The 44,226-nt window shown below is 58.3% G+C and carries 32 protein-coding genes; 15 read left to right on the forward strand and 17 right to left on the reverse strand.

Features of this window, described 5'->3' with window-relative positions; all coding sequences use genetic code 11:
* Positions 1-116: 116 nt before the first annotated feature.
* The 11 genes from BUB69_RS24845 to BUB69_RS24895 form a co-directional block, all read right to left on the reverse strand.
* A complete protein-coding gene (locus tag BUB69_RS24845) occupies positions 117-1,091 on the reverse strand; it encodes a peptide ABC transporter ATP-binding protein (protein ID WP_073172026.1) in 975 nt (324 codons plus the stop codon).
* Positions 1,091-2,059 carry an ABC transporter ATP-binding protein gene (locus BUB69_RS24850; RefSeq protein ID WP_073172028.1) on the reverse strand — a complete coding sequence of 323 codons (969 nt, stop codon included), beginning with the start codon at positions 2,057-2,059 and terminating at the stop codon, positions 1,091-1,093. Before BUB69_RS24850 ends, BUB69_RS24845 begins: the two co-directional genes overlap by 1 nt.
* Before the next feature lie 10 nt (positions 2,060-2,069).
* Entirely contained in the window at positions 2,070-2,981 is a 912-nt protein-coding gene (locus BUB69_RS24855; RefSeq protein WP_073172030.1) for an ABC transporter permease subunit, read from the reverse strand.
* Positions 2,982-2,991: 10 nt separating this feature from the next.
* Entirely contained in the window at positions 2,992-4,002 is a 1,011-nt protein-coding gene (locus BUB69_RS24860) for an ABC transporter permease subunit (protein ID WP_004887871.1), read from the reverse strand.
* A 71-nt stretch (positions 4,003-4,073) separates the two neighbouring features.
* The gene (locus BUB69_RS24865) at positions 4,074-5,669 is read right to left on the reverse strand and encodes an ABC transporter substrate-binding protein (RefSeq protein WP_073172032.1); all 1,596 of its coding nucleotides are present in this window, start codon (positions 5,667-5,669) and stop codon (positions 4,074-4,076) included.
* Positions 5,670-5,735: 66 nt separating this feature from the next.
* Complete coding sequence (locus tag BUB69_RS24870; protein WP_073172034.1) at positions 5,736-7,115, reverse strand: OprD family porin; 1,380 nt, start codon at positions 7,113-7,115, stop codon at positions 5,736-5,738.
* A 168-nt stretch (positions 7,116-7,283) separates the two neighbouring features.
* A complete protein-coding gene (locus tag BUB69_RS24875) occupies positions 7,284-8,882 on the reverse strand; it encodes an ABC transporter substrate-binding protein (protein WP_073172036.1) in 1,599 nt (532 codons plus the stop codon).
* Between the two features lie 314 nt (positions 8,883-9,196).
* Positions 9,197-10,819, reverse strand: a complete 1,623-nt coding sequence (locus BUB69_RS24880; RefSeq protein ID WP_073172038.1) for an ABC transporter substrate-binding protein — start codon at positions 10,817-10,819, stop codon at positions 9,197-9,199.
* A gap of 264 nt (positions 10,820-11,083) precedes the next feature.
* Positions 11,084-12,685, reverse strand: coding sequence for an ABC transporter substrate-binding protein (locus BUB69_RS24885; RefSeq protein ID WP_073172041.1), 1,602 nt, complete (start codon positions 12,683-12,685; stop codon positions 11,084-11,086).
* 107 nt (positions 12,686-12,792) lie between these two features.
* On the reverse strand, positions 12,793-14,313 hold the full coding sequence (locus BUB69_RS24890; protein ID WP_073172045.1) for an HET-C-related protein: 1,521 nt from the start codon (positions 14,311-14,313) through the stop codon (positions 12,793-12,795).
* A 325-nt stretch (positions 14,314-14,638) separates the two neighbouring features.
* Positions 14,639-15,352: an SIMPL domain-containing protein gene (locus BUB69_RS24895; RefSeq protein ID WP_073172048.1), complete on the reverse strand. Its 714-nt coding sequence runs from the start codon at positions 15,350-15,352 to the stop codon at positions 14,639-14,641.
* A 192-nt stretch (positions 15,353-15,544) separates the two neighbouring features.
* Between BUB69_RS24895 and BUB69_RS24900 the strand changes: the two genes are divergently transcribed.
* The 7 genes from BUB69_RS24900 to garD all read left to right on the forward strand — a co-directional run bounded on the left by BUB69_RS24900 (position 15,545) and on the right by garD (position 24,449).
* On the forward strand, positions 15,545-16,804 hold the full coding sequence (locus BUB69_RS24900; protein WP_073172052.1) for an ATP-binding protein: 1,260 nt from the start codon (positions 15,545-15,547) through the stop codon (positions 16,802-16,804).
* Positions 16,801-17,364: a response regulator transcription factor gene (locus tag BUB69_RS24905; RefSeq protein ID WP_004883127.1), complete on the forward strand. Its 564-nt coding sequence runs from the start codon at positions 16,801-16,803 to the stop codon at positions 17,362-17,364. The genes BUB69_RS24900 and BUB69_RS24905 overlap by 4 nt, the downstream gene beginning before the upstream one ends.
* 89 nt (positions 17,365-17,453) lie before the next feature.
* A complete protein-coding gene (locus BUB69_RS24915; protein ID WP_073172055.1) occupies positions 17,454-19,187 on the forward strand; it encodes an ABC transporter ATP-binding protein/permease in 1,734 nt (577 codons plus the stop codon).
* 99 nt (positions 19,188-19,286) lie between these two features.
* A complete protein-coding gene (locus tag BUB69_RS24920; RefSeq protein ID WP_073172059.1) occupies positions 19,287-20,036 on the forward strand; it encodes a FadR/GntR family transcriptional regulator in 750 nt (249 codons plus the stop codon).
* A 389-nt stretch (positions 20,037-20,425) separates the two neighbouring features.
* Positions 20,426-21,337 carry a 5-dehydro-4-deoxyglucarate dehydratase gene (gene kdgD, locus BUB69_RS24925; protein WP_073172063.1) on the forward strand — a complete coding sequence of 304 codons (912 nt, stop codon included), beginning with the start codon at positions 20,426-20,428 and terminating at the stop codon, positions 21,335-21,337.
* Between the two features lie 165 nt (positions 21,338-21,502).
* Positions 21,503-22,885, forward strand: a complete 1,383-nt coding sequence (locus tag BUB69_RS24930) for an MFS transporter (RefSeq protein ID WP_073172067.1) — start codon at positions 21,503-21,505, stop codon at positions 22,883-22,885.
* A gap of 10 nt (positions 22,886-22,895) precedes the next feature.
* Positions 22,896-24,449, forward strand: a complete 1,554-nt coding sequence (gene garD / locus BUB69_RS24935; RefSeq protein ID WP_073172071.1) for a galactarate dehydratase — start codon at positions 22,896-22,898, stop codon at positions 24,447-24,449.
* Positions 24,450-24,528: 79 nt separating this feature from the next.
* On the opposite strand, the gene BUB69_RS24940 is transcribed toward garD, so the two are convergent.
* Positions 24,529-24,831 carry a hypothetical protein gene (locus BUB69_RS24940; protein WP_217654484.1) on the reverse strand — a complete coding sequence of 101 codons (303 nt, stop codon included), beginning with the start codon at positions 24,829-24,831 and terminating at the stop codon, positions 24,529-24,531.
* 3 nt (positions 24,832-24,834) lie between these two features.
* On the opposite strand from BUB69_RS24940, the gene BUB69_RS24945 reads away from it, so the two are divergent.
* A complete protein-coding gene (locus tag BUB69_RS24945) occupies positions 24,835-25,989 on the forward strand; it encodes an L-dopachrome tautomerase-related protein (RefSeq protein WP_073172077.1) in 1,155 nt (384 codons plus the stop codon).
* A 165-nt stretch (positions 25,990-26,154) separates the two neighbouring features.
* Here BUB69_RS24945 and BUB69_RS24950 read toward each other — a convergent pair whose 3' ends face one another.
* Entirely contained in the window at positions 26,155-26,781 is a 627-nt protein-coding gene (locus BUB69_RS24950) for a Yip1 family protein (RefSeq protein WP_073172081.1), read from the reverse strand.
* Positions 26,782-27,004: 223 nt separating this feature from the next.
* On the opposite strand from BUB69_RS24950, the gene BUB69_RS24955 reads away from it, so the two are divergent.
* Both BUB69_RS24955 and BUB69_RS24960 read left to right on the forward strand, forming a co-directional pair.
* Positions 27,005-27,244, forward strand: coding sequence for a PLD nuclease N-terminal domain-containing protein (locus tag BUB69_RS24955; RefSeq protein WP_073172084.1), 240 nt, complete (start codon positions 27,005-27,007; stop codon positions 27,242-27,244).
* A 281-nt stretch (positions 27,245-27,525) separates the two neighbouring features.
* Positions 27,526-27,729: a hypothetical protein gene (locus BUB69_RS24960; RefSeq protein ID WP_073172088.1), complete on the forward strand. Its 204-nt coding sequence runs from the start codon at positions 27,526-27,528 to the stop codon at positions 27,727-27,729.
* Positions 27,730-27,967: 238 nt separating this feature from the next.
* Here BUB69_RS24960 and BUB69_RS24965 read toward each other — a convergent pair whose 3' ends face one another.
* The 3 genes from BUB69_RS24965 to BUB69_RS24975 form a co-directional block, all read right to left on the reverse strand.
* Complete coding sequence (locus BUB69_RS24965) at positions 27,968-28,168, reverse strand: hypothetical protein (protein WP_073172091.1); 201 nt, start codon at positions 28,166-28,168, stop codon at positions 27,968-27,970.
* Positions 28,169-28,383: 215 nt separating this feature from the next.
* Positions 28,384-29,169 (reverse strand): sulfite exporter TauE/SafE family protein, encoded by a 786-nt coding sequence (locus tag BUB69_RS24970; protein ID WP_024696037.1) that lies wholly within the window; start codon positions 29,167-29,169, stop codon positions 28,384-28,386.
* Between the two features lie 91 nt (positions 29,170-29,260).
* A complete protein-coding gene (locus BUB69_RS24975) occupies positions 29,261-31,096 on the reverse strand; it encodes a sensor domain-containing phosphodiesterase (protein ID WP_073172096.1) in 1,836 nt (611 codons plus the stop codon).
* A 729-nt stretch (positions 31,097-31,825) separates the two neighbouring features.
* Here BUB69_RS24975 and BUB69_RS28330 point away from each other — a divergent pair.
* From BUB69_RS28330 to BUB69_RS25020, 5 genes are all read left to right on the forward strand, one after another.
* On the forward strand, positions 31,826-41,323 hold the full coding sequence (locus tag BUB69_RS28330) for a hemagglutinin repeat-containing protein (protein ID WP_084537185.1): 9,498 nt from the start codon (positions 31,826-31,828) through the stop codon (positions 41,321-41,323).
* Positions 41,320-42,063, forward strand: coding sequence for a hypothetical protein (locus tag BUB69_RS25000; protein ID WP_245825325.1), 744 nt, complete (start codon positions 41,320-41,322; stop codon positions 42,061-42,063). The genes BUB69_RS28330 and BUB69_RS25000 overlap by 4 nt, the downstream gene beginning before the upstream one ends.
* 52 nt (positions 42,064-42,115) lie before the next feature.
* Positions 42,116-42,502 carry a toxin glutamine deamidase domain-containing protein gene (locus tag BUB69_RS29240; protein ID WP_281250964.1) on the forward strand — a complete coding sequence of 129 codons (387 nt, stop codon included), beginning with the start codon at positions 42,116-42,118 and terminating at the stop codon, positions 42,500-42,502.
* The gene (locus BUB69_RS25010) at positions 42,502-42,777 is read left to right on the forward strand and encodes a YrhB domain-containing protein (protein WP_024651180.1); all 276 of its coding nucleotides are present in this window, start codon (positions 42,502-42,504) and stop codon (positions 42,775-42,777) included. Before BUB69_RS29240 ends, BUB69_RS25010 begins: the two co-directional genes overlap by 1 nt.
* Positions 42,778-43,205: 428 nt before the next feature.
* On the forward strand, positions 43,206-43,745 hold the full coding sequence (locus BUB69_RS25020) for a DUF2247 family protein (RefSeq protein WP_073172103.1): 540 nt from the start codon (positions 43,206-43,208) through the stop codon (positions 43,743-43,745).
* A gap of 277 nt (positions 43,746-44,022) precedes the next feature.
* Here the strand turns inward: BUB69_RS25020 and BUB69_RS25025 are convergent.
* The coding region (locus BUB69_RS25025; protein ID WP_141121908.1) for a transposase at positions 44,023-44,226 on the reverse strand (204 nt) is incomplete at its 5' end.

Raw genomic sequence — 44,226 nt, forward strand, 5'->3', positions numbered from 1 at the left:
GGGGTGGCTGAAGAGCGCATCGCCGGCAAGCCGCCTCCCTCAGGGCGTGTGTTTATCCCGTCATGCCTGTGTAAAACATGGGGCCAGAGCATGCGCCCCATTTTTTCAAGGCAGAATCACGCCGCGACAAACTGCTCCGCGTAGTGGCAAGCCACCTGGCGGTTGTCGACCAGACGCAGTTCCGGTACGTCGGTGGCGCAGCGTTCGGTTGCGTATGGGCAGCGCTTGTGGAAGGCGCAGCCGCTTGGCGGGTTGAGCGGGTTGGGCAGCTCGCCGACGATCTTGATCTTGGGTTTCAACGGATCAGGATGGATGGTCGGGGTGGCTGACAGCAGCGCCTGGGTGTACGGGTGCAGCGGACGGTTGTAGATCTCGTCCTTGGGACCCATTTCCGCAGGCCGGCCCAGGTACATCACCAGCACGGTGTCGGCGACATGACGCACCACCGACAGGTTGTGGGAGATGAACACATAGGCGGTGTTGAATTCCTGCTGCAGGTCCATGAACAGGTTCAGTACCTGTGCCTGAATCGACACGTCCAGTGCCGATGTCGGCTCATCCGCCACCAGTACCTTGGGTTGCAACATCATCGCCCGCGCCAGTGCGATGCGCTGACGCTGACCGCCGGAGAACATGTGCGGATAGCGCTGATAGTGCTCGGGACGCAAGCCGACCTGAGCCATCATCGCCTGCACTTTCTCACGGCGTTCGGCCGCAGACAGGTTGGTGTTGATCAGCAGCGGCTCGCCGAGCTGATCACCGATTTTCTGCCGCGGGTTCAACGAGGCATACGGGCTCTGGAACACCATCTGCACGTCCTTGCGCAACTGCTTGCGCTCGGCCTTGCTGGCGCCAGCCACTTCCTGTCCGGCGATCTTCAGCGAGCCAGACGATGGCTCCTCGATCAGTGTCAGGGCGCGTGCCAGCGTGGATTTGCCACAACCGGATTCGCCCACCACCGCCAGGGTCTTGCCTGCTTCCAGTTCGAAAGACACGCCGTTGAGGGCACGCACCAGCGCCGTGCCCTTGAACAGTCCGCGAGAGACTTCATAGTGACGGGTAAGGTCGCGGGCGGTAAGTACGACGCTCATTACGCCACCTCCTGATTCAAGGGATAGAAGCAACGCGCAAGGCTGTGAGCCTTGGGGTCCAGCGCCGGACGCTGGACGCGGCAGTTGTCCTGCACGTACGGGCAGCGCGGCGAGAGCAGGCAGCCCAGCGGACGGTCGTAACGACCGGGAACCATACCCGGCAGGGTCGCCAGACGCTCGGCGCCCATGCTGTGCTCCGGAATGGCCGCCAGCAGCGCTTCGCTGTACGGATGCGCAGGCACATCGAACAGACCGGGCACCTGGCCCACTTCAACGGCCTGGCCTGCGTACATCACACAGACCCGCTGAGCGGTTTCGGCGACGACGGCCAGATCGTGGGTGATCAGAACCAGCGCCATGTCCTGCTCTTTCTGCAGGCTCAGCAGCAATTCCATGATCTGCGCCTGGATGGTCACGTCCAGTGCGGTGGTCGGCTCGTCAGCGATCAGCAGTTTCGGCTCGCCCGCAATGGCCATGGCAATCGCGACGCGTTGGCTCATACCGCCAGACAGCTGATGCGGGTAAGCATTCAGACGTGCGGCAGCGCCAGGGATCTCGACCTTTTCCAGCAGTTCCAGTGCGCGCTGACGTGCCGCCTTGCCGGACATGCCCAGATGTTGACGCAGGACTTCCTCGATCTGAAAACCCACGGTGTAGCTGGGGTTCAGCGCGGTCATCGGGTCCTGGAACACCATCGCCAGGTCCTTGCCGATGATGCGGCGACGTTGGCGCGCGCTGAGTTTGGTCAGGTCCTTGCCGTCGAAGTTGAGCGCGTCGGCAGTGATGATGCCAGGCGCATCGATCAGGCCCATCAGCGCCATCATGGTCACGGATTTACCCGAACCCGACTCGCCTACGATGGCCAGCACTTCGCCTTTCTCGACACTCAGCGACAGGCCATCCACGACGGGCACAGCCTTGGCGTCGCCAAAGCGGACGTTGAGATTCTTGATTTCAAGCAGTGACATACGAATCTCCTCAGGCGGCGTTCTTGAGTTTCGGGTCCAGCGCATCGCGCAGGCCGTCGCCCATCAGGTTGATTGCCAGCACGCTGAGCAAAATGGTCAGACCGGGCAGGCTCACGACCCACCAGGCGCGTTCGATGTAGTCGCGGGCCGAGGCGAGCATGGTGCCCCACTCAGGCGTCGGCGGTTGTACGCCAAGGCCCAGGAAGCCCAGTGCCGCAGCATCGAGAATTGCCGACGAGAAGCTCAGGGTGGCCTGAACGATCAACGGCGCCATGCAGTTGGGCAGCACAGTGATGAACATCAGGCGCGGCAGGGTCGCACCGGCCAGGCGCGCAGCGGTTACATAGTCGCGGTTCAGTTCGCCCATCACCGCAGCACGGGTCAGGCGGACATAGGACGGCAGCGACACGATCGCGATAGCGATCACGGTGTTGATCAGGCCAGGGCCGAGGATCGCCACGATGGCCACTGCCAGCAGCAGCGAAGGCAGGGCGAGCATGATGTCCATCAGGCGCATCACCGAAGGACCCAGAATGCGCGGGAAGAAACCCGCCAGCAGGCCCAGCAGAATGCCGGGGATCAACGACATGACCACCGAAGACAGGCCGATCATCAGCGACAGACGCGAGCCCTGAATCAGGCGCGACAGCAGGTCGCGGCCCAGCTCGTCGGTGCCGAGGATGAATTGCCATTGGCCGCCCTCCAGCCAGACCGGCGGGGTCAGCAGGAAGTCGCGGTACTGTTCGCTCGGGTCATGCGGGGCAACCCAGGGGGCGAACAGTGCGCAGAACACGATGATGATCATGAAGATCAGACCGGCAACGGCTCCCTTGTTCTTGGAGAACGCTTGCCAGAACTCTTTGTACGGGGACGGATAAAGCAGGCTTTGATCGACTGCTACCGAAGGAGTAGGTGTGCTCATATCGATGATCTCAGCGCTGGTGACGGATGCGTGGGTTGGCAAAGCCGTAGAGGATGTCCACCACGAAGTTGACCAGGATCACCAGGCAGGCGATCAGCAGGATGCCGTTTTGCACGACCGGATAATCGCGGGCGCCGATGGCTTCGATCAGCCACTTGCCGATGCCCGGCCAGGAGAAGATCGTTTCGGTCAGTACCGCACCGGCCAGCAAGGTGCCGATCTGCAGACCGAAAACGGTCAGGACCGGAATCAGGGCGTTACGCAGGCCGTGGACGAACACCACGCGCGCAGGCGACAGGCCCTTCGCTCTGGCTGTGCGCACATAGTCTTCACGCAGCACTTCGAGCATCGAGGAGCGCGTCATTCGGGCGATCACCGCCAGCGGAATGGTGCCCAGCACGATGGCCGGAAGAATCAGGTGATGCAGGGCGTCGAGAAACGCGCCTTGCTCATCGCTGAGCAGGGTGTCGATCAACATGAAACCGGTCACCGGAGGGATGTCGTAAAGCAGATCAATCCGCCCGGACACCGGCGTCCAGCCCAGCGAAACCGAGAAGAACATGATGAGGATCAGGCCCCACCAGAAGATCGGCATGGAGTAACCGGCGAGGGAAATTCCCATGACCCCATGGTCGAACAGGGACCCTCGCTTGAGTGCCGCGATGACGCCGGCCAGAAGCCCGAGCACGCCTGCGAAGATCAGGGCTGCCAGCGACAACTCGAGGGTTGCCGGGAACAGCGAGGTGAATTCAGTCCAGACGCTGGTGCGCGTACGCAACGATTCACCGAGATCGCCCTGGGCGAGCTTGCCGATGTAATCGATGTACTGGGCATACAGCGGCTTGTTAAGGCCGAGGCGTTCCATGGCCTGAGCGTGCATTTCCGGGTCGACCCGGCGCTCGCCCATCATGACTTCCACCGGGTCGCCCGGAATCAGACGAATCAGCGCGAAGGTCAGCAAGGTGATGCCGAAGAAGGTGGGGATCAGTAACCCCACCCGGCGGGCAATAAAACTAAACATCTTGTGGTGTACCTCATCAGCCGGTCAGGCGTACCGCCCTTGCTCTTGTGGAGCGCAGGCGGTGGTTTTTTCTACTTCACCCCGGTCGTGGTGAAGTTGTTATTGGTCAGCGGGCTGATATGAAAGCCTTCGACATTTTTGCGCATTGCCACGAACAGTTTTGGATAAGCCAGGCTGATCCAGGGCTGTTCCTGATTGAACACGTGTTGAGCCTGTTTATAGAGGGCAGCCCGTTCGCTCGGTTCGGTCATTTTGCGAGCCTGGGTGATTGCCTCTTCAAACGCCTTGTTGCACCAGCGGGCATAGTTCTCGCCATTCTTCGCCGCATCGCAGCTCAGGTTGGGGGTCAGGAAGTTGTCCGGGTCGCCGTTGTCGCCGGCCCATCCTGCGAAGACCATGTCATGCTCGCCATTCTTGGCGCGTTTGAGCATTTCGCCCCATTCCATGATGCGAATGTCGATCTTGATGCCGACCTTGGCCAGATCGGCCTGGAGCATCTGTGCCCCCACCATCGGGTTGGGGTTGGTCACCGCGCCGCCGTTGCGGGCGAACAGGGTAAACACTTGACCCTCGGGTACGCCAGCTTCCTTGAGCAGGGCGCGAGCCTTGTCCGGGTCGTAAGGCGTTGCCTTGCTGTCGGTGTCGTAGCCGATCATGGTCGGCGGATAAGGCCCCACGCCTTCAGTGGCCTTGCCCTCACCAAACAGCGCCCTGATGTAGGACTTCTTGTCGAAGGCCAGATTGATGGCCTGTCGCACACGCACATCGCTCAGGTATTTGTGCGAGGTGTTGATCGCAACATAGCTGGTCATCATGGCTTCCATCTCGTCGATCTTGAGATTGGGGTCAGCCTTGATGTTGGCAATATCGTCAGGTTTTGGATAAAGCGCAACCTGACATTCATTGGCCTTGAGCTTTTGCAGGCGCGTGTTGTTGTCCAGCGTGATGGCGAAGATCAGCACTTCGCTGGGCACTTTGCCCTTCCAGTAATCAGGGTTGGCTTTATAGCGGACCTGAGCGTCCTTGGCATAGCGCGTCAGGATGAACGGCCCTGTGCCAATCGGTTTGCTGTTGAATTCGGCCGTCTTGTTGCTCTTGAGCAACTGATCGGCGTATTCGGCGGAGTAAATCGAGGTGAACGGCATGGCCAGATCACGCAGGAACGGCGACTCGGGGCGCGTGAGGGTGAACTTGACGGTGGAGTCGTCGACTTTCTCGACGCTCTTGAGCAGGTCCTGGAAGCCCATGCTCTCGAAATAAGGGTAGCCGACCAGCGAGAGTGCGTGCCACGGGTGCTTGGGGTCCAGTTGTCGCTGGAAGCTCCAGACCACGTCATCGGCGTTCATTTCGCGGGTGGGTTTGAAATAGTCGGTGGTCTGAAACTTCACACCCTTGCGTAGCTTGAAGGTGTACGTCATGCCGTCGGGGCTGATGTCCCAGCTCTCGGCGAGGCCTGGAACCGTGTCGGTGGTGCCGGGCGTAAAGGCGACCAGGCGTTCGAGAATGGTTTCTGCCGAGGCGTCTGCCGTGACGGCAGTCGTGTACTGCACGATATCGAAACCTTCAGGGCTGGCCTCTGTACAGACCACCAGCGGTTTGGCCGAGACAGTTGCAGCAGCGCTGAGCAGCGCAATGGCCATAGAAGCGCGGAGCGATAGCAGTTTCAATAGAAGCCTCCTTGATGTAATGCGAAACGGCGGCTGATGGGGTATCAGCCGCCGTTCCTCGATCGCTTACAGAATGTTGAATGGAATGGTGGTCACCAGGCGGAATTCGTTGATGTTGCCATCAGCCTGGTTTTCGCTGGCGCGGTGGGTGGTGTAGGTCGCACGAATCGCGGTGGCCTTGAGCGGGCCCGACTGTACGGAGTAGGACGTGCCGATGCCGTACTCGTAATGGGTCTCGCCGTCCATTGCCAACACGTCGGTGTAGCCGGTGCCCTTGTAGTGCGTGCCGTCGATATCCCAGCCGCGCGCCTGGTAGATGTTGAATTTCAGGCCTGGTACGCCGTACTCGGCCATGTTCAGCACATAGGCGATCTGCAGGGATTTTTCGTTCGGGCCGTTGAAGTCCGACAGCAGGGAGTTGGCCAGGAAGATGGCGTTGGTGTCGTGGGCGTAGTCGAAGTACTCGTTACCGGCGACTTCCTGGTAAGCAATGCTCACGCTGTGGGCGTTGTGCGTGCCGGTGAAGGACAAGCTGTAGGTGTCGTTGTCGATGGCGCCCAGTTTGCTCTGGCCGGCGTCTTTGGTCTTGTAGTAGTTCAGGTTGCTGCTCAGTGCAAAGACCTTGCTGTCACCGATTTCGTGGGTGAAGCCGAAGTAGTACTGATGCCAGAAGTCTTCCAGGTTCGATGCGTAGAAGCTGGTGGTCAGGCTGTCGGTTGGCTTGTAGTCAGCGCCGAACATGTCCAGACGGTCGGCGGTCTGGCTGCGATCACCGTATTCGGAGCGGAACTTGTCCAGGCTCTGTTCCATACGCGGCGAAACACGGTCGAAGCTGCCGGCCTGCAGGGACAGGTTGTTGAACTCATCGCTCTGTACGGCGAAACCCTGGAAGCTGGATGGCAGCGCACGGTTGCCGATGAAGGCAATGACCGGCGTGTTGACCGACTGGCGACCCATCGTCAGTACCGTATTGGAGACGCGCGCCTTGACGTTGCCCAGGCCCATCTTGCTCCACTGGCCTACGGCATCACCGTCGCTGTCTGCCAGGGTGCGGTTGGAGTTGCCAGCGAAGTCGCCGGTGTCGCGGTCCAGCGCAATGGCGTTGTACAGCGCAAGTTCGGTGGAGAAACCCACGGTGCCCTGGGTGTAACCCGAGGTGTAGTTGACGATGGTGCCTTGCTGCCAGTTGATACGACGTGGCGTCTGTTTCCTGACACCGTCTTCGGTGTAGGAGAACGTGCTGTCGCGACGACGCAGTTCGTTGGCGTACCAGTTACGGGTGGTCCCGGTCAGGTGTTGGTCTTCGAAGAAGCCATTGGCTTCAGCCTGTGCATTCTTTGAACTCAGCTCGGTCGGTACGAAAGCCTGGCTGGCGGGTTCTGCCTGAACCATCGCGCCAAAGGACGAAAGAGACAAGGCCAATAATGCAGTGCTGGTTGTTTTCACGATGTACAGCTCCCTTTACTACTTTTATAAATGCCAGCTTTTTGAGGTCTGGCTTTAGTGATGCAGGGCCTTGGAGCCCTGCCTTGTTATTGATGAAACCTATGAACGGCGCAGGCGCTATCGCCCTGCGCTAGACCGGCGCAGGGCGATACGCGAGTGTTATCGAAGTTAGTCGGCGACGCTGACGCCGGAAAAGTTGTTACGACCGAACGGGCTGACGTGGAAGCCTTCGACTTCTTTGCGCAACGGCTGATTGACCGTCGAATGCGCGATGGGCGTGATAGGCACCTGTTCTTTCAGATAACGCTGTGCCTGCTTGTAGAGGTCGGTGCGTTGTTCGCGGTCGGTGGTGGCGATGGCGGCCTTGATCAGAGCGTCATACTTTTCGTCGCACCACATCGAGTAGTTGTTGCCGCCAATGGCTGCGCAGCTGTAAAGCGTGCCCAACCAGTTGTCCGGGTCACCGTTGTCACCGGTCCAGCCGATCAGCGAAATATCGTGCTCGCCGTTCTTGGTGCGCTTGAGGTATTCACCCCACTCGTAACTGACGATCCTGACCTTGATGCCCACCTTGGCCCAGTCGGACTGAAGCATCTCAGCCATCAGCTTGGCGTTGGGGTTGTACGGACGCTGCACGGGCATGGCCCACAGCGTCAGCTCGGTGCCTTCCTTGACGCCCGCATCGCGCAGCATCTGCCTGGCTTTCTCCGGGTCGTAAGCCGCATCCTTAATGGTCTCGTCATAGGACCATTGGGTCGGCGGCATCGCGTTGACGGCCAGTTGGCCTGCGCCCTGGTACACCGCGCTGATGATTGCCTTCTTGTTGACTGCCATATCCAGCGCCTGGCGCACCTGCAGGTTGCCCAGTGGTTCATGGCGCACGTTGTAGGAGATGTAGCCGAGGTTAAAGCCCGGACGCTCCATGACGTTCAGCGCCTTGTCGGTCTTGAGCGCTTCGAGGTCCGCCGGACGCGGGTTGAGCGTGACCTGGCACTCGTTCTTGCGCAGCTTCTGCACGCGCACCGAGGCGTCGGTATTGATTGCGAAAATCAGCTGGTCGATCTTCACCCGGCTCGGGTCCCAGAACTCCTTGTTGCCGCGATAGCGAATCTGCGAGTCCTTCTGGTAACGCTGGAATACGAACGGGCCCGTGCCGATGGGCTGCTGGTTGATGTCGCGTGCGTTGCCGCTGGCCATTAATTGTTCGGCGTATTCGGCAGACAGGATCGAGGCGAAGTTCATCGAGATGTTTTGAATGAACGCGGCATCGACGGTGTTCAGCGTGAAGACCACTGTCATCGGATCGGTCTTTTCGACCGACTTGATCTTCTTGTTCAGCCCCATGCCGGTGAAGTAAGGAAACTCGGTCGGATAGGCAACGCGGAACGGATGATCGGGTTTGAGCATGCGATTGAACGTGAACAGCACGTCATCGGCGTTGAACTCGCGGCTGGGCTTGAAGTTCTGGTTGCTGTGAAACTTCACGCCCTGACGCAGATGGAAGGTGTAGACCAGCCCGTCGGGCGAGACGTCGACAGAGGTTGCCAGTGCGGGCACGACAGTGGTGTCGCCCTGCTTGAATTCGTAAAGACGGTTGTAGATGGGTTCGGCCGCATCATTGTCGGTGGCCGAGGTGTACTGCGCAGTATCAAAACCCGCAGGGCTCGCTTCGGAACAGAACACCAGATTGCTCGCGGCATTGGCCGATGGAGTCAGTGCAAGCAGACTCAGGCCAAGGCAAGACGTCATCGCAAGAGTTTTACGCATGATGATCCCTATCCTTCAAGGATGAGCACTCAGGCTCGGTAACTAACAGGCCCTTAAGGCAATAACCTGAACAACACACCATACTTGCGGGTGCCGGGCCATGATGGCGGGCTCCCTGCCTGTGCCATCACCTCGCGACGGTATGTCGGCGAAGGCATCTGGTAAATAGGCCTGCAGGCTTCAAGATGTGTAGGAAATATCTCTAGAGGTAGTGGCTTAGTGCCTTTAGTTGCACTTTATCTGCTACCCGAAAGCGTTCTTTTGTTCAGGAAGAGCGTGGACTGTGCTGCACGAACAGCACAGTCCAGACGCGTTTACTTCACGCTCACGCCGTAGAAGGAGTTCAAGCCGAACGGGCTGATCTTGAAGTCCTGCACTTTGTTGCTCATGGGCTGATAGACCGTCGAGTGCGCGATAGGCGTCATCGGCACTGCGTCCTTGAGGAGGTGTTGCGCCTGTTTGTACAGTTCGGTGCGCTTGGCCTGATCAGGTGTTGCCTTGGCCTGCTTGATGATGGCGTCGTAAGGCTTGTCACACCATTTGGCAAAGTTGTTGCCGTTAAGGGCGTCACAGCCAAACAGGGTGCCGAGCCAGTTGTCCGGGTCACCATTGTCGCCGCTCCAGCCAATCAGCATGGCGCCGTTTTCGCCGTTCTTGGCGCGCTTGATGTACTCGCCCCACTCGTAGCTGACGATGCGCGCGTTGATACCGATCTTCTTCCAGTCGGACTGGAGCATCTCGGCCATCAGTTTGGCGTTCGGGTTGTAAGGACGCTGGACCGGCATTGCCCACAGGGTAATTTCGGTGCCTTCCTTGATACCGGCTTCCTTGAGCAGCGCCTTGGCTTTTTCAGGGTCGTACTTGGCATCCTTGATGGTGTCGTCGTAGGACCACTGCGTTGGCGGCATGGCGTTGACTGCCAGTTGACCTGCGCCCTGGTAGACCGAGTCGATGATCTGCTGCTTGTTGACGGCCATGTCCAGGGCCTGACGTACCTTGAGCTGGGACAGCGGGTTCTCGCGGTCTTCGCCCTTGATCTTGTCCATCACGTTGTAGGCGATGTAACCCAGGTTGAAGCCAGCCTGATCAGGCATTTTCAGATTCTTGTCGGCCTTGAGTGGCTCAAGGTCTGCCGGGCGTGGATAGGCGGTGATCTGGCATTCGCCTTTCTTGAGCTTCTGGATACGCACCGACGGGTCGGTGGTAATGGCGAAGATCAGGTTGTCGATCTTGACGTCTTCAGGCTTCCAGTAATCCTTGTTGCCGGTGAAGCGGATGTTGGAATCTTTCTGGTAGCTCTTGAACACGAACGGGCCAGTGCCTACCGGCTTCTGGTTGATGTCCGCAGCCTTGCCTTCCTTGAGCAGCTGGTTGGCGTACTCGGCAGACTGGATCGAGGCGAAGCTCATGGCCAGGTTCTGGATGAACGCCGCGTCAACGGTGTTCAGTACGAACTTGACGGTGTAGTCGTCGACCTTCTCGATCTTGGCGATGTTCTTGTCCATGCCCATGTCGGTGAAGTACGGGAACTCGGTCGGGGCAGCCTTGCGGAACGGCATGTCCGAATCGATCATCCGGTTGAACGTGAACAGCACGTCATCGGCGTTGAAGTCGCGGGTCGGCTTGAAGTAAGGCGTGGTGTGGAACTTGACGCCCTTGCGCAGGTGGAAGGTGTACGTCAGTACGTCGTCAGAAATATCCCAGCTGGTTGCCAGACCTGGCTGAACGGCGGTGCCGCCACGCTCGAACTGGGCCAGACGGTTGAACATGGTCTCTGCCGACGCATCGAAATCGGTGCCGGTGGTGTACTGGGCCGGGTCAAAGCCCGCAGGGCTGCCTTCGGAGCAGAACACCAGATTCGATGCTGCGTGAGCGAAAGGTGCGCTGGCGAGCAGAGCGCTGCCGACTAGGAACGGAATGACCGCTTTTTTGAGCATGGTGGCCTCAGTTGTTGTCATTTTTTGATTAGAGGGACCGACCTCATGAGCCGATCCATCCGATACTTATGCAGGGGCCATACCCAAAGCAATACGTTGACGCCAAAGAAGCAATAAAGAGTGGCACGATCGTACACGAATGTCGCGAAAGTGTAATTCTGGACGCATTTGATCGTTTGCGCGTCGTATTTAGAAACATTTGGTGCACCATCGCGGCGCAACCGGGTTACATAAATGCACCCGGTTGGGGCCTTGATTGTTACCTCACTGGCTCAGGCTGACCCCATAGAAGGGTGTCAGGCCGAACGGGCTGATCTTGAAGTCCTGCACTTCCTTGCGCATTGGCTGGAACACCTTGGAGTTGGCGATCGGCGTGATCGGCACCTGTTCCTTGAGGATATGCTGGGCCTGTTGATACAGCTTTATGCGTTCGTCGCGGTTTGTCGTGAGCTTGGCCTGCTGTACCAGCTTGTCGTAAGCCGGGTCGCACCACTTAGCGTAGTTGCTGCCTTTGACGGCTGCACAGCTATAAAGCACACCGAGCCAGTTGTCCGGGTCGCCGTTGTCACCGGTCCAGCCGTAGATCATTGCGTCGTGTTCGCCTGCCTTGGCGCGCTTGATGTACTCGCCCCATTCATAGCTGACGATGTTGGCCTTGATGCCGATCTTGTCCCAGTCGGACTGGATCATCTGCGCCGACATGCGCGCATTGGGGTTGGACGCGCGTTGAACCGTCATCGCCCACAGATCGATTTTCGTGCCCGGTGCCACACCGGCTTCCTTGAGCAACTGCTTTGCCTTGGTCAGGTCGCGGGGTGCGTCCTTGACCGTCGGGTCATAGCTCCACTGGCCCGGCGGCAATGCGTTTTCAGCCAGTTGCCCTGCGCTCTGGTAAACCGCCTTGATGATGGCCTGTTTGTCGATGGCCATGTCCAGCGCCTGACGAACCTTGAGCTGATCGAGCGGCGCGTGGGTCACGTTGTACGCCAGAAAACCGAGGTTGAAGCCTGGCTGACTCAATACCTTCAGCTTCGGGTCCTTCTGGACCTCTTCGATATCCTGCGGACGAGGGTAGCCGCTGACCTGACATTCCCCGGCCTTGAGTTTCTGCAGCCGCACGGCGGCATCGCTGTTGATCGAGAAAATCAGGTTGTCGATTTTGACGTCTTCAGGCTTCCAGTACTCGGTGTTACCTGCGTAACGAATCTGCGAGTCTTTCTGGTAACGCTTGAACACGAACGGTCCTGTGCCGATCGGCTTCTGGTTGAGGTCCTGGGCTTTGCCCTCCTTGAGCAACTGGTCGGCATATTCGGCGGACTGAATGGAGGCAAAGCTCATGGCCAGGTTCTGCACGAACGCGGCATCGGTGTTGTTCAGCGTGAACCTGACCGTATGGGCATCGACCTTCTCGACACTTTTTATCGTGGTGTTGAGGCCCATGTCGGTGAAGTAGGGCGACTCGGACGGGTAAGCCTTGCGAAACGGATGGTTCGGGTCCAGCAGACGATTGAAGGTGAACAGCACGTCATCGGCGTTAAAGGTGCGGGTCGGTTTGAAATAGTCCGTGGTATGGAACTTCACGCCCTCACGCAGGTGAAAGGTGTAGGTCAGGCCATCCGCAGAACTCTCCCATTTCGTTGCCAGCCCAGGCTCCACTTCGGTACCGCCACGCTTGAATTGCGTCAGGCGGTTGAAGACGGTTTCGGCCGAGGCATCGAAGTCGGTGCCGCTGGTGTACTGGCTGGGGTCGAAGCCTGCCGGGCTTGCTTCGGAGCAATACACCAGGGTGCTGGCTGCCTGAGCAAATGGCGCGCAGGCCAGCAGCGCGGTGGACAGGAGCAGCGGTTTGAAAATGGTTTGTCCCATGGAGCCCTCGCGAAGTACGGCAATAACCGGGTGGGTTGTCGTCACGCACGGTGTCGACAACCCGATGGACCACGATAGTGCCGCACTTGGTCGGAATCGGACAAATCTTACTTGCGAGTAATTTTTTTCCACAGGTCAGGCAGTGAAGTGCTTTCAAAGAACGTATCCAGAAAACTGCCACTGCCCTGTTTGAATTGCTGCAGGGCCTCTGTCGCATGGTCCTTGATGTGATGCTGAAGCTGATTCAGTTCACTCTTCAATGCCGCGCGCCTGACCTGTTCGGGATTGGCCTCGGCCCACTTGCCGACCAGTGTGTCCTGCCAGTCAGTGTCCATGGCATGTGTGAAGAATTGCGCCGCGACCTGCGAAGGGTGTTCGGCCTCATCTGCACCCTGCCACTGCCCCAGCACCGCTTTGCCTACCTGAAGCACGGCATGCCTTGCCAGCAGCGCAGCCAGGTCGTGCAGCGGATGTTCAGCGTGGTCCTTGGCCAGTTGAGAGTGGGACGGATCTGATGAACCATTGGTGTTGGGGTCATCGCCCAGCCCGGTCTGCATGTCGTCGATGCTGTTGCCTAGCACCGTCATCAAACCCTGCATGACGCCGCCCATGGCGTTGCCAATGAGTTGGCCCGGTGTCGCCACGAACGCGTAGAAGCGCTCGACCTGCTCGGAAAATGAAAGCTGCGCCCAGCCGTCGCGGGCGGTCAGGAAGCTTTCATAACCCTGAAGCAATCGCTCGTCCGGGTGTTCGTCGAGCAGGATCTGAATGATCTGGTCACGCTCATAGCGAGCGCCTGGCTGTAGCGCTTCAAACGGTTTTTTGTCGGTTGGAAACAGGATCTTGCCAAGGGGAGCCGCGAGGCTGGCAATGATGTCGCTGCCGCCAAAGCTGCCGGTCACCAGTGGCAGGCGATGTTTGCACTCGGCTTCGGAGGTCCAGGGCAGCACATCGGTATGGCCCAGTTTGATCAGGCTCAGTTCGACGAAGTTGGAGTGAGCGAAGAAGTCTTCGAGTATATGCAGCGCGGCGCCCAGGGCTCTGAGCCCGTCGGTGGAAGAGGGGCCTGCCTGCACGGCGACGTCCAGGTCGGTGGTCATCAGGTCTACAGACCGCTGTATATAGCGCTTCATGGACGTGTCGGGGTCAACCTGCAGGGCGGGATCGTCAGGCAAAAGCCAGTCATCGAAGTCTGCATCGCGTGCTTTCGGGTCGGCGGGGTTCGGGTTGATCACCCTGGGGTTGTCGATGTGCTCACTGGCGCGATAAACGCCCAGGCGCTGCGGCGTCACGATGAAGCGTGCCCGGTCTGTTTTCATCAGGTCGGTGAAGGCTTTCACGGCCAGCACGTCGACGATCTTCGTCAGCGCGTCGCGAGACAGCAGGTCAGGAAAGCTTTTGGGCATATCAGGTGCGCGAACGATCTTGGGATCGACCAGCTGCGAATAGTCGCGCAGCCAGTTGCCGTAGTAGATGGCGCGTATCTCGTCATACCTGAAACCGGCAGCTTCCAAAACTGTTTCGATGGAACTGTGGGTGTGTTTGTGTTCGTCCCCTTCACCCGCGTCAAAGCGCATGGGTGCGGCCATTGGTTCGGGGTGTTCTGGCTTATGTTCTGAAGGATTCATCCATGATTCCTGAAAGTGAGGCAGGCGCTCGCCTGCGCAGCGATACCCGATTGGGAAGAGCGTTCGATTTTACGGACAGGGGAGTGGTGCGAAATCAGCCAATCCGGCAGATGTTGTAGGAAGCCGCTGCTTATCAAACAGTACGCAACCACTGAAGACGCGCGATCTCATGGGAGCTTGCTCGCGAAGGGGTGGTGCTGACACTGTCGCTGTGCCATTGCCTTCGTGAGCACGCTCACTTGCAGGGTTGGCCTTGAAGGGGCGGCGGTGTCCCCCACTGGAAACCGCCTTTGCTCAGTCAATTGACGTCAGATGGACGCTCGACTCAAGGAATTGCAACCTCGATCACGCCATCCGCTGCAACGCTGACCTGGCTGGTGCCAGCCTCGACGTCAGGCGTCGGTGCTGCGTCTTCGCGTGATGCTTTCATCATCATGACCGGTGCGCGCAGATACGGCTGTGGGTAGCCGGAGGTATTGAGGTTCAGGTTGACCAACTTGTAACCGGTGCCGCCCAACGCCTCGGTGACCAGTTGCGCACGGGCCTTGAACGCTGTCACGGCATCCTTGAGGAGGGCGTCTTCGCTGGTCTTGCGAGTGGAGGGCGAGATCGAGAAGTCCATGCCGCCCATTTTCAGATCACCGAGCAGCTCGCCGGTCAGTTTGGACAGCGCTGCAAAGTCGGCGCTTTCCAGACGAAGTTCGGCGCGCTCACGCCAGCCGGTGATCTTCCCCCCTTTGTCGCTGTAGATCGGGTAACTGTTGCGGCTGCCCTGGCTGATCTTCACGTCCTTGACCTGGCGCGCCTGACCCAGCGACTTGTTCAGGGTTTCGGTGATCTGCGCGGCCAGCTTGGCAGGGTCGCTGTCCTGTGCTTCGGTGTAGAGCGTGACCAGCATCAGGTCGCGCTGTACTTCCTGATTGACCTCGGCGCGCAGGGAAATCTGGTTGTAGCGGGCCTCTTCAGCCATGGCCGGGAAGCTGGAAAGTGCGGCAGCCGTCAGCGCGAACAGCGTGAGAGCAGGGCGAAGATTGAACATGAGAACTCCTTGTCATGAGACGGCCTCCGACCACTGTCGGGCGGCACAGACCCATGAGACTCTAGCCATCGTTTCTGGTTCCTGCGCCGCCGACGTGCCTGACGATGCGGCGCGTTGACGCACTTTTCCAGTTTTACCCCGTGCTTGGTTATACTCGTTGCGATCCGCCTGGAGCGCTCATCAGGAGAGCTCATGCTCGCCCCCGTTCAAATGCTTTCAGCCACGCGTCAGAACCTGTGGCGCCTGACATTCATCCGCATCCTGGTGCTGGCCGCTCAAGCCGGTTCGGTGGGCATCGCCTGGCTGTTCGACTTCCTTCCGCTGCCGTGGCTGCAGTTGTCCATCACGCTGGGCTGCTCGCTGATCCTGTGCCTGTTGACGGCCATTCGCCTGCGCACCTCGTTGCCCCTGACCGAACTGGAATACGCCTTGCAGCTGGCGCTGGACCTGTTGATTCACAGTGCGTTGCTGTACTACTCGGGCGGCTCGACCAACCCGTTCGTGTCCTATTACCTGGTGCCCCTGACCATCGCGGCGGCGACCTTGCCGTGGCGTTACTCGCTGATCCTGTCCGGCTTCGCGCTGGGGCTCTATACCTTCCTGATGGTGAAGTCCTATCCGCTGGAGACCTACCCCATCGCCCGGGAAAACATGCAGATCTACGGCATGTGGCTGAGCTTCGTGCTGGCTGCCGGGGTGATCACGTTTTTTGCGGCGAAAATGGCCGAAGAGCTGCGCCGACAGGAACAACTGCGTGCCGAGCGCCGCGAAGAAGGACTGCGTGATCAGCAGCTGCTCGCCGTGGCAACCCAGGCTGCCGGTGCGGCTCATGAGCTGGGTACGCCGCTGGCGACCATGAGTGTGCTGCTCAAGGAAATGCGTCAGGATCACAGCGATCCGGCCCTGCAAGACGATCTGGCGGTGTTGCAGGAGCAGGTCAAACAGTGCAAGCAGACCCTTCAGCAACTGGTGCGCGCCGCTGAGGCAAACCGGCGCATGGCGGTCGAAATGCAACCGGCTACGCAATGGCTGGACGAATCGCTCAATCGCTGGCATCTGATGCGTCCCGAAGTGAGCTACCGCTTCCAGAAACTGGGCAAGGACGAGGTGCCGCTGCTGGCACCGCCGCCGGACCTGACTCAGGCGCTGCTCAACCTGCTCAACAACGCCGCCGATGCGTGCCCTGATGGTCTGGAAGTCAATCTGGACTGGGACAGTTCCGAGGTCTGCATCAGCATCCGCGACCATGGCCCTGGCGTGCCGCTGGCCATTGCCGAACAGATCGGCAAACCGTTCTTTACTACCAAGGGCAAAGGTTTCGGCCTGGGCCTGTTCCTGAGCAAGGCCAGCGTCACCCGCGCGGGTGGCTCGGTAAAGCTCTACAGTCATGAAGAAGGCGGCACGCTCACCGAGCTGCGACTGCCCCGTGACACGCGAGGAGAAGAAACATGAGTGACGAAGAGATTCAGGTGGAAGGCGAAGAGTTACCGCACCTGCTGCTGGTCGATGACGATGCGACCTTCACCCGTGTCATGGCACGCGCCATGAGCCGTCGCGGTTTTCGGGTCAGTACCGCCGGTTCTGCCGAGGAAGGCCTGATACTGGCGCAGCAGGACATTCCTGAATACGCCGCGCTGGACCTGAAGATGGATGGCGACTCCGGACTGGTGCTGCTGCCCAAGCTGCTGGAAATGGACCCGGACATGCGCGTGGTGATTCTCACCGGTTATTCGAGCATCGCCACGGCGGTCGAGGCCATCAAGCGTGGTGCCTGCAATTACCTGTGCAAGCCGGCTGATGCCGACGACGTGCTGGCGGCGCTGCTGTCCGAGCACGCCAACCTCGACACGCTGGTCCCGGAAAACCCCATGTCGGTGGACCGCCTGCAGTGGGAGCACATCCAGCGTGTGCTGACCGAGCATGAAGGCAACATCTCGGCAACCGCCCGGGCACTGGGCATGCACCGCCGTACCTTGCAGCGCAAATTGCAGAAGCGTCCCGTGCGTCGTTAATGAAGCTTTCTTCATGGTGATCGTTCAGGCGTTTTTTTGCTTCATTGTGGTCAGGCATCGTTCTTTTATAGACAGCGAGCCTGAATCACATGAAACGCAATGCCGAATACTCCGACGTCAACGACACCGTTAAAGGGGCGTTCTTTCCCCGGGTCTGGAGGCTGATCACGCCCTATTGGCGCAGCGAAGAAAAGACCATGGCCTGGGTACTGCTGGTGTCAGTGATCGCCCTGTCACTGTTCAGTGTGCAGGTCTCCGTACTGTTCAACAGCTGGTACCGGGATTTTTACAACGCCCTGCAAAACAAGGATCTGGCCGCGTTCACGCACCTGATTCTGTACTTCAGCGGCATTGCCGCCGTTGCCATTCTGGCGGCCGTGTACCGGCTTTACCTGACCCAGATGCTCACGATCCGCTGGCGGCGCTGGCTGACCGAGCAGCATTTTGCCCGCTGGCTGGCGCACAAGAATTACTACCATCTGGAGCAGGGCGGCTACACTGACAACCCCGACCAACGCCTGTCCGAAGACCTCAATGAGTTCACCACCAGCACCTTGAGTCTGGGGCTTGGCCTGATGAGTTCGGTGGTCAGTCTGGTGTCCTTTTCGGTCATCCTGTGGGGCGTGTCCGGCAGCATCGAACTGTTCGGGATCACCGTCCCCGGCTACATGTTCTGGGCTGCCATGCTGTACGCGATCGTCGGCAGTCTGTTGACCCACTGGATCGGTCGGCGCTTGATTCCCTTGAACAACCAACAGGAACGCTACGAAGCGGACATGCGTTTTGCGTTGGTGCGTGTGCGTGAAAATGCTGAAAGCATTGCGCTGTCCGATGGCGAGCGTAACGAGAACCAGCGTCTGAGCGGGCGTTTTTCCATGATCTGGAACAACGTGCTGACCTCGATGAAAGTGCAGAAACGTCTGACATTCTTCACCTCGGGTTACTCACAGATCGCGCTTATCTTTCCCTTTATCGTCGCCGCTCCCCGGTACTTCGCCGGCAAGATCGAGCTGGGTGATCTGATGCAGATCAACTCGGCGTTCGGCAATGTGCAGGAGAACTTCAGCTGGTTCATCAGCGCGTACTCCACGCTGGCATCCTGGCGGGCGACGAGTGATCGTCTGTTGAGCTTTCGCCAGGGCATGACCGACCTGGAAAATCGTCCACCGGCGATTGAACGGGTTCATGCCGATGACGCGCTCGACCTGCAAGACCTGGGTCTGTCACTCGCAGGTGGACGGCAGTTGTTGAACGGTGCCCACCTGCACATCGCAAAAGGTCAGAAGGTGATGCTCAGCGGCCGCTCGGGCAGTGGCAAAAGCTCGCTGCTCAGGGCGCTGGGCGGCCTGTGGCCACTGGGTCAGGGCCGGATTCGGATGCCTGTCGGCGAAGGGTTGTTCCTGCCGCAGCGCCCGTATCTGCCGATTGGAACCCTGCGAGAGGTCTTGAGTTATCCACAGCCGGCTGAAGGTTTCGCTGCCCAGCGCTTCATCGATGTGCTGAACAAGTGCCGCCTCGAACACCTGGCCCCGCGCCTGGACGAGAGCAATCACTGGCAACGCGTGCTGTCGCCCGGCGAGCAGCAGCGAGTGGCCTTCGCCCGCGCGCTGTTGCTGGCTCCGCGCTGGCTGTATATGGATGAAGCGACGTCGGCAATGGATGAAGAGGATGAAGCGGCCATGCACCACGCGATCATCAATGAGATCCCCGGTCTGACCCTGCTCAGCGTGGGGCATCGCAGCAGTCTCAAGCGTTTTCATGACCGGCATGTGCATGTCGAAGCGGGGCAATTGGTTGAGCGGCGCGCGTCTGAACCGGCCTGATGTCGCTTTTGGATAGCAGGTGTAGCTTTTGAGGTGTGATCATACAACCGCTGAGCTATGATTGGCGCTCGTTTAACTGTCCAGAGATCGACGTTGGATATGGAAAATCAAACCGCTCCGCCCCGCGCTCGTAGAAAACACCGCAGCCTTGCGCAGGAGCTGGTGACTGAACTCTCCGAGCGTATTCGCAGCGGACAGCTCAAGCGTGGCGATAAACTGCCCACTGAATCCGCGATCATGGAGGAGCAGGGCGTCAGTCGTACTGTGGTCCGTGAAGCGATTTCGCGTCTGCAGGCGTCGGGGCTGGTCGAAACCCGTCACGGGATCGGCACCTTTGTGCTGGATACGCCCAGCCCGAGTGGCTTCCGGATTGATCCGGCCACCATCGTTACCTTGCGTGATGTGCTGGCGATTCTCGAACTGCGCATCAGCCTTGAAGTCGAGTCCGCAGGACTCGCCGCGCAGCGCCGCAGCACCGAAGAGCTGGCGGCCATGCGGGCGGCACTGGACGCGCTGAACGAAAGCGCGGCGCACGCCACGGATGCAGTGGCCTCGGACTTTCAGTTTCACCTGCAGATCGCGCTGTCGACCGGCAATCGTTACTTCACCGACATCATGACTCACCTGGGCACCAGCATCATTCCGCGTACGCGGCTGAATTCTGCGCGTCTGGCCCATGATGATCAGCAGCACTACATGGACCGCCTCAGCCGCGAGCACGAGGAAATCTACGAGGCCATCGCCCGTCAGGACTCCGACGCCGCCCGCGCCGCGATGCGCCTGCACCTGACCAACAGCCGCGAACGCCTGCGTCATGCCCATGAAGAGGCTGAATCGCAGCGGGCCTGATGGTGCCTGAGCGTTCCGATGCGGAGCGCTCAGCGTTATACGCAACGCCTCATGGGGAATACGCTCCCACTGCATTCAACCAGACATTTCCGTTCTGGCCTTGTTTTGCGCTTCTTGCGGATTTGTCTATAACGCAGAGCGCGCACGATCAGCGCGTCACCCCGGCGTTTCGATCTCGACGATATCTGCAGTTATCGTATAACTTTCAGCAATCCTGAATCCCTCCAGGCCCAAGCCTGCCAAGGCCTCTGGTCCCGCTCATCGCCCTGAACGAGAAAAACCCGAAAATCCCTGTTGAGGGAATTTATATTCAGTTGTACGATGACTTACGACATCGGCACTGCCCCGGTGATCCATTCACAATTTATGTCCCACAGGGTGTTCGAATAATGAATCCACAAGAACTGAAGTCCATCCTCTCTTCCGGTCTGCTGTCTTTCCCGGTTACCGATTTCAATGCCCAGGGCGATTTCCACCGCGCGGGTTACATCAAGCGTCTCGAGTGGCTGGCCCCGTACGGCGCCAGCGCTCTGTTCGCGGCAGGCGGTACAGGTGAGTTCTTCTCCCTGGCTGCCAGCGAATACTCCGAAATCATCAAGACCGCCGTCGACACCTGCGCCACCAGCGTGCCGATCCTCGCAGGCGTGGGCGGTCCGACTCGCCAGGCCATCGAATATGCTCAGGAAGCCGAGCGTCTGGGTGCCAAAGGTCTGTTGTTGCTGCCGCACTACCTGACCGAAGCAAGCCAGGATGGCGTTGCCGCGCACGTTGAAGCGGTCTGCAAGTCGGTCAAGATCGGCGTGGTGGTTTACAACCGTAACGTTTGCCGCCTGAACGCGACTCTGCTGGAGCAACTGGCCGAGCGCTGCCCTAACCTGATCGGTTACAAGGATGGCCTGGGCGATATCGAACTCATGGTTTCGATCCGCCGCCGTCTGGGCGACCGCTTCTCGTACCTGGGTGGTCTGCCGACCGCTGAAGTCTACGCCGCTGCCTACAAGGCACTGGGCGTGCCGGTCTATTCCTCGGCGGTGTTCAACTTCGTACCTAAACTGGCGATGGATTTCTACCACGCCATCGCCCGTGACGACCACGAGGCAGTCGGCAAGTACATCGACGATTTCTTCCTGCCTTACCTGGAAATCCGTAATCGCAAGGCGGGCTACGCCGTCAGCATCGTCAAGGCCGGTGCGAAAATCGCAGGCTACGACGCAGGTCCCGTCCGTGCGCCACTGACCGACCTGACCCCGGACGAGTGCGACATGCTCGCCGCCCTGATGGACAAGCAAGGCAAGCAATAACACCTTCAAAGACCTAACCGCTGAGCGATCAGCGGTTTTGTCGTTGGAATGCATGACCCGTACAGGTAGAGGCAGACGTCGCCGCGACACCTCTAAGGGGCCTGTAGCGCTACACCCAAAAACAGATTTACCCGCGTAAAAAAATAACTAGTGGGAGTTCAACCAATGCAATCGTCCAAGCCGACGCACGTCCGCTATTTGATCCTGTTGATGCTGTTTCTGGTCACCACGATCAACTATGCCGACCGTGCCACCATCGCAATCGCCGGCTCCAGCATCCAGAAAGACCTCGGTATCAGTGCTGTCACGCTGGGCTACATCTTTTCTGCATTTGGCTGGGCCTACGTGGCCGGTCAGATCCCCGGTGGCTGGCTTCTCGACCGTTTCGGTTCGAAGAAAGTCTACGCCCTGAGCATTTTCACCTGGTCGCTGTTCACCCTGCTGCAAGGCTATGTGGGTGAGTTCGGTATCTCCACCGCGATCGTTGCGCTGTTCATGCTGCGCTTTCTGGTGGGCCTGGCCGAAGCGCCATCCTTCCCCGGCAACGCTCGTATCGTTGCGGCCTGGTTCCCGACCGCCGAACGCGGCACGGCGTCGGCCATCTTCAACTCCGCGCAATATTTCGCCACGGTGCTGTTCGCGCCGCTGATGGGCTGGATCGTCTACACCTACGGCTGGCAACACGTGTTCATCGTCATGGGCGCGGCGGGCATCGTCTTCTCCGCCATCTGGATGAAGGTCATCTACAGCCCGCGCAACCATCCACGTATCAACCAGGCCGAGATTGATCACATCGCCAGCAACGGCGGCATGGTCGATATGGATCAGGAAAAATCGAAGTCCAAAAAGGACGCCAACAGCGGTCCGAAATGGGACTACATCAAGCAGTTGCTGACCAACCGCATGATGCTGGGTATTTACCTGAGCCAGTACTGCATCAACGGTATTACCTACTTCTTCCTGACCTGGTTCCCGGTTTACCTGGTGCAGGAACGCGGCATGACCATCCTCAAGGCGGGCATCATTGCATCGCTGCCGGCCATCTGTGGCTTCATCGGTGGTGTGTTGGGCGGGATCATCTCCGACTACCTGTTGCGCAAAGGCCACTCGCTGACCTTCGCCCGCAAGGCGCCGATCATTGGCGGTCTGCTGCTGTCGACGTCCATCGTGACCTGTAACTATGTCGACATCGAATGGATGGTCGTGGGTTTCATGGCCCTGGCATTCTTCGGCAAAGGCGTAGGCGCACTGGGCTGGGCTGTGATGTCCGATGTATCGCCCAAGCAGATCGCCGGCCTGAGCGGCGGCCTGTTCAACACCTTCGGTAACATTGCATCGATCACCACCCCGATCGTGATTGGTTACATCATCAGCACCACCGGCTCGTTCAAATGGGCACTGGTGTTCGTCGGCGCCAACGCGCTGCTGGCGGTGATCAGTTACATTTTCATCGTGGGTGAAATCAAGCGTGTGGAATTGATAGAGCCGCCAGTCAAGGGGCCATTGCCGACCGATCCGGCCAGCAACCTTTCCGAAGCAAAATCCTGAGGAAACCGTGATGAACCTGATTCAACATGCCGATTCCCCACGTTACATCCGGCTGCATGCGCTGGATAACGTGGTGGTCGTGGTCAACGACCAGGGTGTGCCGGCCGGAACCGAATTCGATAACGGCCTGGTCACTGTCGATAACGTACCGCAGAGCCACAAGGTCAGCACCGTTGACCTGGCCGAGGGCGACGCCGTGATTCGTTACGGCCACACCATTGGCTACGCTCTGCAACCGATACCGCGTGGCAGTTGGGTCAGGGAAGACCAGTTGCGTATGCCGTCAGCGCCTGCGCTCGACAGCCTGCCGATGTCTGACGCAGTACCTGCGAAGGGCGAGCCGCTGGAGGGCTATACCTTCGAGGGCTATCGCAACGCCGATGGCACGGTAGGCACCCGCAATATTCTGGGGATCACCACGACCGTGCAGTGCGTGACCGGCGTGCTCGACTTTGCGGTCAAGCGCATCCGTGACGAACTGCTGCCCAAATACCCGAACGTCGATGACGTGGTGGCCCTGACCCACAGTTACGGCTGTGGCGTGGCCATTACCGCCACCGACGCCTACATCCCGATCCGCACCGTGCGCAACCTGGCGCGCAACCCGAACCTGGGTGGCGAGGCGCTGGTGATCAGCCTGGGCTGTGAAAAGCTGCAGGCCGGTCAAGTGATGCACGAGGGCGACAGCTCGGTGGACCTCAGCGAGCCATGGCTCTACAAGCTTCAGGATTCCAGCCACGGCTTCAATGAAATGATCGAGCAGATCATGGACCTGGCCGAGGTACGCTTGAAGAAGCTGGACCTGCGTCGTCGCGAGACGGTGCCAGCCTCGGAGCTTATTCTGGGCATGCAGTGCGGTGGCAGCGATGCGTTTTCCGGCATCACGGCCAACCCGGCGCTGGGCTATGCGTCGGACCTGTTGCTGCGTGCAGGGGCGACGGTGATGTTTTCCGAAGTGACCGAAGTACGTGATGCCATTTATTTGCTGACTTCACGTGCGCAGGATCAGGACGTCGCTCAGGCGCTGGTGCGCGAGATGGACTGGTACGACCGTTACCTGGCCAAGGGCGAGGCAGATCGCAGCGCCAATACCACGCCGGGCAACAAGAAGGGTGGGTTGTCGAACATTGTCGAGAAGTCCCTGGGGTCGATCGTCAAGTCCGGCAGCAGCGCCATCAACGGCGTATTGGGCCCTGGCGAGCGGGTCAACAGCAAAGGGCTGATCTTCTGCGCCACGCCAGCCAGCGATTTTGTGTGCGGCACGCTGCAACTGGCGGCCGGGATGAACCTGCACGTGTTCACCACCGGGCGCGGTACACCTTACGGTCTGGCGATGGCTCCGGTGGTCAAGGTCTCGACCCGCACCGAGCTGGCCCAGCGCTGGCCCGACCTGATCGACATCGACGCAGGGCGTATCGCTACCGGGCGTGCAAGCATCGAGGACCTTGGCTGGGAGCTGTTCCACTACTACCTGGAAGTGGCCAGCGGCAAGAAAAAGACCTGGACCGAGCACTACCGTCTGCACAACGACATCACCCTGTTCAACCCCGCGCCCATTACCTGAGTGTGTCGGGGCGTAGTCCCGGCAGGTGAAGTCGAGACTTTCGCGCAGTCCGCTGCTTTCCCGAAGCAGCGGACCTCTCTCAGGCAACGGTCTGATAGACATTCACATTGGCCTCGTCAAAACGGCGGCCATAGCCTCGACAAAAGACCCTGGATGGCGAACGAGCACCTGGTGCAGTTGCTGCCAGCCGCTTCATTTTCTCTATTTGATTGAAAGTGTTAATGAATTTGACGGCTTCTTTCTTTGCAATAAAGAGATCAGTATCCGCAGCAGGTGTGTAGCCTGCCTGGTGCATCCGGCCATTCAAGCTAGCCATTTTCACTTTTTTCGATACTGGCCTGCCTGATGCTGGCCAAGGAGATCTTTCTTGTCTTTCAAACAACCGATGTCCTGGGCTTCTGCGGCCTTGATGGTTGCACTCGGTAGCCAGGCTGTTCAGGCTGCGTCCCCCGCCAAGCTTCCAGAAGACAAGCCCGTTGGGAAAATCGAACAGGTCTTCGCGTTCCATGACGCGATGCCGACAGGCGTCAGCGTCACTGAAACAGGACGTATTTTTGTCAACTTCCCGCGTTGGGGCGACAAGGTGCCGTTCACTGTAGGCGAATTACGCGACGGCAAAGTGGTGCCTTACCCTGACAGCGCCTTGAACCAGGCGGACCCGCAACATCCCGAGAAGGGATTCATCAGCGTCCAGAGCGTCGTCGCTGACGGCCTGGGCCATCTGTGGATACTCGATACCGCTGCACCTGAATTCTCTAAACCGGTCGCTGGCGGCGCCAAGCTGGTGGCCGTAGATCTCAAGACCAACAAGGTCGTCAAGACGTTGGTTTTCCCTGAGAACGTCATTCTGCCAGGCACCTATGTCAACGATATGCGGTTTGACTTCAGCGCTGGCAAGGAAGGCGTGATTTATGTCACCGACTCGTCTGTCAGTGGCCCCGGCGCAATCATTGTCATGGACATTGCCACCGGCAACGCCGTACGGCGCTTGAGTGGCGCTGCCTCGACGTCGGCAGACCCGGCCTTCGTGCCAAGGGTTGAAGGTCAGATTCTGAAAATGCGTAACGCTGACGGGACCAGCAAACCCTTTGCGGTTGCTTCCGACGGTATCGCCTTGTCCTCGGATCGCCAGACACTTTATTTTTCCCCGCTCTCCAGCAGACATCTGTATTCGGTGCCGACAAAGCTGCTGCGCGACCCTGCCGTGACTGAGGATCAGCTCGTCGAAGCGGTACAGGATCTAGGAGAGAAAGGCCCGTCGGATGGGTTGGAGGCTGACAGCGATGGCGCGATCTACGCTGGCGACTATGAAGATAACAGCATTCGCAAACGTCTTGCGGACGGGACCTGGCAGACGATTGCTCACGATCCTCGAATGCTGTGGCCGGACACGTTGTCTGTGGCAACTGACGGGTACCTCTACTTCATTGCCAATCAGCTGCATCGCCAGGCACTGTTTCATGGCGGCAAGGATTTACGGGAAAAGCCCTACAGCCTGTTTCGGGTGAAGGTCGACGCCACACCGGCCAAGACGCGCTGAGTTCGCGCCCCACTGAAGAATGAACTGCGCCCCAAGGATTGGACTGGTGTCCAACTTCTGGGGCGCAGTTCAGAAACGCGTTTTTGTGGGATCAGACCGGGCGGCGCTCCCACGAACGTTGCAGGACGAGCGCCTTGGCCCGGCCAGGCCTGTATCTATGTTGCATCACCCACCGGACACTTCCCCCACCACGTTGCGCACGTAATCAGGCGTGAGCACGTTGTACCAGAGCAGTATTGTCGACACCAGAATCGTCACGAGCACCAGCACACCCAAGCCCCACACTGCGGCCGCGTAGAGCGGTGCGTTGCCGGGTGGCAGGCGCATAAAGGTGCCAATGCCGATGACAAGCAGAAAGGTCGAATGGATGGCGGCAAGCCCCAGCACCAGAATCATCAGCCAGCGGCTGGGGTACAGCCCTGCAAGACCGGCGATGAAAAACGGGGTGATGGTGTAAGTGGCGAAGCCGATGCACTGGTTGAGCGTTGGCCGCGCTTCAGAGGTGCGTGACAGCCAGCGGATGAACGTGCCCATCAGCGCCGTACCGGCCAGAATGGCGATGTAGAGCAGCGCGCACAATTGCAGCGCGCTTTTCGTGCTCAACCAGACCCGATCCTCAAGCGTCATGCTCCAGCCCACCCGTGTCGTACCGATGCAGAGGCAGACGGCCGGAATCAGGCCCAACAAGATCAGGTGCGGCAGGTATTGGCGTGGGCTGCGCTCTTCCTCGTCGCGTCTGTCTCTCCAGGCGTGGGCGGGGCGAGTAAACAGTCTGATGATAAATGCGTTCATGACATTCCCTCCGATGGCGAAAGGGCCTCGCAGGTCCTTGAAAGCCTCTTCGGATTGAATACGGCATGACGCAATGGTTTCACCGTTCTGGACCGATGGCGTTCGACCTCTCGGGAAAACCCTGATTTTTCCTACTTCTCTGAACTTTAAGACCTTCTCAAGCCTCTTCTACAGTAAGGGTGTCCGGTCTGGACGCCTTCGTTGAATGTGCAGGAGATTTCAAATGCCTTGGATATCGGAAAATCATTTGTGGCTGTTTGCGGCGATTACGGCATTGATCGTGATTTCGGATATATGGGCGGTGATGCGTGTGCGTAAAAGCGTCACAGAGTCCAGCAACAAGCTGATGTGGATCATCGTGATTGTGGCGGTGCCGATTCTTGGCGTTCTGGCGTTGCTGGTGGCAGGTCCGCGTCACGTCGATACGCCAGCCAAGCCCGAGCAGCAGAGCACCAAGTACTGACTCAGTCAGCAGTACGTCTTCCCTGACCCCTTGCAGGCCGTCAACGCTCGACTGTCTGCAGAGGTGACTGCCCAACGCCTGCAACGCGCAAGCCCATCGCGATCCCGTTCCTGTCTGGGCATTTTCCAGCTGTCGCCTCAAAGCCGCGGGGTTACGCCTGAGTTCATCGCCGATGATGAATGATGAGCGGTCTAGTGGAAAAAATGGAAAAGTCTGCAATTCTTTTGCAATGACGAGGTGTTTAGATGCTCGTCATCAAGACTTCAGCAAGGAGAGAGCGTATGTCGATCATTACCAAGTGGGCGTTGCAGGCTGTTGCATTGTTTTTGCTGGGTTGGGTGGCGACCGTGACAGCCAACTGGAGCAACACCGTTGTCAGTGGAACCGGCAATGATCGTCTGGCAGAACTGAATACCTCGGCCCTGAGCAACACTGCGGTCATGGTATCCAAGACCCCGACCCTGTCGCCGGAACACGCTGAGTGATGAACGGCTGAGCGGGCGAGTGCGTCACTTTTTCGCAGGCAAAAAAATGGCCCACAACAGGGTGGGCCAAATGGGATTCATCAAAGGAGTGGGTTCAATTTACCCAGCCTGACGTGAAGAGGATGTGAAATGGATGTCACTGAAACGAGAACGGTTTCGAGTTTTTTGCAGGCGGGAATCAAGCGAGGGGCGTAACAGAAAGCGTCGCTGACAGCGCAACGACGCTATCGGGAGTGGCTCAGCGGGCCATGGCCCTGGATTGTCTTACTGTTGCGGCATTCATGACCGCCGGTGGCAGGGAATGAGGCGCGTCGATTCTGGATTTCATGCGATCCGCAAACTCTTTGGCTTCCTGCCAGCTCCGGCACGTGACCGGGTAATCGTCCAGCTTCACGACCCAGTGGGCCCCGTAAACACCTTCTTCTATTCGGATAAGCATCGTTGGCATCTCCTGTCAGCAAGGATGAGTCTGTGCCGATCACCGGCGCGAAATCAGACCGCCGAATCCTGCGCCGAAAACCGACATTGAGCCACAAAAAAATACAAATCCCGACAAATGCGTTTTCAGCGAAACCTGCCGCTGGAAAACCGTTCGGCCTGTGTTTTCAAGGGTGAGCCTGACGCAGACGTGTGACAGCTTGATGTTGATCGAACTCAGAACGCCAGCTTGAACCCGATCATCCCCAGCATGATTGCCAGGAACGGGCGCAACAGATCGTCGGAAACGCGGCCGGCCATGTGGCTGCCCAGGTAGATCCCTGGCAGCGAGCCCATCAGCAGCCAGCCCAACAGCTCCCAGTTCATGTTGCCCATACTGGCGTGGCCCAGGCCTGCAACCAGGGTCAGAGGGACTGCATGGGCGATTTCCGTGCCCACCAGACGGCGGGTCGGCAGGAGTGGATAGAGGATGAACAGCGCCACGGTGCCGAGCGCGCCTGCGCCAATGGACGTCAGTGCGACCATGGTGCCGAGGATAAGGCCCGTGATGACCGTCAGTACCGTCAGGCTCCTGCCAGCAAAAAACGAATGCCCGTCGCCACGACCGTGGGCGAACGCCAGCAGCCGTTTCTTGAACAGCACGGCCAGTGCGGTCAGCAGCAGTACAAAACCCAGTGCCTGTTTGATGATGGCGTTCAGGGCGTCGGGCGCGGCATGCAGAGTGCTCAGAAACCACAGCGTCATCAGCACCGCGGGCACGCTGCCCAGCGTCAACAGACCGGTAATCTTCCAGTCGATGTTGTCGTTCTTTCTGTGAACCAGCACGCCACCTGACTTGGTGATCGCGGCGTACAGCAGGTCAGTGCCCACGGCGGTTGCCGGGTTGATACCGAACCACAACAGAATCGGGGTCATCAGCGAGCCGCCACCGACCCCGGTCATGCCCACGATGAACCCGACCACCAGACCTGCAACAACAAACCCCAAACCACCCGCTTCCATATCCAACCCTGTCAAGCAAACGTATCAGGCAAAAAGTGGCGGGCAGCATAGCGGCTTATGTTATTAACGGTTATGAAGTTGTGATCTAAGGTTATAACCGTTTCTCGCGCTCGCACGAGGCGATGGCCGCTTCGGCAGCGCTTTGCAAGCGTTGCTCGGGACCCAGCCAGTCCAGCAGCGCTTCGGCTTCCATGGGTTTGGCGATCAGGTAACCCTGGCCTTCATCGCAACCCCATTGTTTCACCAGGCGTTGTATCTCGTGCGTCTCGATGCCTTCGGCGACCACGCAGTAGCCCAGTTTTTTTGCCAGGCCAATCAGCGCTTTCACCAGACGCTGGTCGGTTTTATCCGAGGCCAGGTTGCGAATCAACGACTGATCCAGCTTGACGGTGGTGGCTGGCAACTGACGAAGGTAATTCCAGTTGCTGTACCCGGTGCCGAAGTCATCGATAGCCACATCCATGCCCAGTTCTCGCATCCGCTCCAGTTGGCTGCGCACTTCTGCCGGGTTCTGCATCAGGGCGCCTTCGGTGAATTCCAGTTCGAAGCGCGTCGGGGCGATAGCGTGCTGGCGCAACAGGCTGATCATCCGGTCGGTGAACGCCGGACCGGTCAGGTCCTCGGGCGTGACGTTGATCGCGATGCGGAAATCGAAGCCCTGACGCTGCCAACTGGCGGCCTGCTCGATCGCCGTCTTGAGCACCCACAGGCTCAACGGACGCATGAGCGCCGTCTTCTCGGCCAGCGGCACGAACTCGGCTGGGCCGATAGGCCCCAGTGTAGGGTGGTTCCAGCGCAGCAGCGCCTCAACGGATGTGCACATGCCTGAGGTCAGGTCGATGCGCGGCTGAAACACCAGTCGCAACTGATCGCTGGAACGCACGGCGTTGGTCAGTGAGCTGAGCAGTTTAAAGGCGCGCTGCTGCGCGGCATCGGAATGCGACTCGTACATCGCCCAGCCCACGTTGCGGTCACGCGCGTTATCGGCGGCACTGATGGCCATACGCATCCAGTCCTGCTCGGCCGGGGCGTCATGCTGCACCTTGTTGTCCAGCACCACGACACCCAGCCCAACCTGCATCTGCACAGGAATACCACGGCACTCCACAGGTGCCTGGAAGTCATTGATGATCGAGTGAAACATCTCCTCACTGGTCGTGTCGCCCGGCAGCAGAAAGCCGAACCGGGTTGGGCTGACCTTGTACAGCGAGCAATCGGCCGGTAACAGCTGTTGCAGGCGCTGTTTGATCGCGATGACCAGGTCCTGGGAGAAGCTGTAGCCGAACGCCTTGACGATGTCGTTCAGAAACACTGGCGTAATCATGTCCACGGCGACCAGTCGATAAGCCTGCCGGGAGTTGAGCGCCTGGGTGATGTCCTCCTGCAAGCGCGAGCGGTTGTACAGGCCGGTCGGCTGGTCAATGAAGCAGCTGAGCCTGAGACCGACGATCCGCTGCATCACCAGTGACGCAAAGCGCAGAAGCATCGAGGATTGCCTGGCACTCATGGGCTCGCGTGGCTTGGTGTCGATAACGCACAGACTACCCAGCGCGATGCCATCGTCGGTGATCAGCGGCGCGCCTGCGTAATAGCGGATGTTCGGGTGCCCGGTCACAAGGCTGTTGTCCATGAACCGCTCATCGAGCGTGGCGTCCGTCACTTCAAACAGCTCATCGCTCAGAATGGTATAGGCGCAGAAGGACACATCGCGCGGTGTCTCCTGGGCGGCCAGACCGATCCTGGCGCGAAACCACTGACGGTGTTCGTCAACAATGGAAATGAGGGCGATGGGCGTCTCGAAAAACTCGGCGGTCATCGCGACGATTTCATCGAAGACCTCGTCAGCGGTGTTTTCAAGCACGCACAGTTCCGTAATGCGCAACAGGCGTTGCGATTCGTTGAACGGAATAGGGGCGCAAGCGTTCATGAGTTTCCTGGAGATGAGGCGAGTGATGACTATATGACATCACAAAGTTCAATTTATCAGCGCAGCTTTGTTATCCCTAATGGTTTGAGGCCTGCTCGTGAGCGAAACAGAGCGATAAAACGTCGCCGAGTGCGTACCAGATCCGTTGAAAATCGAACTGAAAGGGCATTTTTGAACGAAATTTGGCGATTTTGATTGGAAGTCACCATTCGTCGTTCAGTTCTTAAATTTTTTGATCGAATGCCTGGCCCCCGATTTCAGCCAGCCTGGCCGAGCAAAAAACCAGTGGTCTCGGGGGGCGCAGTCAAACCGACTGAATCGCGCGATGTGGTGTTTTTTATCTTATTGAATTAACAGTGTTTTCGAATTTTCATGGGCGTCTTGACCGCTCGCTACCCCTTCACAACCCCTTACCTTTTTGTGTGACACAGTTCGTGAAAATAGTTCCGCACGGGAATTATTTGTTTTTTCCCCGGTCTGTTTCACGCTCGTTACAAAATATTACCCAGTTCGCCGTGACGCCCTGCGCAGGCCTTCCAGCCGTGCGGCGCGCACTGTGGGGACGAGTCATGTCCTGAATTTTTTGATGCGGCCTGTGCCCGGGCCGATGCTCAGGCGCCGCATCCCTGACTATTTATCTGTTGCATCACCTCCACCCTCAGGGTGGCGTGCGGGCATGTCCGTGTCGGACTGCTTTTAATGATTCGACATTGCTTCGAGATCTGGAATATGGACGTTCGTCACCTGGAGTTTCTCGCCCGTCAGCCGTCGGCTGCCGTTGCCCCTCGCACGCGCTTTCTCGGCATGCCCAAGCGTCTGCTCGCCTTGTTGCTGGCCAACGTCATGTTCTGGCAACCGATCTGGGCACAGGCGGACGGCATTGCGGTCAGCGGTGGCACCCCGACGTCGGTAGGGCAGGCGGGCAACGGCGTGCCCGTGATCAACATCGCCGCGCCCAACGGGGCCGGTCTCTCACATAACCAGTTCAAGGATTACAACGTCGGCAGCGAGGGCGTGATCCTCAATAATGCGACGAACGCTGTCCAGGGCACTCAACTGGGCGGCAACATCCTGGGCAACAGTCAGTTGGGCGGGCGCGCCGCCAGCACCATCCTCAACGAGGTCAATGGCGGCAATCCCAGCAAACTCAATGGTTACACCGAGGTTGCCGGCCAAGGCGCACGAGTCATCATCGCCAACCCCTATGGCGTGAGTTGCAGCGGCTGCGGCTTCATTAACACGCCCCGCGTGACCCTGAGCACAGGTAAACCTGTCCTCGACGCAAGCGGCAAGCTCGATCACTTCGAAGTTGATGGCGGCGCGATCACCATCGACGGGCAAGGGCTGGATGCCAGCACGGTTGATCAGTTCGACATCATCACCCGCTCGGCGAAGATCAATGCCGATATCTACGCCCGACAACTCAACGTCATCACCGGTGCCAACGACGTCAATGACGACTCGCTGGCGACCACCGCCCGTGCGGGCAACGCTGCCGACAAACCCCAGTTGGCCATCGACTCTTCCGCGTTGGGCGGCATGTACGCCAACTCGATCAAACTGGTTGGCACCGAACAGGGCGTTGGCGTGCGTACGGCTGGCAACATGGCGGCCAGTGGCGGCGATATCCAGATCGATGCCAACGGTCATCTGAACATGGCACAGGCTTCGGCCCAGGGCGCACTGAACGTCACGGCACCCAGCGTCGAAATGACCGGCCGGACTTATGCGGGCAGTGCCAACGTGCGCACGCCGGGCGAACTGGTCAACCAGAAGAGTCTGGCCGTGCGCGAGCGTGTCGACGTCAGCGCAGGCAAGGTCACCAATAACGGGGTCATCGCCTCGGGCATCGAAAGCGATAACAGCCTTAACGACCGGGGCGATGTGAGCATCACCAGCCCCGTGCTCAGCAACACGGGCAACATCGAAGCCAGCCGCTCCCTGAACGTGACGGCCGATCGCAACCTGACCAACCAGGGCGTTGTGCAGGGTGCGAACGTGACACTCGGCAGCGCCCGGATCACCAACCAGGGCCTGAATGCACGGATCGTTGGCGAGCAATCGCTGGCGCTCTCGACGCCGGCCATCGTCAATCTGGACGGTGTGATCCGCTTCGGCACGGGGCAGGCAGTCACGTTGCAACTGCAGAGCCTGAGCAACCGAAACGGTTTGATTCAGGCCTCCAACGGCAGCCTGGACCTGAGCGTCGATGACCTGGACAACAGCGACGGCCAGATTGCCGCCAACGACCTGACGGTTAAAGCCGACACGCTCATCAACCGCTCCGGCCTGCTGTCTGCCAGCACCGGTGATGCGCGAGTCGTGGCGCGTCGCTTGCTGGATAACAGCTCCGGCACCGTACAGGCGCAGAACCTGCTGACACTCACCGCCGGTGACGTGATCAATCAGAGCGGCCGCCTCCTGGCCGTCAAGGGCGATCTGGACCTCAAAGCCCGGAGCCTCGATAACCGCAAGGGCAGCGTGCTCGGTGCAGGCGTCAACGTGGCAACCGCTGGCGGGCAGATCGATAACCGGGGCGGGAAGATGGTCGGCGACCGCATCGACCTCAGCGCCGCCGGGTTGAACAACGGCGACCAAGGGCTGATTGCCGCAGGTGCGCGAGGCCTGAGCCTGACCTTTGATCAAGTGGCTACGCAGGCACAGCTGCTCAACCGCAAAGGGCAGATTCAGAGCGATGGCAGCCTGCTGCTGACCGGTGCCTGGCTGGATAACAGCGCGGGCACAGTATTGGGTCAGACCATCACGGTCGAAACGCCGCGCCTGATCAACGATGAAAAAGGCGCGCTGGTGGGTAACGGCGGCGACGTCACCCTGAAAGTCAGTAACGTGCTGAGCAACCTGACCGGTCTCATTGATGCAGGCGGCAGCCTGGTCACTGTCAGCGGTGCATCCCAGGTCAACAACCAGGGCGGCACCGTGCGCGGTAATCGCCTGAGCCTTCAATCGACCACCTTGCGCAACGGCCAGAAAGGCCAGTTGATTGCAGGCTCCGGCGGGCTGACGTTTACCGGCAGCGCGCTGGACAACAACGGCGGCACGTTGCTGACCACCGGTGGCCTGACCCGTCTGGAACTGGGCAAAGGCACTATCAGTAACGTAGGCGGTACGATTCAGGGCGACAGCGTTGACGTCACGGCAGGCTCGCTGAACACCAGCAGCGATGGCACGCAGGCGGGCATGGTTGCCAGCCTCAAGGACGACCTGAAGCTGACTGTCGATTCGCTGACCAGCAACGCGGGCAAGCTCTTTGCCAAGACCGCACTGCTGTTCAACGGCGCCACGCTGTCGAACACCGGCGGCGGCCAGATCAGCGGCAACACGGTCGACATCACGGCCAGCAATCTGATTAACCGTGGTGGCCTGATCGAGTCCAACACCTCGCTGGCCCTCAAGGGCGACACGCTGGACAACAGCGCGTCGGGGCAACTCCGCGCGCTGAACACAGCCACCGCCGACAGCACGGCTGCATCGACTCCCGCTGCGGCGGCTGCGGCCAACAACAGCACGTTCGACTTCGCCAGCAGCGTCAACAACAGCAACGGCAGCATCGAGATCGGCAATCAGGCGTTCACCCTGAAATCCAAAGCGCTGGACAACCGATCCGGCACCATCGAGCACGCCAACAGCGGCGTCATGACCCTCGATTTTGATCGCGTGACGGGCGCAGCCGGCAGCATCACTACCCTGGGTGATGGCGACTGGCATTTCGGCACGGTCAACGGTCTGGGCCGCGTGCAGCTCAACCGCGCGCTGACTTACACCAGCGACTCGCTGTCGCTGCTGGCCGGAGATCGGCTGGCCAGTGGCACAGGCCTGACGCTTAACCTGAAAAACCTCGACAACGGTGGCGAACTGCTCAGCGACGGCGACCTGACGCTGAACCTGACCGGCGACATGACCAACAGTGGGCGTTTGTCCGCGCAGAAACTGCTGACCCTCAACGCCAACAACGTCAGCCAGAACGGCGGCCGGATCGGTGCCGGGACCGACGCACGCCTGAACCTGAGCGGCGCGCTTTACAACCTGGGTTACCTGACAGCGCGTCAAACCCTGCAGATCAACGCCGCGCAGATCGACAACCGTGGCACGCTGGGCGCACAGGGCAACGTCAACCTCAACGCTGGCAACGGCATCACCAACGGTGCGGACTCGTTGTTGTTCAGCGGCGGCACGATGGCCTTGCGCAGCGGCTACTTCAGCAACCTCTACGGTGATGTCTACAGCCGTGGCGACCTGAGCGTCGCCAACGTCGATGGCAGCCCGGCGCAACGGTTCAGCAACCTGTCCGGTACGGTGGAGAGCGAAGGCAACATCCTGCTCAGCGCCAGCGCTGTGGAAAACGCCAAGGCTGAATTCGAACTGGGCCAGAAGGTGATCTCCGGCCGCCTGGACTGGCAGTGCGGTCAGCATTGCGGCGGCCACGACTCGTTCAAACGCGGCCTGATCAACATCGACCAGACCCTTCTGGAAACCGCCAGCAAGGACTCGGCACCCGCGCGACTGGTGGCAGGCAAGGACCTGACCATTCAGGCGGGTAACGTGCAGAACCGCTACAGCCTGATGGCCGCGAACCAGAACCTGAGCATCACCGCCAACGACTTGCTCAATCAGGGCGCTTCCGAGCGCACCGGACAAAACAACATCCAGATCGGCACACCGGGGCGTATCGACACCGGTTACTGGGATCAGATGGAGTTCGTCGACGTTCCGGCCTTCAACGCCGCCGTCGCCGCAGGCAACTTTGACCTGGCCCGATTCGAACTGCTCAAGGCCCGCTCTGCCGACAGCCGTTTCGCCGAGCTGAGTAACAGCACGACCTGGACGGACAACCCGCAACCCAAATACGCCGCCACGCTACAGGCGGGCGGCACCGTGAACCTCAACGTCGCACGAACCGTGCAGAACGGCTCGCTGCGTGCCAACAACACGCCCGAAATACTGACCGGCACGCTGGGTGAAGATCAGACCGGCGCGAAGCTTGGCGGCATCGACATCACGATCAACAAGCAGGCCACCGATGCGACCGCCGCCAGCCTCGCCGCTGTGCAGCCGGTTCAGCGCGTGGCCGCCGACGGCAGTGTGCAGACCGTTTTCACACCGGTGGACTACAGCGGCTTTCCGTTCGCGACCATCGACCCCACGGCTGGCGCGACCTTTCAACTGCCCAAGGGCGATTACGGCCTGTTCATCCGCAACCCCGACCCGTCCAGCCGTTACCTGATCGAGACCAATCCGAACCTGACCGACCTGTCGCAGTTCCTGGGCTCGGATTACGTCCTCGACAAGCTCGGCATCAGTGCTGACAGCAACTGGCGTCGCCTGGGGGACGGGCTCTACGAACAGCGTCTTATCCGCGACTCCGTGCTGGCGCAAACCGGCCGCCGCTTCCTCGCCGACGGCCTTACCAGCGATTACGACCAATACCGCTACCTGATGGACAACGCCCTGGCCAGCAAGGACGCGCTCCATCTGAGCCTCGGCGTTTCGTTGTCTGGCGAGCAAGTCAGCGCCCTGACCCACGACATCGTGTGGATGGAAAACCGCGTCATCGACGGCCAGAAAGTCCTCGTGCCCGTGCTCTACCTGGCCCAGGCCGACTCGCGAAATGTGCGCGGCAACAGCCTGATTCAAGGCCGTGACCTGAACCTGATCGCCGGTGGCGACCTGGTCAACGTCGGCACCCTGCGCGCCAGCAATAACCTTAATGTGCGCAGTGAAGGCAGCATCTATCAGGGCGGTCTGGTCGATGCAGGCAACAACCTGCAGATGCTTGCGCAGGACAGCATCCGCAACGCCATGGCCGGAGAAATCCGCGGCGGGCAAGTCAGTGTGCAGGCCGTCAAAGGCGACATCCTCAACGACCGCACCGCGATTCAGGTGCGCGACGGCGCAGGTACGCGCACCATCACCGACACCGGCAGCACCATCACCGCCCGTGAAAACCTGGTGGTCAACGCCGGGCGCGACATCACCAACTTCGGCACCCTGCGCGCAGGCGGCGACACCACCCTCAAGGCCGGCAACGACATCAACCTGCTCGCCAAAGTCGACCGCAGCGAGAAACACCAACTCAGCGATGGCGGCCATAAATCCAGCATCACCACCGACGTCAAGAGCCTCGCCTCGAACGTGACGGCGGGCGGTAATGAGACGGTGGAGGCGGGGCGGGATGTGAAGGTGCTGGCCAGCACCGCATCAGCTGCCAGAGATCTGAATATTCAGGCCGCCCGTGATCTGTATGTCACGTCTGCCACGGATGTTCATAACGTTGATGGCAAGGAGAAAGACGGCAAGAAACGCATCACGACTTCAAACGGCCAGACGACGCAGCTGGCGAGCGTACTGACAGCAGGCAACGACTTTGCCAGTCTGACTGGGCGCGATACGACGCTGGTGGCCAGCAAAATCACAGCGGGTAATGAAGCTTACTTGTATGCCGGTAAAGACCTGAGCCTTGAAGCCGCTGAGAACTCCAATACCTCCTACTACTCGGAGACTAAAAAAGGCTCGTGGGGCAAAAAGAGTTCGAGGATGACAGAGAGCGACAGTGCGCAGGCTGTTGCGTCGGTTGTTCAGGCCCAAGGCAAGAGTACGGTCGTCGCAGTCAACGACATCAACCTGACAGGCTCCACCGTTAAAAGTGAAAACGGCGAGCTGGCGGTACTGGCAGGCAATGATGTGAACCTTGGTGCGGCCCGTAATACAGATTTCAGTCAGTCGGCAAAGTCGAAATCGGGTGGGCTGGGGCTCTCCAGCACCAGCAAAACGAGTAGTGACTCAGCCACAACCACGTCACTGACCGGCTCTACGCTCAGCGGCAATACCTCGCTGGTACAAGCTGGACACGACGTGGTGGTGTCTGGCAGCAACATCGTTTCTACAGACGCAACCAACGTACAGGCGCGCAACGATATCCGTATCGAAAGTGCTGCCGAGACATTCAATGCCGAACACCGACAGTCGACTAAAAAGTCCGGCTTGATGGGAACCGGCGGTATTGGCGTCACGTTGGGTTCCTCCAAGAACACCTACCAGCAAAGCACTGAAAGCACGACACAAAAAGTCAGCACTGTCGGCAGTGTTTTGGGGGATGTGAATGTCACCGCTGGCAAAGATCTCAATGTTATTGCTTCGGATATCGTCTCTGGCAAAAACATACGTCTTACCGGCCAGAACGTAAGCATCCTGGATGCAGCGAGTAATGCTTCGACGCGTTCCCTTCAGGAAAGCAAAAAGGGTGGGGTGACGCTGGCGCTCTCCGGCGTTGTGGGCGAGGCAGTGAATGCCACTGTGCAGAACGCCCAGGAGGCCAAACATGAAGAAGACACTCGCCTGTCGGCGCTTCAGGGCGTCAAGGCAGGTCTTTCGGGGTATCAAGCGTGGCAGGGAGCGCAGTCCCTGGAGTCAGGCGCACAGGCCGGAAGCTTCTTCGGCATTGCGTTGTCTCTGGGCGGGCAGACGTCCAGCTCCACCCAGCTCGAAGAGCAAAGCGTCAGCCAAGGCAGCAGCATCACCGCAGGCAATAACCTCAGCGTCATTGCGACTGGTAATGGTCAGTCAGCGGCTGAGGATGGTGATGTTTCCGTTCGTGGCAGCAAGCTCCAGGCTGGTAATGACGTGTTGTTGTCCGCTGCCAGGGATATCGACCTGCAATCCGGGCTCAACACTCAGAAACTTGACGGCAGCAACAAGAGCGGCGGTGGCGCTGTAGGCATCAGTTTCGGGTTCGGCACCAGCGGTGCAGGTCTGAGCATTTTTGCCAATGGCAATTCCGGGTCTGGCAGAGAAAACGGTAACGGCACAGTCTGGACGGAAACCAGCGTCAACGCGGGCAACCAACTGACGATGAACAGTGGCCGAGACACGACCCTTGAGGGCGCGCAGGTCAGTGGCCAGAAAATTGTTGCCGACATCAAGAGGAATCTGACGCTAAGCAGTCAGCAGGACACAGATCGCTACGACTCCAGACAGTCCAACGTCAGTGGCGGCGCCAGCTTCACTATCGGCACCATGACGGGTAGTGGTTCGGCCAGTGTCAGCCAGAGCAAGATCAAGTCCGACTTTGACAGTGTCAAGGAGCAGACGGGGCTGTTTGCAGGCAAGGACGGGTACCAGATTGATGTGGGTGGGCATACCCAACTCAACGGGAGCGTTATCGGCAGTACGGCCACCGCTGACAAAAACAGATTGAATACCGGCACGCTGGGCTGGACAGATATTCGCAACAAGGCCGAGTTCAGCAGCCAATCCCAAAGCGTTACTGGAGGTACTGGGGGAGGTGTCGGCACCATGTTCACTGGCAACATGGGCAGTCTGCTGCTGGTCGGCTCAAACAACAAAGGTAACGACAAAAGTACAACCTACTCCGCGATATCGAATGGGGAAGTGACGGTCCGTGATCAGGCCCGGCAACAGCAGGACGTCAACACGCTCAGTCGTGACGTGGCGCACGCCAATAATTCTCTGAGTCCTATTTTCGATAAGGAAAAGGAGCAGAAACGACTGCGGCAGGCCCAGTTGATCGCTGATATCGGCAATCAGTCGATGGATATTATCCGCACTCAGGGCTCGATTGAGGCGGCTAAGGCGGGCCAAGCCGAGCTGAAAGATAAACATATGCCTGGGGAAGACCCCAATGCCTCCTATAAGGATCGCCAAGCGTATGTCGAGGCATTGCAGGAAACCAAAGCCTACAAGAGCACCATGGACAAGTACGGCACTGGAAGCAGCTTGCAGCGAGGCGCTCAAGCGTTTACAGCCGCTGTTCAAGGGCTCGCGACCGGGGACTTTACTCAAGCCGTCGTGGGGGCTTCAACGCCTTATCTGGCAGGCGTTATTAAAGACAATACCGGCGATGACCTCGAAGCCCGTTTGATGGCTCATGCGATGCTTGGGGCTGTATTGGCCAAGTCCCAGCAAAACTCTGCGGCCGCGGGTGCGGCAGGTGCAAGCATTGGCGAGCTGATCGCCACACGACTCTACCCAGACACACCTATTGACCAACTGAGCGAGATAGAAAAACAGAACGTTTCCGCGCTCTCGACTCTGGCGGGTGGACTGGTGGGTGGGATTGTCGGGGGCGATGCGGGCAATGCGGTGGCAGGCGCTGGTGCGGCTAAAAACGCTGTCGAGAACAACCAGTTGCGAGGTGCAGAAGACCTGGTGCTGAACCAGAAACGGAAGCAGTTTGCCGACACCTGCGAAGGCGTGTCGTCGGCCGAGTGCCAAGCCTTGTCCAGGGACATCGACAACCTTCTGGAAAAAGCGGGCTCGCTGCTCCCTGAAACAGCGGCGGTCGAGGATGACTTCCTCAAAACCCCGGCGACGACAGTAGAGCCGGGGCAGCTGGTCAACTGCGCGACATCGGGCAACGGTGTGTGTGTTGTTTCGAACACGATGATCCAGACCGACCTGGGGCAGGAATGGGTGCTCGCCCCGGCCAGCTACGAACAGTCGGAAATCTACAAGGCAAAAACGGCGACCGAACTGGCTACTGCCAGTATTCAACTCAACGAAACCTCCAAAGAGCTTTTCGACGCGGGCTGTGCCGGTATGGGGCCAGCGGGCATTGGTTGCCAAGGCTACCTGGCCTTTGGTGGTCAGAACCCCGTCACCGGTCTTGAGGCGACCCCGGCAGAGCGGGTGATGTTTGGCGCACAGGCGGTGCTTAACAGTATGGGGTTGGTTGGTGTAACGTCTGGCGGGGCGGGTGTTGTGGTGAAGCCGTCGGCGTCCGGTGTTGTTTCCGGGGAGACCGGGGTTGTAGGGACAGGCGCTGCGAGCATAGGTGGGGCGGGTAAGGTAGGTCCAAAAGATCTAACAACGAATCTTTCAGAGGTTTGGACTCTTAAACCGACTCAACGAGGGGTAGACATTGAGTCACACCTTGCTAAAACTGAGTATTCACCGCAGAGCGGCTGGTATAACGTAGGGGCCGAAAGAAATGGATATTTCCCGCTTGTTGATTTTCAGAATGGTAATACGCTCGTTAGTCTGAAATCTGTAGATACGGCAGGAAGTACGTGGTTGGGCCGAATGCAAGATCATATTATCGACTTAGGGACAAATGGCGCGAAAGTCAATGGTGTGCCAGCCAATATGGTGCTTGATCTGCGAGTTCAGCCTAGTGGTTCGGCTGCTGCTAAGTCGCTTATCGAATTCGGCCGTGAATATAATGTCAAAGTGATTGTTAAAGAATTCAAGTGAGACCTGAAAAGATGAAGCGATTCAAGTTTGTTTTTGATGTCAAGTCGACCAGTGGTTTGCAGATGCTGGCCTTGGTTGAGGAGCTTTTAAATAAGTTTTCTTCCCCCGCAGTTTTTTTTCTGCATGGGGTTAAGGTTGATATTAAAACGCTTGAAAAGAAAATATTGAAAAAAAAATCTTGGCCTAGTGGTTTGATGTCTGGTGGGTTTGAGCTCCGATTCGGGTTGCTTCCAGCATTGGATTATTGCTTTTTGGTACTAGAAGAATCAGAGGGTCATAGTAATATTAAGCTGGAAGAGGAAATAGGGCCTATTCTCAGTGTTGAAGGTTTTATTCAGGCATGGGTTTCTGATGTCGAATATGATTTTTGGCAGAACGCTACAGACCCTCTAGAGTATGAATGCGTGGGGCGCCCTCTTTCAGGTCTTCCAATGAAGTCTAATGGCTTGCCTCCCCCCTTGGATCAAATGGAAATTGATACCTCAAGGAATCCTGGCCGTAACGTGCTCAGGCAAGGATATATTGAGGCGATTGGAAGCACTATGTGGCTAGGAAAGCTCTTCTGGGAGAGAACTGGTGTGGATGGATTTGCTAGCATTTCGTTGTTGGAAAGCCAGGGATTTAAAGTTTATGAGTGTGATAAGTTTTTTAAAGTTGTAGCGTCTGATAAGGTTTTTTCTGATGGCTCAACTCTAGAAAAACAACGTGCTCTCAGGCGGATTTTATTTGGATTAAATTGACGCTTTAGTTGGTCCAAAAGCGGTAGGGGTTGCGGACGAAACTGCCGGTTCAATAAGGAACGTCAATCCAGGTTATCCAGACGCTGGGCGAACTCATAACTGCGTTAATTGTTCAATTGCTACTGATGCAACACTGGCAGGTAATCCAGCATCTGCATTGCCGATAAACTCCACCAAGGGTGTTCCGTTGACCGTGCTGGAGAAGCAATATGGAGCTAAGTTTAGCGGTGTGTCTTCACCCGAAACCATCACCCAGCACATGATTGGTGGTGGGGACGGCGCACGTGGGATTGTGTTTGCCTCCTATGGTCCAGGTCAGCCAGGCCATGTATTCAACGTGGTTAATCAGAATGGTGCTATTCGTTATCTCGATGGGCAGACTGGAAAGCCGGAAAATATGAGTAATTTTGAGACATTGCAGCTACTGAGAACTAACTAATGATTACCTACGAATACGCTTTGGAAAGAGCTAAGGAATATTTGAAAGACTCTGAGATTGCTTTGCAGCTAACACATGAGGGCGAGTTCTCTGAGGGATGGTTTTTTTGCTATCAATCTAAAGAGTATTTGGAGACAGGGAGCCTGTCGGCTCAACTGGCTGGAAACGGACCATTCCTGATTGATAAGGAAACTGGAGAGCTTCATGTTTTAGGGACCGCCAAGCCGCTGAAAGAATATCTTGATCACTACGTAATCAGTAAGTCAAAAAAATAAGATTGGTTTTTCGGTGCAAAAGGAGGAGCAGCGCTATCAAATGATGTTCTAGTCGAAGCGCGCATTGAGAATGGTACGAAGGGTCAAGGTAGCGGAAATAAAGTAGACCAACTTCCGAACAAACAAGTTGTTGGGGCTGATGGAAAACCAATACCTGTGTACTCAGAGCTAGAGAAACCCAATGCTCCTTACGCCATCCAAGAGTTCCCATCGACTCCGGTTGCGCATGGTTTTCCCGATATTGTTGATAACTATGCAAACAGTGCGACTAAATTTCCTCTCAACAACGGCTCGTCGCTTTACCAAGCATCAGGTAGCTACAATGGTGTGTCGGGTAGGTTTGAATGGATTGTAGATCCGAAGTTGGGCGGTGTAACACACAGAATGTTTGTACCAAATGGAACTGTTAACGGTATACCGGTGAAACCATGATTCAAGCAGTCTTTGAACGAATTGCCAAGCATGGCTTGACTGACTGGGCCGTTTTGCTTCAGGGCGTCTGTGGTATTCCTAGCCTTTTGGAGCGATTGCCAACGTCTTGTGTAGAAAATTTTGCAAACGCCGAACTTGAAAAGGTGGCAGGGAATAATCCCTTGCTCGACGTGATTGTTAGCTTGGCTAACGATCGTGATCTGCCTGTATCTGAGCTATGCCCGCAGTTGCAAAAAATGAGCGAGTTTCAAAATGCGGATATGCAACGAGCCAGGAGAATATGGCGAGCGGTTGCATTGGAAGAACTGCTAACAAACCTAGACTCGGACCCGCTCTATGGGTTGATAAAATTGTCTGAGTTTTGGTCAAGTTGGGAGTGGCCGGCTGATGCTCCACTGTCGATGATTCCTGGTGCGGTGACTTTGCCGCAGCATCAATACCACTCTGCATCGAACTATGATCACGTTATTCATGAGCATGAGCAATGGTTGAAAGATGAGCTGGCTGCTTTGAACTGTAGAAAAGCTTCAACTTGATCTGACAATCTCGACACCGGCCTCGCGCCGGTGTTTTTGCACCCGATCTGCACCCTTTCTGCAGTCAAGTTGCACCCTTTTTGCACTCACCCTGACGACCTACGATCTATATTGCTCAATACGCCCTTTTTCAGCATGATTTTTCGCCTCTTAAGGATGCTCCGATCAACTTGCTACGCAGCGGCGGCGAGTCGCAATTTGCCCGGCACCCAGCGCTATTTGCTGAAAATGGCCTGATGCAGCCCGCGTTGAGGGCATTTCCGCCCGGTTTCCCGTGTTAAACGCGCAACTCACCCATACCCATCAGCTGTTTTCGAGCCATCCACAGATTCGACAGGGCGAACAGCGTGGTCAGCTGAGCTGTGTTTTTCACCAGCCCACGAAAGCGCACTTTCACGTAGCCAAACTGACGCTTGATTACGCGAAACGGATGCTCGACCTTGGCCCGTGTCTGAGCTTTGCAGTACTCGATCTTGCGCTT

Origin of the sequence: Pseudomonas asturiensis, assembly GCF_900143095.1 — a bacterium.
Lineage (GTDB): Bacteria > Pseudomonadota > Gammaproteobacteria > Pseudomonadales > Pseudomonadaceae > Aquipseudomonas > Aquipseudomonas asturiensis.

Excerpts from the sequence above, each read along its gene's own strand:
- BUB69_RS24845 (WP_073172026.1), bottom strand. The coding sequence starts at position 1,091 with ATGAGCGTCGTACTTACCGCCCGCGACCTTACCCGTCACTATGAAGTC.
- BUB69_RS24850 (WP_073172028.1), bottom strand. The coding sequence starts at position 2,059 with ATGTCACTGCTTGAAATCAAGAATCTCAACGTCCGCTTTGGCGACGCC.
- BUB69_RS24855 (WP_073172030.1), bottom strand. The coding sequence starts at position 2,981 with ATGAGCACACCTACTCCTTCGGTAGCAGTCGATCAAAGCCTGCTTTAT.
- BUB69_RS24860 (WP_004887871.1), bottom strand. The coding sequence starts at position 4,002 with ATGTTTAGTTTTATTGCCCGCCGGGTGGGGTTACTGATCCCCACCTTC.
- BUB69_RS24875 (WP_073172036.1), bottom strand. The coding sequence starts at position 8,882 with ATGCGTAAAACTCTTGCGATGACGTCTTGCCTTGGCCTGAGTCTGCTT.
- BUB69_RS24880 (WP_073172038.1), bottom strand. The coding sequence starts at position 10,819 with ATGCTCAAAAAAGCGGTCATTCCGTTCCTAGTCGGCAGCGCTCTGCTC.
- BUB69_RS24885 (WP_073172041.1), bottom strand. The coding sequence starts at position 12,685 with ATGGGACAAACCATTTTCAAACCGCTGCTCCTGTCCACCGCGCTGCTG.
- BUB69_RS24890 (WP_073172045.1), bottom strand. The coding sequence starts at position 14,313 with ATGAATCCTTCAGAACATAAGCCAGAACACCCCGAACCAATGGCCGCA.
- BUB69_RS24895 (WP_073172048.1), bottom strand. The coding sequence starts at position 15,352 with ATGTTCAATCTTCGCCCTGCTCTCACGCTGTTCGCGCTGACGGCTGCC.
- BUB69_RS24900 (WP_073172052.1), top strand. The coding sequence starts at position 15,545 with ATGCTCGCCCCCGTTCAAATGCTTTCAGCCACGCGTCAGAACCTGTGG.
- BUB69_RS24905 (WP_004883127.1), top strand. The coding sequence starts at position 16,801 with ATGAGTGACGAAGAGATTCAGGTGGAAGGCGAAGAGTTACCGCACCTG.
- BUB69_RS24915 (WP_073172055.1), top strand. The coding sequence starts at position 17,454 with ATGAAACGCAATGCCGAATACTCCGACGTCAACGACACCGTTAAAGGG.
- BUB69_RS24920 (WP_073172059.1), top strand. The coding sequence starts at position 19,287 with ATGGAAAATCAAACCGCTCCGCCCCGCGCTCGTAGAAAACACCGCAGC.
- kdgD (WP_073172063.1), top strand. The coding sequence starts at position 20,426 with ATGAATCCACAAGAACTGAAGTCCATCCTCTCTTCCGGTCTGCTGTCT.
- BUB69_RS24930 (WP_073172067.1), top strand. The coding sequence starts at position 21,503 with ATGCAATCGTCCAAGCCGACGCACGTCCGCTATTTGATCCTGTTGATG.
- garD (WP_073172071.1), top strand. The coding sequence starts at position 22,896 with ATGAACCTGATTCAACATGCCGATTCCCCACGTTACATCCGGCTGCAT.
- BUB69_RS24945 (WP_073172077.1), top strand. The coding sequence starts at position 24,835 with ATGTCCTGGGCTTCTGCGGCCTTGATGGTTGCACTCGGTAGCCAGGCT.
- BUB69_RS24950 (WP_073172081.1), bottom strand. The coding sequence starts at position 26,781 with ATGAACGCATTTATCATCAGACTGTTTACTCGCCCCGCCCACGCCTGG.
- BUB69_RS24955 (WP_073172084.1), top strand. The coding sequence starts at position 27,005 with ATGCCTTGGATATCGGAAAATCATTTGTGGCTGTTTGCGGCGATTACG.
- BUB69_RS24960 (WP_073172088.1), top strand. The coding sequence starts at position 27,526 with ATGTCGATCATTACCAAGTGGGCGTTGCAGGCTGTTGCATTGTTTTTG.
- BUB69_RS24965 (WP_073172091.1), bottom strand. The coding sequence starts at position 28,168 with ATGCTTATCCGAATAGAAGAAGGTGTTTACGGGGCCCACTGGGTCGTG.
- BUB69_RS24970 (WP_024696037.1), bottom strand. The coding sequence starts at position 29,169 with ATGGAAGCGGGTGGTTTGGGGTTTGTTGTTGCAGGTCTGGTGGTCGGG.
- BUB69_RS24975 (WP_073172096.1), bottom strand. The coding sequence starts at position 31,096 with ATGAACGCTTGCGCCCCTATTCCGTTCAACGAATCGCAACGCCTGTTG.
- BUB69_RS28330 (WP_084537185.1), top strand. The coding sequence starts at position 31,826 with ATGGACGTTCGTCACCTGGAGTTTCTCGCCCGTCAGCCGTCGGCTGCC.
- BUB69_RS25010 (WP_024651180.1), top strand. The coding sequence starts at position 42,502 with ATGATTACCTACGAATACGCTTTGGAAAGAGCTAAGGAATATTTGAAA.
- BUB69_RS25020 (WP_073172103.1), top strand. The coding sequence starts at position 43,206 with ATGATTCAAGCAGTCTTTGAACGAATTGCCAAGCATGGCTTGACTGAC.